The sequence below is a fragment of the Streptomyces sp. NPDC006602 genome, from assembly GCF_042870385.1.
Lineage (GTDB): Bacteria > Actinomycetota > Actinomycetes > Streptomycetales > Streptomycetaceae > Streptomyces.
The window spans coordinates 1-57,671 of the sequence record NZ_JBIAHG010000026.1 but is presented as its reverse complement, the minus strand read 5'-3'; the positions used below and the strand labels follow the sequence as shown (position 1 = coordinate 57,671).

The 57,671-nt window shown below is 69.3% G+C and carries 43 protein-coding genes and 1 pseudogene (1 of these 44 running past the window's edge); 15 read left to right on the top strand and 29 right to left on the bottom strand.

Annotated features, from left to right (window positions below):
* Window positions 1-638: the 3' portion of a Gfo/Idh/MocA family oxidoreductase gene (locus tag ACFYO2_RS38405; protein WP_388358986.1), read on the top strand. Its footprint begins 367 nt before the window's first position; the window shows 638 of its 1,005 coding nt (coding positions 368-1,005); the start codon falls outside the window, past its left edge; its stop codon occupies window positions 636-638.
* Entirely contained in the window at window positions 635-1,657 is a 1,023-nt protein-coding gene (locus tag ACFYO2_RS38400; RefSeq protein ID WP_388358983.1) for a Gfo/Idh/MocA family protein, read from the top strand. The genes ACFYO2_RS38405 and ACFYO2_RS38400 overlap by 4 nt, the downstream gene beginning before the upstream one ends.
* Window positions 1,658-1,745: 88 nt before the next feature.
* On the opposite strand, the gene ACFYO2_RS38395 is transcribed toward ACFYO2_RS38400, so the two are convergent.
* Genes ACFYO2_RS38395 through ACFYO2_RS38375 form a run of 5 tightly spaced genes read right to left on the bottom strand, consistent with a single transcriptional unit; the run spans window position 1,746 to window position 6,726 of the window.
* Entirely contained in the window at window positions 1,746-2,774 is a 1,029-nt protein-coding gene (locus ACFYO2_RS38395; protein WP_388358981.1) for a Gfo/Idh/MocA family protein, read from the bottom strand.
* Window positions 2,775-2,785: 11 nt separating this feature from the next.
* Window positions 2,786-3,688, bottom strand: a complete 903-nt coding sequence (locus ACFYO2_RS38390) for a sugar phosphate isomerase/epimerase family protein (protein WP_388358978.1) — start codon at window positions 3,686-3,688, stop codon at window positions 2,786-2,788.
* A 1-nt stretch (window position 3,689) separates the two neighbouring features.
* Window positions 3,690-4,625 (bottom strand): ATP-binding cassette domain-containing protein, encoded by a 936-nt coding sequence (locus tag ACFYO2_RS38385; RefSeq protein WP_388358975.1) that lies wholly within the window; start codon window positions 4,623-4,625, stop codon window positions 3,690-3,692.
* 5 nt (window positions 4,626-4,630) lie between these two features.
* The gene (locus tag ACFYO2_RS38380; RefSeq protein WP_388358972.1) at window positions 4,631-5,707 is read right to left on the bottom strand and encodes an ABC transporter permease; all 1,077 of its coding nucleotides are present in this window, start codon (window positions 5,705-5,707) and stop codon (window positions 4,631-4,633) included.
* Entirely contained in the window at window positions 5,707-6,726 is a 1,020-nt protein-coding gene (locus tag ACFYO2_RS38375) for a sugar ABC transporter substrate-binding protein (protein WP_388358969.1), read from the bottom strand. Before ACFYO2_RS38375 ends, ACFYO2_RS38380 begins: the two co-directional genes overlap by 1 nt.
* Window positions 6,727-7,014: 288 nt before the next feature.
* On the opposite strand from ACFYO2_RS38375, the gene iolC reads away from it, so the two are divergent.
* Together iolC and ACFYO2_RS38365 are read left to right on the top strand one after the other, a co-directional pair.
* Window positions 7,015-8,007: a 5-dehydro-2-deoxygluconokinase gene (gene iolC, locus ACFYO2_RS38370; RefSeq protein WP_388358967.1), complete on the top strand. Its 993-nt coding sequence runs from the start codon at window positions 7,015-7,017 to the stop codon at window positions 8,005-8,007.
* Window positions 8,008-8,124: 117 nt separating this feature from the next.
* The gene (locus tag ACFYO2_RS38365) at window positions 8,125-8,910 is read left to right on the top strand and encodes a GntR family transcriptional regulator (protein ID WP_388358964.1); all 786 of its coding nucleotides are present in this window, start codon (window positions 8,125-8,127) and stop codon (window positions 8,908-8,910) included.
* Between the two features lie 57 nt (window positions 8,911-8,967).
* Here ACFYO2_RS38365 and ACFYO2_RS38360 read toward each other — a convergent pair whose 3' ends face one another.
* Both ACFYO2_RS38360 and ACFYO2_RS38355 read right to left on the bottom strand, forming a co-directional pair.
* Window positions 8,968-9,954, bottom strand: a complete 987-nt coding sequence (locus ACFYO2_RS38360) for an aldo/keto reductase (protein ID WP_388358961.1) — start codon at window positions 9,952-9,954, stop codon at window positions 8,968-8,970.
* 101 nt (window positions 9,955-10,055) lie between these two features.
* Complete coding sequence (locus ACFYO2_RS38355) at window positions 10,056-10,718, bottom strand: NUDIX domain-containing protein (protein WP_388358959.1); 663 nt, start codon at window positions 10,716-10,718, stop codon at window positions 10,056-10,058.
* A 243-nt stretch (window positions 10,719-10,961) separates the two neighbouring features.
* Here ACFYO2_RS38355 and galE point away from each other — a divergent pair, with 243 nt between their 5' ends.
* Window positions 10,962-12,017: a UDP-glucose 4-epimerase GalE gene (galE, locus tag ACFYO2_RS38350; protein WP_388358956.1), complete on the top strand. Its 1,056-nt coding sequence runs from the start codon at window positions 10,962-10,964 to the stop codon at window positions 12,015-12,017.
* Window positions 12,018-12,165: 148 nt separating this feature from the next.
* Window positions 12,166-16,656 carry an aminotransferase class I/II-fold pyridoxal phosphate-dependent enzyme gene (locus ACFYO2_RS38345; RefSeq protein WP_388359054.1) on the top strand — a complete coding sequence of 1,497 codons (4,491 nt, stop codon included), beginning with the start codon at window positions 12,166-12,168 and terminating at the stop codon, window positions 16,654-16,656.
* 61 nt (window positions 16,657-16,717) lie between these two features.
* Here ACFYO2_RS38345 and ACFYO2_RS38340 read toward each other — a convergent pair whose 3' ends face one another.
* The 4 genes from ACFYO2_RS38340 to ACFYO2_RS38325 are packed head-to-tail and all read right to left on the bottom strand — an operon-like array spanning window position 16,718 to window position 21,959.
* Window positions 16,718-18,526, bottom strand: coding sequence for a glycoside hydrolase family 15 protein (locus ACFYO2_RS38340; RefSeq protein WP_388358953.1), 1,809 nt, complete (start codon window positions 18,524-18,526; stop codon window positions 16,718-16,720).
* Window positions 18,523-19,260, bottom strand: coding sequence for an NAD-dependent epimerase/dehydratase family protein (locus tag ACFYO2_RS38335; RefSeq protein ID WP_388358951.1), 738 nt, complete (start codon window positions 19,258-19,260; stop codon window positions 18,523-18,525). The genes ACFYO2_RS38340 and ACFYO2_RS38335 overlap by 4 nt, the downstream gene beginning before the upstream one ends.
* A gap of 16 nt (window positions 19,261-19,276) precedes the next feature.
* Complete coding sequence (locus ACFYO2_RS38330; protein ID WP_388358949.1) at window positions 19,277-20,602, bottom strand: UDP-glucose dehydrogenase family protein; 1,326 nt, start codon at window positions 20,600-20,602, stop codon at window positions 19,277-19,279.
* A 34-nt stretch (window positions 20,603-20,636) separates the two neighbouring features.
* Window positions 20,637-21,959, bottom strand: coding sequence for a glycosyltransferase family 4 protein (locus ACFYO2_RS38325; protein ID WP_388358946.1), 1,323 nt, complete (start codon window positions 21,957-21,959; stop codon window positions 20,637-20,639).
* A 180-nt stretch (window positions 21,960-22,139) separates the two neighbouring features.
* On the opposite strand from ACFYO2_RS38325, the gene ACFYO2_RS38320 reads away from it, so the two are divergent.
* Window positions 22,140-23,111, top strand: a complete 972-nt coding sequence (locus ACFYO2_RS38320) for a methyltransferase domain-containing protein (RefSeq protein WP_388358943.1) — start codon at window positions 22,140-22,142, stop codon at window positions 23,109-23,111.
* Window positions 23,112-23,126: 15 nt separating this feature from the next.
* Here the strand turns inward: ACFYO2_RS38320 and ACFYO2_RS38315 are convergent, their stop codons facing one another.
* The 6 genes from ACFYO2_RS38315 to ACFYO2_RS38290 form a co-directional block, all read right to left on the bottom strand.
* Window positions 23,127-24,098, bottom strand: coding sequence for an NAD-dependent epimerase/dehydratase family protein (locus tag ACFYO2_RS38315; protein WP_388358942.1), 972 nt, complete (start codon window positions 24,096-24,098; stop codon window positions 23,127-23,129).
* Entirely contained in the window at window positions 24,098-24,826 is a 729-nt protein-coding gene (locus ACFYO2_RS38310) for a sugar transferase (RefSeq protein ID WP_388358940.1), read from the bottom strand. Before ACFYO2_RS38310 ends, ACFYO2_RS38315 begins: the two co-directional genes overlap by 1 nt.
* Before the next feature lie 118 nt (window positions 24,827-24,944).
* On the bottom strand, window positions 24,945-25,943 hold the full coding sequence (locus tag ACFYO2_RS38305; protein WP_388358937.1) for a glycosyltransferase family 2 protein: 999 nt from the start codon (window positions 25,941-25,943) through the stop codon (window positions 24,945-24,947).
* On the bottom strand, window positions 25,940-27,004 hold the full coding sequence (locus tag ACFYO2_RS38300; protein ID WP_388358935.1) for a glycosyltransferase family 4 protein: 1,065 nt from the start codon (window positions 27,002-27,004) through the stop codon (window positions 25,940-25,942). Before ACFYO2_RS38300 ends, ACFYO2_RS38305 begins: the two co-directional genes overlap by 4 nt.
* A 387-nt stretch (window positions 27,005-27,391) precedes the next feature.
* The gene (locus ACFYO2_RS38295) at window positions 27,392-28,471 is read right to left on the bottom strand and encodes a right-handed parallel beta-helix repeat-containing protein (protein WP_388358933.1); all 1,080 of its coding nucleotides are present in this window, start codon (window positions 28,469-28,471) and stop codon (window positions 27,392-27,394) included.
* Window positions 28,472-28,794: 323 nt separating this feature from the next.
* Window positions 28,795-29,640 (bottom strand): hypothetical protein, encoded by an 846-nt coding sequence (locus tag ACFYO2_RS38290; protein WP_388358930.1) that lies wholly within the window; start codon window positions 29,638-29,640, stop codon window positions 28,795-28,797.
* A gap of 54 nt (window positions 29,641-29,694) precedes the next feature.
* Between ACFYO2_RS38290 and ACFYO2_RS38285 the strand changes: the two genes are divergently transcribed.
* Entirely contained in the window at window positions 29,695-30,699 is a 1,005-nt protein-coding gene (locus ACFYO2_RS38285; protein ID WP_388358927.1) for a hypothetical protein, read from the top strand.
* Between the two features lie 7 nt (window positions 30,700-30,706).
* Window positions 30,707-32,203: an oligosaccharide flippase family protein gene (locus ACFYO2_RS38280; protein WP_388358925.1), complete on the top strand. Its 1,497-nt coding sequence runs from the start codon at window positions 30,707-30,709 to the stop codon at window positions 32,201-32,203.
* A 26-nt stretch (window positions 32,204-32,229) separates the two neighbouring features.
* On the opposite strand, the pseudogene ACFYO2_RS38275 reads toward ACFYO2_RS38280, so the two are convergent.
* From ACFYO2_RS38275 to ACFYO2_RS38245, 7 genes and pseudogenes are all read right to left on the bottom strand, one after another.
* A pseudogene (locus ACFYO2_RS38275) lies at window positions 32,230-32,607 on the bottom strand (TylF/MycF/NovP-related O-methyltransferase); the annotation flags it as partial.
* A gap of 4 nt (window positions 32,608-32,611) precedes the next feature.
* Window positions 32,612-34,027, bottom strand: coding sequence for an O-antigen ligase family protein (locus tag ACFYO2_RS38270; RefSeq protein WP_388358922.1), 1,416 nt, complete (start codon window positions 34,025-34,027; stop codon window positions 32,612-32,614).
* On the bottom strand, window positions 34,027-34,203 hold the full coding sequence (locus ACFYO2_RS38265) for a hypothetical protein (protein ID WP_388358920.1): 177 nt from the start codon (window positions 34,201-34,203) through the stop codon (window positions 34,027-34,029). Before ACFYO2_RS38265 ends, ACFYO2_RS38270 begins: the two co-directional genes overlap by 1 nt.
* The gene (locus ACFYO2_RS38260; RefSeq protein WP_388358918.1) at window positions 34,200-35,675 is read right to left on the bottom strand and encodes a Wzz/FepE/Etk N-terminal domain-containing protein; all 1,476 of its coding nucleotides are present in this window, start codon (window positions 35,673-35,675) and stop codon (window positions 34,200-34,202) included. Before ACFYO2_RS38260 ends, ACFYO2_RS38265 begins: the two co-directional genes overlap by 4 nt.
* A gap of 2 nt (window positions 35,676-35,677) precedes the next feature.
* Window positions 35,678-36,835, bottom strand: a complete 1,158-nt coding sequence (locus tag ACFYO2_RS38255) for a hypothetical protein (RefSeq protein WP_388358915.1) — start codon at window positions 36,833-36,835, stop codon at window positions 35,678-35,680.
* Window positions 36,832-37,782 (bottom strand): LCP family protein, encoded by a 951-nt coding sequence (locus ACFYO2_RS38250; protein ID WP_388358913.1) that lies wholly within the window; start codon window positions 37,780-37,782, stop codon window positions 36,832-36,834. The genes ACFYO2_RS38255 and ACFYO2_RS38250 overlap by 4 nt, the downstream gene beginning before the upstream one ends.
* 104 nt (window positions 37,783-37,886) lie before the next feature.
* On the bottom strand, window positions 37,887-40,640 hold the full coding sequence (locus ACFYO2_RS38245; protein ID WP_388358911.1) for a DegT/DnrJ/EryC1/StrS family aminotransferase: 2,754 nt from the start codon (window positions 40,638-40,640) through the stop codon (window positions 37,887-37,889).
* Window positions 40,641-40,794: 154 nt separating this feature from the next.
* Here ACFYO2_RS38245 and ACFYO2_RS38240 point away from each other — a divergent pair, with 154 nt between their 5' ends.
* Window positions 40,795-41,544, top strand: coding sequence for a TetR/AcrR family transcriptional regulator (locus tag ACFYO2_RS38240; RefSeq protein WP_388358908.1), 750 nt, complete (start codon window positions 40,795-40,797; stop codon window positions 41,542-41,544).
* Between the two features lie 271 nt (window positions 41,545-41,815).
* On the opposite strand, the gene ACFYO2_RS38235 is transcribed toward ACFYO2_RS38240, so the two are convergent.
* Window positions 41,816-43,006 carry an MFS transporter gene (locus ACFYO2_RS38235; protein ID WP_388358906.1) on the bottom strand — a complete coding sequence of 397 codons (1,191 nt, stop codon included), beginning with the start codon at window positions 43,004-43,006 and terminating at the stop codon, window positions 41,816-41,818.
* Between the two features lie 355 nt (window positions 43,007-43,361).
* On the opposite strand from ACFYO2_RS38235, the gene ACFYO2_RS38230 reads away from it, so the two are divergent.
* The 3 genes from ACFYO2_RS38230 (at window position 43,362) to ACFYO2_RS38220 (ending at window position 50,680) form a co-directional block, all read left to right on the top strand.
* Window positions 43,362-46,535: a putative bifunctional diguanylate cyclase/phosphodiesterase gene (locus ACFYO2_RS38230; RefSeq protein WP_388358903.1), complete on the top strand. Its 3,174-nt coding sequence runs from the start codon at window positions 43,362-43,364 to the stop codon at window positions 46,533-46,535.
* A 72-nt stretch (window positions 46,536-46,607) separates the two neighbouring features.
* Entirely contained in the window at window positions 46,608-49,895 is a 3,288-nt protein-coding gene (locus tag ACFYO2_RS38225) for an amino acid adenylation domain-containing protein (RefSeq protein WP_388358901.1), read from the top strand.
* Between the two features lie 29 nt (window positions 49,896-49,924).
* A complete protein-coding gene (locus ACFYO2_RS38220; RefSeq protein ID WP_388358898.1) occupies window positions 49,925-50,680 on the top strand; it encodes a leucyl/phenylalanyl-tRNA--protein transferase in 756 nt (251 codons plus the stop codon).
* A gap of 107 nt (window positions 50,681-50,787) precedes the next feature.
* On the opposite strand, the gene ACFYO2_RS38215 is transcribed toward ACFYO2_RS38220, so the two are convergent.
* The 4 genes from ACFYO2_RS38215 to ACFYO2_RS38200 all read right to left on the bottom strand — a co-directional run bounded on the left by ACFYO2_RS38215 (window position 50,788) and on the right by ACFYO2_RS38200 (window position 55,070).
* Window positions 50,788-51,975, bottom strand: a complete 1,188-nt coding sequence (locus ACFYO2_RS38215) for an ABC transporter ATP-binding protein (RefSeq protein WP_388358896.1) — start codon at window positions 51,973-51,975, stop codon at window positions 50,788-50,790.
* 91 nt (window positions 51,976-52,066) lie between these two features.
* The gene (locus ACFYO2_RS38210) at window positions 52,067-52,900 is read right to left on the bottom strand and encodes a carbohydrate ABC transporter permease (protein ID WP_356922793.1); all 834 of its coding nucleotides are present in this window, start codon (window positions 52,898-52,900) and stop codon (window positions 52,067-52,069) included.
* A complete protein-coding gene (locus ACFYO2_RS38205; RefSeq protein ID WP_388358893.1) occupies window positions 52,900-53,853 on the bottom strand; it encodes a carbohydrate ABC transporter permease in 954 nt (317 codons plus the stop codon). The genes ACFYO2_RS38210 and ACFYO2_RS38205 overlap by 1 nt, the downstream gene beginning before the upstream one ends.
* Window positions 53,850-55,070 carry an ABC transporter substrate-binding protein gene (locus ACFYO2_RS38200; protein ID WP_388358890.1) on the bottom strand — a complete coding sequence of 407 codons (1,221 nt, stop codon included), beginning with the start codon at window positions 55,068-55,070 and terminating at the stop codon, window positions 53,850-53,852. Before ACFYO2_RS38200 ends, ACFYO2_RS38205 begins: the two co-directional genes overlap by 4 nt.
* A 542-nt stretch (window positions 55,071-55,612) precedes the next feature.
* Here ACFYO2_RS38200 and ACFYO2_RS38195 point away from each other — a divergent pair.
* Window positions 55,613-56,392 carry an SDR family NAD(P)-dependent oxidoreductase gene (locus tag ACFYO2_RS38195; protein ID WP_388358888.1) on the top strand — a complete coding sequence of 260 codons (780 nt, stop codon included), beginning with the start codon at window positions 55,613-55,615 and terminating at the stop codon, window positions 56,390-56,392.
* Between the two features lie 96 nt (window positions 56,393-56,488).
* Window positions 56,489-57,541 carry an NAD(P)H-dependent flavin oxidoreductase gene (locus ACFYO2_RS38190; protein ID WP_388358885.1) on the top strand — a complete coding sequence of 351 codons (1,053 nt, stop codon included), beginning with the start codon at window positions 56,489-56,491 and terminating at the stop codon, window positions 57,539-57,541.
* Window positions 57,542-57,671 lie beyond the last annotated feature (130 nt).

The window sequence follows — 57,671 nt, the reverse complement described above, 5'->3', positions numbered from 1 at the left end:
ACGCCGGGTTCGTCGCCGCGCGGGCCGCCGTCCAGAGCGGTGAGCTGGGCAAGCTGCACACCGTACGGTCCACGACGCTGGACCCGGCGCCGCCGCCGGCCGCGTACATCGCCGCCTCGGGGGGCATCTTCCGGGACTGCTCGGTGCACGACTTCGACATCATCCGCTGGGTGACCGGCCGGGAGGTGACCGAGGTGTACGCCGTCGGCGGCAACCGGGGCGCCGACTACATCAAGGAGGCGGGCGACGCCGACACCACGGGCGCGATCCTCACCCTGGACGACGGCACCATCGCGGTGGTCTCCAACTCCCGCCACAACGCCCGCGGTTACGACGTCCGCATGGAGATCCACGGCTTCACGGACTCCATCGCCGTCGGCCTGGAGGACAAGCTGCCGCTGCGCTCGGTCGAGCCCGGCGTGACCTTCCCCGCCGGCACCCCGCACGACTTCTTCATGGACCGCTTCACCGAGGCCTACCGCGCCGAACTCACCGCGTTCACCGAGGTCGTGGCGGGCACCCGCACCTCCCCGTGCACGATCGAGGACGCCCTGGAGGCCGGCTGGATCGCCGAGGCGTGCACACTGTCGCTGGGCGAGCACCGTCCCGTGACCATCGAGGAGGTACGGCAGGCATGAGCGGACCGGGCCGGAAACCACTGCGCATCGGAGTACTGGGCGCGGCACGCATCACCGAACGCTCACTCGTGGACCCGGCCCATGCGACCGGCCACCGCCTCGTCGCGGTGGCCGCCCGCGACCGTTCCCGCGCGGAGGCCTTCGCGGCGGCGCACGGCGTGGAGCGGGTGGCCGACTCGTACGCCGACCTGATCGCCGACCCCGAGGTGGAGGCCGTCTACAACCCGCTCGCCAACGGCCTGCACGGGCCGTGGAACCTCGCCGCCCTCGCGGCGGGCAAGCACGTCCTGACGGAGAAGCCGTCGGCGAGCAACGCCGAGGAGGCCGCCGAGGTACGGAAGGCTGCCGAGAAGGCCGGGACCGTCTTCCTGGAGGGCTTCCACTACCTCTTCCACCCGGTCACCCGGCGCCTGCACGAGCTCCTGGAGAGCGGTGAACTCGGTGAGCTGCGGCGGGTGGAGACGATGGTCGCCATCCCCGCCCCGGACGACTCCGACCCGCGCTGGTCGCTGCCGCTGGCCGGCGGCGCGGTCATGGACCTGGGCTGCTACAGCCTGCACGCGGTACGGATGCTCGCGCCCTGGGCGGGCGGCGCGCCCCGGCTCGTCTCCGCGCGGGGCGGGGAGCGCCCGGGGGCGCCCGGGGTCGACGAGTGGCTGGACGCCGAGCTGGAGTACCCGGGCGGCGCCACCGCGTCGGCCCGCTGCCACATGGCGTACGCGGAGCTGGAGATGAGCTGCCGGATCGTCGGCACCCGCGGTGAGGCGAGCGCCCCGAACTTCGTGCTGCCGCAGCTCGACGACCGGATCGTGGTGCGTACTGCCGAGGGCGAGCGGACGGAACGGCTCGGCACCCGGTCCTCGTACACCTACCAGTTGGAGGCGTTCGCGGACCGGGTACGGGAGGGGACGCCGCTGCCGCTGGACGCGGACGACGCGGTGGCGACGATGACGCTCATCGACGAGTGCTATCGCGCCGCCGGGTTCGAGCCTCGGCCGCGGACCAGCGCCGGTCGGTAGCCGAACGTCGGGCAGGGCTCCCCCGTCGCCCACTGCCGCTCCCGGCGACTCTCCCGGTGGCCATGGTTGTACGGGGATACGCCCCATGTCACCGGTAGAGCGCGGGCTTCTCCACGAGGTCGACCTCCACCCGGCCGCCTTCCGCCAGCGCCCGTACCCCCGCCTCGCACACCGCCGCCGCGGCATAGCCGTCCCAGACGCTGGGCCCGACCACCTCGCCGCGGCGGGTGGCGTCGGCCCAGGCCTGGACCTCGCGGTCGTAGGCGTCGGCGAAGCGCACGGTGTAGTCCTGGTCGATGGTGCCGCCCCAGCGGCCGGCCATGTTGGTGACCATGGCGTGGCCGTCACCGACGCGAGCGGTGCCGCGCTCGCAGACCACCTCGGCCTGGACCTGGTAGCCGAAGCCGCAGTTGACGAAGATCTCGACGTCGGACACCGCGCCGCCGTCCGTCTCGAACACGACGAACTGCGGGTCCTGAAGAGCGTCCGGCGCGCTCGCGGACGGGGTGGGGCGCAGCACCGTGACGGCCGTGATCTCGTGGCCGAGCAGCCAGCGGGTCACGTCCGTCTCGTGTGCCACGGAGTCGCTGATGAGCATGGCACTGGTGAAGCCGGGCGGGCTGGCCACGTTGCGGTGCCGGTTGTGCAGCATGAGCGGGCGGCCCAACTGGCCTGTGCCCAGGAGGGCCTTGAGCCTGACGTACTCGGCGTCGTAACGCCGCATGAAGCCGACCTGGACCAACCGCCGGCCCAGCTTCCGCTCGGCCTCCAGCACGCGCAGGGCGGAGGCCGCGTCGGGGGTGAGCGGCTTCTCGCACAGCACGGGCAGGCCGTGCTCGAAGGCGGCCAGCAGGGCGGCCTCGTGGGCGGGGCCCGGTGCGGCGACCAGGACGGCGTCGACGTCGGCCGCCGCCATCGCGGAGGCCGGGTCGGTGTAGGCGGTGCAGCCGTCGACGCGGGCCGCGACCGTCTTGGCGCGCTCCGCGTCGACGTCCACGACGGCGGCCACCCGGGCGCCGCTGGTGACCTGTTGGATACGGCGGACGTGGTCGGCGCCCATCCGACCGGCGCCGATGACGGCGACGCCGAGTTCCTCGCTCGTGCCACGGGTGGTCATGGTCTGTCCCTTCAGGCGCCGCAGGACCTCAGGAACTTGCGGGTGCGCACCGCGATCGGCAGCGGCTTGTCCGGCTCGCAGGGGTACATGTCCTGCTCGACGATCGCGAACAGCTCCACGCCGAGCTTCTGCGCCGCCACCAGGACCGGTTCCAACTCCGGTACCCCGGACGGTGGTTCGCACATCACGCCGCGCCGCACGGCGGGCCCGAACGGCACCTCGTTCTTGACGACGTCGGCGAGGATCTCCGGGTCGACCTGCTTGAGGTGGAGGTAGCCGACGCGCTCGCCGTACGTCTCGATGAGCTTGACGCTGTCCCCGCCGCAGTAGGCGTAATGCCCCGTGTCCAGGCAGAGGTTGACCAGTTCGGAGTCGGTCGAGTCGAGGAACCGCTCCACGTGGTCCTCGGTGTCGATGTGGGTGTCGGCGTGCGGGTGGACGACGATGTCGAGGCCGTACGTCTCCTTGACCTCGTGGCCCAGCCGCTCCATGCCCTTGGTCAGGTGCGCCCACTGCTCGCCGGACAGCTCCGGCGGCTCCAGGATCTCGGCGGTCTTGTCGTCGCGCCAGAACGACGGGATGACGACGAGGTGCTTCGCGCCCATCGCCTGGGTGAGCGCGGCGACCTGGCTGACGTGCTCCCAGGTGGCCTCCCAGACGGAGGGGCCGCGGTGCAGGCCGGTGAAGACCGTGCCCGCCGAGACCTTCAGGTCGCGCCTGGCGACCTCCTCCGTCAACCGGGCCGGGTCGGTGGGCAGATAGCCGTACGGTCCCAGCTCGATCCAGGAGTAGCCGGCCTCGGCGACCTCGTCCAGGAAGCGTTCCCAGGGCACCTGCACCGGGTCGTCCGGGAACCAGACGCCCCAGGAGTCGGGGGCCGAACCGACCCGGATGCGGTCGAGCGGAGAAGTCATGTCAGGACTTCCCTTCGCCGGTGGTCGCGGTGTTGGCGGTGGGTGCGGTGAGGTCCTTCTCCTCGGGGAGTTCTTCGACGTCGACGCCACGGACCTGGGCCAGTTCGTGTTTGAGCGCGGCGAGTTCGGTGCCGCCGGCCATGTGGTTGGTGAGTTCTTCCAGGCTGACCTCGCTGCGGGAGGCGGAGAGTTCCATCGTGCCCAGGCGCAGCACGCTGAAATGGTCGCCGACCATGTAGGCGTGGTGGGGGTTGTGGGTGATGAAGATGACGCCGAGGCCGCGGTCGCGGGCGGCGGCGATGTACTTGAGCACCACGCCGGACTGCTTGACGCCCAGGGCTGCGGTGGGCTCGTCGAGGATGAGGACGCGGGCGCCGAAGTAGACGGCGCGGGCGATGGCCACGCACTGGCGCTGGCCGCCGGACAGGGTGCCGATGGGCTGTTCGAGGTCGTTCAGAATGATGCCCATGTTGCGCAGTTCGGTGTCCGCGGTCTTCTTCATGGTCTCGATGTCGAGGCGGCGGACGGGCCAGGGGCCGCGGGTCATCTCGGAGCCGAGGAAGAAGTTGCGCCACACCGGCATCAGCGGGACGGTCGCCAGGTCCTGGTAGACGGTGGCGATGCCCTTGTCGAGGGCCTCGCGGGGGGTGGAGAAGCGCACCGGGGTGCCGTCGACGAGGAAGTCGCCCTCGGTGTGCTGGTGCAGCCCGGAGATGATTTTGATGAGGGTGGACTTGCCGGCGCCGTTGTCGCCGAGCACGCAGGTGACCTGGCCGGGGTGCACCCGGAGGTCGACGCCGTGCAGGGCGCGGATGTTGCCGTAGGCCTTGCCCGCGCCGCGCAGCTCGACCAGCGGCGCGCCCGTGCCGTCGGGGCCGGGGGTGGTGTCGGTGTCGGGGAGGACGGCGCCGTGGGTGCCGGTGTGGTTGGTTGTCATGAAGGTCACCTCCGGGTCGCCGACTGGCGGACCCACAGATTGATCAGGACGGCGCCCAGGAGCATCACGCCGAGGAAGGCCTTGAACCAGTCGGGGTTCCAGCCGGCGAAGACGATGCCCTGGTTGACCATGCCGAACATGAAGGCGCCGAAGACCGGGCCGATCGCCGAGCCGTAGCCGCCGGTCAGCAGGCAGCCGCCGATGACGGCCGCGGCGATGTAGATGAGCTCCTGGCCCACGCCCTCGCCGGACTGGACGGTGTTGAAGGTGAACAGCTGGTGCATGCCGACGAACCAGGCGCCGAAGCCGACCAGCATGAACAGGGAGATCTTGGTGAAGGTAACCGGGACACCGACGGCCCGCGCGGAGTCCTTGTTGCCGCCCACCGCGAAGATCCAGTTGCCGTACTTGGTGCGCAGCAGCACCCAGGTCGCGATGGCCGCGAAGACCAGCCAGTAGAAGACCGTGATCTTCACCTGGACGCCGCCGATGTCGAAGGACGACGCGAAGATCTTCTTCGCCTGGTCGAAGCCGGCCATGTCGCTGATGTCGTCGGTGGCCACGTTGGTGGTCACGAGTTTGGTGACCGCGAGGTTGGCGCCCTGGAGGATCAGGAAGGTGCCCAGGGTGACCAGGAAGCTGGGCAGCCCGGTCTTGACCACCATCCAGCCGTTGAAGAAGCCGACCGCCAGCGACACGATCAGCGCGGCGAACACACCGACCCACACGTTCATGGTCAGTTGGTAGCTGAGCATGCTCGCGGTGAGCGCCGAGGTGAGCACCGCGACACCGGACGACAGGTCGAACTCGCCGCCGATCATCAGCAGGGCCACCGGCAGCGCCATGATCCCGATGGTCGACGACTGGTACAGGATCGTGGACATCGAGCTGCCGTCACGCACCGGCGGCGCCGCGATCAGGAAGAACACGTACACCGCGGCCGCGCCGAGAAACACACCCACCTCGGGGCGGGCCAGCAGCCGCAGCGCCAGAGGTCGTTGAGAGGTCCGGCCGTCGGTCTGCTTCGGGCCGGAGGCCGGCGGTGTGCTCACCGCCGGCTCGGCATGCTGGGTCATACCCATCACCTGGTGCCCTTCGCGGCGAACGAGGCCACGGCGTCGACGTTGGACTTGTCCACGAAGGCCGGCCCGGTCAGCACCGGCTGTTCACCGCCGCCCATGTAGTTGCCGTTGTTCTTGTAGAGCCACAGGGAGTCGATCGCCAGGTAGCCCTGGAGGTAGGGCTGCTGGTCCACGGCGAACTCGATCGTGCCCTGGTCGATGGCGCTGGTCAGCTGCTTGTTGAGGTCGAAGGTGGCGATCTTCGCCTTGCTGCCGGCCTCGGACACCGACTGTGCCGAGGTCAGCGCGAAGGGGGCGCCGAGGGTGATGATCTGGTCGATGGAGGAGTCCTGCTTCAGCTTGGCGCTGATCGTCGACTTCACGGACGGCATGTCGGTGCCGTTGACGAACAGCGTCTGCAGCTTGCCGGAGAAGGTCTTCTTCACGCCGTCGCATCGCTGGGTGAGGCCGATGTTGCCCTGCTCCTGGATGACACAGACGGCGTTCTTGACGCCGGTCGTGTTCAGCTTGTTGCCGAGGGCCTCGCCCGCGACGGTCTCGTCCTGGCCGAAGAACTCCATCAGGCCGAGCTTCTTCCACTCGCTCACACCGGAGTTGAGGCCGACCACCGGAATGTTCGCGGCCTTGGCCTTGCCCACGACGTCCTTGAGGGCGTCCGGCTTGGCGAGCGTGATGGCGATGCCGTCGACCTTCTGGTCGATCGCGTTCTGGACCAGGTTGGCCTGGTTGCCCGCGTTCGGGTCGGCGGAGTAGACGAGCTTGATGTTGTCCTTGGCGGCCGCGGCCTCGGCACCCTTGCGGACGATGTCCCAGAAGGTGTCGCCGGGCGACTGGTGGGTCACCAGTGCGACCGTCATCCGAGGAGTGGTGGCCTTGCCCGCGGAGGCACCGGCCTCGCTCTCCTCGGCCTTCTTGCCGCCAGAGCTGCTGGAGCAGCCTGCGAGGGTAAGGGCCGCGGCCGCGGCGACTGCCACGACGGGGGCGAATCTGCGGGAGCGGAAGCCAGAAATGCGGTCCATCTTTCCTGCACCTCACTGTGCTGCGGGGAAACGGCGATCACGAGGTTATAAGGGGCCCGGGACCTCGGAGGATCCGGGTCATGCGCCATGGGAACACGGTAGTTGCGCTGGGACGGGATCCAACTCCTCCGGCGCGCCCGCTGTCAATACTTTGTTAAGACATCATTTCACAAGCAGGTCAGAATGTAAGTACAAAGTATTGACAGCGTCACTCTCCGAGCCCTACACCTGGGAGGCGGCAGGTCCCCTGAGGACCCGCACCCCCGCCCGGCTCGAGGAGTGACGCGCATGGCCGAGTCAACCCAGCCCTTCGATCTGATCACGATGGGCCGCATCGGAGTCGATCTCTACCCCTTGCAGTCAGGCGTACCGCTGGCACGCGTACAGACCTTCGGGAAGTTCCTCGGGGGGTCGGCCGCGAACGTGGCGGTCGCCGCCGCCCGGCTCGGCCGCTCCACCGCCGTGATCACCCGCACCGGCGCCGACCCGTTCGGAGTCTATCTCCACGAGCAGCTCAGGGAGTTCGGCGTCGACGACCGGTGGGTGACACCGGTGGACGGCCTGCCCACCCCGGTCACGTTCTGCGAGCTCTTCCCGCCGGACGACTTCCCGCTGTACTTCTACCGCCGGCCCAGCGCCCCAGATCTGGCCGTCCACACCGACGAGCTGGACTACTTCGCCCTCCGCGCGGCCCGGATCCTGTGGATCACCGGCACGGGGCTCAGCGAGGAGCCGAGCCGCTCGGCGACGCTCGCCGCACTCAAGTGCCGGGACAAGGCCGGCACGACGGTGTTCGACCTCGACTGGCGGCCCGCGCTGTGGAACGACGGGGCCTGGAAGGACCCGGAAGAAGCCCGGCCCTACTACGCCGAAGCCCTCCGGCACGCGACCGTCGCCGTCGGCACCCTCGACGAGTGCGAGATCGCCACGGGGGTGCGCGAGCCGCGGGCGTGCGCTCAGGCGCTGCTGGCCGCGGGCGTGGAGCTGGCCATGGTGAAGCAGGGGCCCGAGGGCGTGCTCGCCGTGCACCGCGACGGTACGACGGCCGAGGTCCCGCCCCTCCCGGTCGAGGTGGTCAATGGCCTCGGCGCGGGCGACGCGTTCGGCGGCGCACTGTGCCACGGGCTGCTCTCCGGCTGGGAGCTGGAGCGGACCATGCGGTACGCGAACGCGGCCGGCGCCCACGTCGCCTCCCACCTCGCCTGCTCCTCGGCGATGCCCACCGGGGCCGAGGTCGAGACCTTGCTCGCGGCGGCACCGGAGCCGAGTACGACCGCCTGAGACGGAATGTCGCCCCACGAGACGGCCGTACCGGCGCGGCACGAGTACGACCGTCCGGCCGCCGCCCGCCGCCAACCCCTCCGACCCCCGCTCCCGACCCTCCGAGGGAGGTACCCCATGGCGAAGACCGGCGGCTACTCACGTGCCGAGACCGCCCCCGCGTTCAGCTCCATGGACTTCGCCCTGGACCGGGCAAGTCCGGTGCCGCTCTACTACCAGCTCGCCCAGCAGCTGGAGGCGGCGATCGAGCACGGCGTGCTCGCCCCGGGCAACCTGCTGGGCAACGAGATCGACCTGTCCGTACGCCTCGGACTGTCCCGGCCGACGGTCCGCCAGGCCATTCAGTCCCTCGTGGACAAGGGCCTGCTCGTACGGCGGCGCGGGGTCGGCACGCAGGTGGTGCACAGCCAGGTCAAGCGCCCGCTCGAACTCAGCAGCCTGTACGACGACCTGGTGGCGGCCGGACAGGCACCCGCCACCCGGGTCCTGCGCAACGAAGCCGTCCCGGCGTCCGCCGACGTCGCGGCCGCCCTCGGCGTCGCGGAGGGCAGCCAGGTCACGGTCCTGGAGCGACTGCGCTCCACGCACGGCCAGCCCGTGGCCTTCCTGTGCAACCACCTGACGGCCGGCCTGCTCGACCTGGACACCGCGAGGCTGGAGTCCACCGGCCTGTACCGGCTGATGCGCTCCGCCGGCATCACCCTGCACAGCGCCCGCCAGACCATCGGTGCCCGCTCCGCCACCCCCGAGGAAGCCGCCCTCCTCGAGGAGCCGGAGGGCGCCGCCCTGCTGACCATGCAGCGCACGGCGTACGACGACACGGGCTGGCCGGTCGAGTACGGGACGCACATCTACCGGGCGTCGCGGTACGCGTTCGACTTCCAGCTGCTGGTCAGGACCTGATCGGGACCGGGGCCCGTCCGGCGGATCCGGATCCGGTCGGGGAGGCGATGCGACAGGTCATCGGTGCACCGAGTCCAGCCGGTTCCGCTGGTCCTCCGTCAGGTCCAGGTCCACTGCCGCCAGGTTCTCCTCCAGCTGAGCCACGGACGAGACCCCCACCAGCGGGATGATCGGCAGCTCGCCCCCCATCTGCCAGGCCAGAACGACCTGGTTGAGGGTCGCGCCGGTCTCCTGCGCGACCTCGCGCAGGCCCTTGAGCCGGGCCGGGGTGCCCGGGTGGTCGTAGTCCGGGAGCAGCCGGTCCGGGCGTACGTAGGCGCCCTTGAGCAGCGGCGAGTAGGCGACCAGGGTCAGACCTGGCTCGGCACGCAGATAGCCGAGCAGGTCGGCGCCGGCGTGTCCGAGGCTGCCGTCGGGAAACAGGTCCCCGGGCACGTCGGTGCGGGGCCTCAAGTAGCTGTGCTCGTACTGGAGCATCTCGTAGCCGGGCAGCCCTGCGGCGGCCGCGATCGCCCGGGCCCGCTCCACCCGCCAGGCGGCGTGGTTGCTGACACCGAGGAGCCCGGCCGTGCCCTCGGCGACCAGCTCGGCGAATCCCTCGACGGTCTCCCGCAGCGGGACGCTGTGATCCTCGATGTGCGCGTACAGCAGATCGAGCTTCTGCACGCCGAGCCGTTCCCGGCTGCGTTCGGCCGACTCGCGGATCACCTTCGCCGACAGACCCTCCGGGTTGTCGACATAGCTGGTGCCGGGGGCGAGCGGGCGGGCGCCGAGCTTGGTCGCGATGACGATCTCTTCGCCGATGCCGCGGCTGTGCCGCCAGCGGCCGAGCAGCTCCTCGCTCTGCCCGCCCTGGCCCCCGTCGGTCCAGAAGGCGTAGTTGTCGGACGTGTCGATGAAGTTCCCGCCCGCCTCGACGTAGCGGTCGAGTACGGCGAACGACGTCTCCTCTTCCGTGCGCGAGCCGAACAGCATCGCGCCGAGCGCGAGCACGCTCACCTCGCGGCGGGTCGTCGGATCGGTGCCGATGGTGCGGTACTTCATGCGGAATCCCTCCCTGACAGCCCGCGTCCGGGGCACGTCGAAGGGGAGTCTTCATCTTGAAGCGCACTTCAAGTCAAGGGAGCGCGTGGTGAGTTCGTGCCTCAGCGGGCGAACGGTCCCTCCAGCGCCGCCCACTGGAGCAGCATGATGGTCTTGGCATCGGCGATCTCCCCGGTCCGGATCATCTCCAGGGCCCTGGTGAAGGGCAGTTCGAGGATTTCGATGTCCTCGCCCTCCTCGTCCAGACCGCCGCCCTCGTGGGTGCGGGTGGACGGGCCGTACGAGGCGGCGTAGAAGCTGACGCGTTCGGTGACCGAGCCCGGGCTCATGTAGACGTCGAAGACGTGCTGGACGTCGCCGATGGTGTGCCCGGTCTCCTCCACCACCTCGCGGCGTACGGCGATCTCAGGGTGCTCGTCCTCGTCGTCGAGCAGTCCGCCCGGCGTCTCGACCAGCATGCCGTCGGGGTGTCCGTTGACGTACACCGGGAAGCGGAACTGGCGGGTGAGCAGCACTGTCTCGCGTTCGGTGTCGTACAGCAGCATCGTGGCGCCGTTGCCCCGGTCGTGCGTCTCGCGTTCCTGGGTGCTCCAGGTTCCGTCGGCGCGCTGGAAGTCGAACGTCGTGGCGCGCTCGACGTACCAGTGGCTGGACAGAAGCTTCACTTCCCGGACCCTGACGCGGGGGTTGCCGGTCAGGTCACGGCCCGTCCGGTCGAGCCCGGTGCGGCCGCGGCGGTCGGGCGTGTGGATACCGGCGCTCACCGGGCACCGGCCGGGCGGGCGAGGGAGGAAAAAATGGTCATGCCTTCCATCATCCAGGGGCGGGCGGGGTGCCCGCGACCTGCCCCACAGCTCTTGACGCTCGGCAACAAAGGGCGCAGTGTCGTATATATACGTCGTAAGCATACGACGTTCTCGAAGGCGGAGACGTCGCGCCATGACACACATGGCCGGCGAGGTCCGGTGGAACGCTGACCGACGCCGCGTGAGCAGAGGAGCCACGCCATGACTGCACCGTCAACGGTCCTCGTCACCGGCGGAGCCGGCTTCATCGGCAGTCATGTCTGCGTCGAACTGCTCGACCACGGTTACGAGTTGATCGTGGTCGACAACTACTCCAACAGCACACCGCAGGTCCTCACCCGCGCGGAACGGATCGCCGGCCGTTTCGTCGGTGCCGTCTATGAGCTGGACATCCGTGATCGACAGGCCCTTTCGGCCGTTTTCGACCGTCACTCCGTGGACGCCGTCGTGCACTTTGCCGCGCACAAGGCGGTGGGCGAGTCGACTCGGATGCCCATCGAGTACTACGACACCAATGTCGGTGGCACCACGTCCCTGTTGCGGACCATGCACGAGCACGGGGTGCACAGGCTCGTGTTCTCCTCCTCCTCCTCGATCTACGGCAATGCCGGACGCGGACCGCTCGACGAAGCCACCCCCGCCCGGCCCACCAATCCGTACGCGGCCTCCAAGTGGATCTGCGAACAGATCCTCGCCGACGCCTGCCGCCGGTGCTCCGAGTACACCGTGCTGTGTCTGCGCTACTTCAACCCGGCCGGCGCCCACCCCAGCGGACTGCTCGGCGAGGACCCCCACGGCACGCCCGACAACCTGATGCCCTACCTGGCGCAGGTGGCCATCGGCCGACGGGAACGGCTTCGCGTGTTCGGCGACGACTACCCCACGAGCGACGGGACCGCGATCCGCGACTACCTCCACGTCATGGACACGGTCGAGGCCCATCGCATCGCGCTCGATCACCTCGCCGACAGCACGGGCATGCACGTGTACAACCTGGGCGTCGGCAAGGGCAGTACGGTCCTCGACGTCGTCGCCGCGTTCTCCGAGGTGTGCGGCAGACCGATTCCGTACGAGATCGGGCCCCGCCGCCCCGGCGACGTGGCCGAACTCGTAGCCGACGCCACCGCAGTGGCGCGCGCCTGGGGCTGGCGCCCCGACCGGAACCTCGCCGACATCTGCCGTGACGCCTGGCGGTTCCAGCAGCTCAACCCCGACGGCTACGTCGGCTCTGCCCGACGGGCGAACACGAAGGACTAGGTGTGCTGTCCGGCGGACAGGTACGCGGGTTCCAAGATGCAGCCTGGCAGCTGCCGTGCTTACGATTTGTACAGAAAAGATCAGTTGACGCCTCGCGGCCCGGTGCAACTCAGGGAGGCGCTTGCCCTTGTTGCCGGCCCACTGGCTGATGGCTGCGTACCTCGCGTCGGTCGGAACCGCCACCACCCTGTACATGACCATCCCGGAAACGAGCACGCCGCTCTGGGCCGTGATCGGACTGGGTGGTGCCGCCGCCGTACTGATCGGGGTGCACGTGCACCGGCCCGCGCACCGCTGGCCCTGGTGGCTGCTCGCCGCCGGATTGTCGGCCTTCGCCGCGGGCGACACGTACAACGCGCAAGAGGGGTATCTCCACGCAACCAACCCGTTCCCATCGCCGTCGGACGCGTTGCATCTGGCCGGGTACCCGCTCTTCGCCGCCGGCCTGTTCGGCCTTGTCCGGTACCGCTGGGCGGGCCGTGACCTGCCCAGCATCCTGGACGCGCTGATCATCACCGCGGGACTCGCCCTGCCTGTCTGGGTCTATCTGGTCGAGCCGCTGGCCCGGCTGGAGGGCCTGACCTGGCAACAGCGCGCGATCAGCATCGCCCACCCGTTGGGCGACGTACTGGTGCTGGCGATGCTGGCCCGGCTGCTCGCCCGCAGCTCCGGATCCGGCGGCAACCGCGCCGTTCAGCTGCTCGTCCTGGGCACTCTCACGCTGCTCGCTTCCGACATCGCCTACGGGATCCTTCAGCTCAACGGAACGTGGCAGGCCGGCACGCTGCTGGACTCCGGCTGGATCGTCTTCTGCACGGCCTGGGGAATGGCGGCGCTGCATCCCTCCATGGCGGATCTGACCGCGTCGCAGTCCCAGCCGCAGTCTCTGCTCCCGCCCTGGCGTCGGCTCCTGCTGCTGACCGCGGCCGCACTGATCGCGCCCGGCATCCTGCTCTACCAAGGACTTGGGGGCGGCGCATCCGACGCGGCGGCGTCCGCCACCTTCTCCACTGCCCTGTCCCTGTTGGTGATCTTCCGCCTCGCGGGCATGGTTGTGGCACACCGCACGGTCATGGCTCGCGAACTGGCGCTGCGCGCGGCGACCGCCTCACTGGTCTCGGCGGTGAGGCAGCAGGAGATCGCACGAAGCTGCGACACGGCGGTCACCGCTCTGTTCGGCCCGAAAGTCCGGCACGGGACCATGCTGCTGCCGGCCGAGCACGCCCAGGATCTGCATGCGCTCCTGGCGCGGTCCCCCGACGGGCTCGGCACCCGGGGCGTCGCGGACTCCGGTGAGACACCGCCGGACGGGTCCGCCGGCCTCACTCTCCACCGCACGCTCCTGGTCCCCGTCTCCGAGCTCGGCCCGCGCATCGCCACCGAACTCGGAGATCTGCCGAGCGCCTTGGTGTGCCCGATGATCCAGCCCGGCCGTCCGGCCGGCGGCGGACTTCCGGGCGTGCTGCTGGCGGCGGGACCCGAGCGTCGGCTCACCGAGATGCGCGGCTCACTGGAGATCCTGGCCTCGCACGCGGGACTGGCGACCGAGCGCATCGCGCTCCGCCAGGAGATCGTCCGTAAGGAGGGCGAGGCGTACTTCCGCACCCTGGTGCGCAACACCTCCGACGTCATCCTGATCATCGACGACGACACGACCGTTCGCTATGCCAGTCCGTCCGCGGAAGCCGTGTTCGGCAGCGCCCGGCTGGTGGGCACGGCCCTCCTGGAACTGGTGGACCCCGAGGATCGCGAGCGGGCGGGCCGGACACTGACCACCCTGCAGAACGACGGCCGGCAGGAGGGCCACGACCACTGGTGGGTACTGCGGGACAGAGGTCGTGTCGAGGTGGAGGTGCGCTGCCGTGACCTGCGGCAGGACGAGACCGTGGGCGGACTGGTCGTCACCCTTCGGGACGTGACCGAACAGCGCCGGCTGGAGCACGAACTCACCCAGCGGGCCTTTCACGATGCGGTGACCGGTCTGCCCAACCGGACGCTGCTGCTGGAGCGGACCGCGCGGGCGCTGCTGCGCGGCCGACGCGAGTCGACGGTCACCTGTCTGCTCTTCATCGACCTGGACGACTTCAAGATCGTAAACGACACGCTGGGCCACTCGGCCGGCGACCAACTCCTCGCCGCCGTGGGAGAGCGGCTGACACAGACGCTGCGCCGTACCGACACCGCGGCGCGACTGGGCGGTGACGAGTTCGCGGTGCTGATGGAGGACGCGAAGCATCCCCTCGATGCCGACCTGCTGGCCGCGCAGGTGGTCCAGGCCCTCAACCGGCCCTTCCAGCTGCGTGACGATTCAGTGAGCGTCACCGCCAGCGTGGGCGTGGCCACGGCGAGGGACAGCACGGACGCCGAGGAGCTGCTGGCCCACGCCGATCTGGCCCTGTACGCGGCCAAGGCCGCCGGCAAGCGCCAGTGGCGCCGCTTCCAGCCCCAGCAGCGCGTCCGCATGGTGGAGCGGCACGATCTCCTGGCGCACCTGGACAGCGCGCTCGCCAAGGAGGAGTTCACGCTGCGCTACCAGCCGGTCGTGGACATCACCATGGGCGAGGTCGTCGGCTTCGAGGCACTGGCCCGCTGGCCGCACACCGGCGATCCTGTCCCACCGCAGCGGTTCATCCCGCTCGCCGAGGAGACCGGACACATCACGATGCTCGGCTCCTGGGTCCTGCGCAACGCCGCGGCGGACATCGCCCGTCTCCAGCGGCACCGGGACCTGCGGTCAGCACCGCCGTACATGAGTGTCAACGTGTCCGCCCGTCAGTGCCGGGACACGGGCTTTCTGCAGGAGGTGGGCAGAGCCCTCGACACTCCCGGCCTCGTCCCGGGGTCGCTGCAGCTGGAGCTCACCGAGTCGGTGCTCAGACAGGGGGACAAGCGGACCGACGTGCTCATTCGGGCGCTCAAGGATCTCGGCGTACGCATCGCGATCGACGACTTCGGCACCGGGCTCTCCTCGCTGCGCTATCTCCGGGACTTTCCCATCGACGTGGTCAAGATCGACAAGACGTTCATCGACGACATCACGCGGGATCCCCAACAGGTCGCACTCGTCGAGGGGATCGTCCACATCGCCGACACGCTCGGCCTTCAGGTGATCGCCGAGGGAATCGAGGAGCCGGCACAGCGAGAGCTGCTGACCGCTATCGGCTGCCGGTTCGGGCAGGGGTACCTGTTCGCACGACCGATGACGGTCGAGCAGGGCGAGTCGGTCCTGCGACAGCACAACGCGGACCGGCCGCCGCGGGACGGCGACGCGGCGGCACGGGGGCCCGTCGACGTGCCGCCGACGGCGCCGCCGGGCCGTACCCGGGCCGTCGCGGGGAGAACTCGAGCCGTCAGGAGGGGGACAGACGCGGAAACGGTGCACACCGTCATACGCGAAACCACTGCCGCTCCTTCGGGAGTGCGGCGTGATCCTCGCTGGGGCGACCTCGAACATCTGCGGCAGACGAGTCCTCTGAGTGATGCGGTCCTGGACGAAGTGCACGGCCGGCACATCCGCAGCGGAGACCACCGGCTGATCGACTTCGCCTCCTCCAACTACCTGGGCTTCGACTGCGACCCCGAGATCATCGACGCGATCGAGCCCACCGTCCGGCAGTGGGGTACACACCCCAGCTGGTCGCGGCTGCTCGGCAGCCCGCGGCTCTACCCTGAGATCGAGGAGCGGCTCGCCGCGCTGCTCGGAGCGCCGGACACGCTGCTCCTGCCGACCGCCGCCCTGATCCATGCCTCGGTGATCCCCCTCCTGACCGGTGAGGGACACGTCTTCGTCGAGGCCAGGGCGCACCGGACCGTGTACGACGGATGTGTGTCGGCAAGGGGTCAGGGCGCGACAATGCAGCGGTTCCGCGCCGACCGGCCCGAAGAGCTCGGCGCGTTGCTGCGTGCCGTGCCGCCCGGCAAGTCCCGGCTCGTCTGCCTGGACGGTGTCGACAGCATGAGCGGCAACATCCCCGACCTGCCCGAACTGGTCGGCATCTGCCGGGACCAGGACGCGACGCTGTACGTCGACGACACACACGGTTTCGGCGTCATCGGGGAGCGGACGGCGGGCGAGCTGTGCCCGTACGGCTCCCGCGGCAACGGCGTGGTCCGGCACACGGGCGAGACCTATGACGGCATCGTGCTCGTGGGCAGCTTGTCCAAGGCGTACTCGTCACTTCTCGCCTTCATCGCCCTGCCCACCTGGCTCAAGAACCACCTGAAGATCGCCGCGCCGTCCTACCTGTACTCCGGCCCTTCTCCCACGGCGTCCCTCGCCACGGCGCTCGCCGGTCTGGACGTCAACGACCGCCGGGGGGACGAGATACGCGCCGATCTGCACCGCAAGACCGTCCGGGTGCTCGATCACGTCCAGGCCCTCGGCCTGGACACACCGGGTGTGCGTGAACTGCCGATCGTGGAGATCCCGCTCGTCGACGCGTCGGACCTGGAAGCGGTCGCCGGTTTCCTGTGGGACAACGGCATCTATGTGACCCTGGCGGCCTACCCACTGGTACCCCACGACCGTGTCGGCTTCCGCATTCAGATCACGGCGCTCAACTCCGACGAGGACATCGACCGACTCAACGACACACTGAGCCGGCTCTCCGAGCGCTTCGCCCTGCGGCAGAAAAGCTGAGCCCGGTAGGTCTCCCCTGACCGAACACCCCCCGTGACCCGGCTCGACGCCGATCCCACGCTTACGGAGTACGCGGACTCGGCGATGGTCCTGCCGACAGGGCGAACGCCGTCTCCACCAGGGCGACATGGCTGAACGCCTGTGGCGCGTTGCCGAGTTGACGGCCCGCGTCCGGATCCCACTGCTCCGCGAGCAGGCCGACATCGTTTCGGACGGCGAGGACTCTTTCGAAGGCCTCCCGGGCCTGTTCCGCGTGGCCGGTCGCGGCCAGGGCGTCGGCGTACCACAAAGAGCACGCCACATACGCGCCCTCGGGCCCGTGCATGCCGTCCACGCTGTGCACGCCGCGGCCGTTGGGCGCGTACCGCCGCACGAAACCGCCGTGGTCCAGCTCCCGCATCGCGCGGAGGGTACCCAGCACCCTCTTGTCCCGGGCGGGCAGGAAGCCGAGCCTGGGAATCAGCAGAGCCGATGCGTCAAGTGCCTTCGAGCCGTAGGACTGTACGAAGGATCGCCGCTGAATGTCCCACCCCTCTCGGCAGACCTGCTGATGCACCTCGTCGCGCATGGCCCGCCACTGGCCGGACGGTCCGTTCCTGCCGAGCAGCTTCCCCATACGCAGGGCGCGGTCGGCGGCCACCCACGCCATGACCTTGGAATGGACGAATTGCCGCCCCTGTCCGCGGACTTGCCACAGCCCTTGATCCGGCTCACGCCAGTGCTCCTGGAGGTGGCCCATCAACGCCTCCACCAGACTCCACACGTGTGCCGGCATGGGGATCCCCGCCCGCAGCGACAGATGGAGCGTGTCCAGGACTTCGCCGTACACATCCAGCTGGAGCTGACGCACTGCGGCGTTCCCGAACCGGACCGGTCGCGATCCCTCGTAGCCGGGCAGCCACGGTGCCTCGGTCTCGTGCAGCAGCCGCTGCCCACCGACGCCGTACACGTTCTGCAGGTCGGCGGGCTCACCCGCGATGGCCCGCACCAGCCAGTCCAGCCATGCCGTCGCCTCGTCCCGGTAGCCGCTGCGCAGTAGGCAGGAGAGGGTCAGGGTCGAATCGCGCAACCAGCAGAACCGGTAGTCCCAGTTGCGTTCGCCTCCGATGCATCCGGGGAGCGAAGTGGTCGGCGCCGCGACTATGCCGCCGGTGGGCGCGAAGGTGAGGGCCTTGAGAGTGATCAGGGAACGCACCACGGCATCCCGCCACGGCCCGTGATAGCGGCACTTGCTGGTCCAGCGTCGCCAGAAGTCGCAGGTCTCCTTCAGAACCGTCTCCGCCGGGACGCACAACGGCGCGGGCAGCTCCGGCAGATGAGAGGGCGACCACACCAGCGTCAGAGCCAGCCGTCGGCCGGCCGAGACGGTGAAGTCGAGGACCGTGGAGTCGCCACCGGCGGGCTCAGGCACCGGGCAGTCGACGTTCAGCCAGACGGCGTCGGGCCCGGCGACCGCGACCGTGCAGTTGTCGATGCCCCGAATCCACGGCACGACGCGGCCGTGGTGGAAACGCAGCCGCAGTTCGCTGCGCATGGACACCGAACCGGACAGGCCTTCGACCACACGGACGATGCACGGCACCTGAGTACGAGGCGGCATGAAATCGGTGACCCGCACCGTCCCGGTCGCGGTCTCCCACTCCGATTCCAGGACCAGCGTGTCCGGGCGGTACGCGCGGCGCGTACAGGGACCGCGGCCGACGGGAGAGACCCGCCAGAATCCGTTGTCCTGTGTGCCCAACAGAGCGGCCAGACAGGCCGGCGAATCGAAGCGGGGCAGACACAACCAGTCGATGGACCCGTTCCTGCCAACCATGGCGGCGGTTTCCAGGTCGCTGATGAGGGCGTAATCCTCGATGTGTACATTCATGATCGGAACCACGCCGTCGTGCACATTGCCGCTCTTCCAGGATACGACGGTCCTGGGTGGACATGCCCCTCGTGCGGCGCGCTACCTGGCGCCAACTTCCCCAGCAGGACCAGCCGGTGGGCGACATCGCCGGTCCAGGGCTTCCCGTACTGGTCGTCGACGACGTGGAGGACGTCCTGGACCGCCTCCCGCCCGATCATTCGCAGGACGGCCCGTTCCCCGGCGAACTTGGTCCGCCCGAAGGCGGTGCGCGGGGCCGGGATGTCCGTCGTGTCGAGCCCGGTGACCGCCACGCGGGGCGGGCCGTCCCGGCCCAGCAGCGCGCGGACGTGGCGGGAGCCGATGAACCCGGCTCCCCCGGTGACCAGGATGCCGGTCGCGGTCATGAAGTCGGGTGATCGGGCGGAGCGAAGTGCCCGCTCCGCGGCCCAGTACGAGTGCTTCCACGGTGGCCGCCCCACAGCGGATTGCTCCCGCGGTCGTACCAGCGTGTCCGGCTGCGACAGGAACCAGTCGACGGTGTGGGGCAGTCCGTCTTCCGGGGGCACCCGCGGGTGCCGGCCGAGGCCTTGGTGCGCACGGAAGATGACGGGGCGCCGGCGGACCGGTTCGTCGACGGGCAGCGCGAGGCAGCGCAGCCCGCTGTCCGATCCGGTGGTCGGCAGCCCCGGTTCGGCGAGCTTCCGCACAGTCCGCTCGATGAAGCCGCTTCCGCCCGACACCACGACACGCATTGACTCCTCCTGCCGGTCAGCCGAGCCGCGGACGGCCCAGCGCGCGCAGCGTCCATCCCGCCGAGCGCCAGGCCGCAGGGTCGAGGGTGTTGCGCGCGTCGACGATGACCGGGGTGCGCACCACCGCGGCGAGCGCGGCGGCGTCGAGTTCCCGGTACTGCGGCCACTCGGTGAGGTGCAGGACGACATCGGCCTGCTCGCACGCCTTGGCCACGTCCAGAACGAACTGGAGCGCGGGATATGCGGCCCGGGCGTTGTCGACCGCCTCGGGGTCGTGGACGCGGACCTGGGCTCCCCGGCGCCTGACCGCGTCCGCGACCGCGAGCGCCGGCGAGTCCCGTATGTCGTCGCAGCCCGGTTTGAAGGCGGCCCCGAGGACCGCGACGCTGCGGTCGGCGAAGCTCCCGCCGACGAGCTGCTGGGCGAGGTCGACGGTGCGGCTGCGCTGCCGGGCGTTGATCTCGTCGACGTGGCGGAGGAAGGCCACCGAATCGCCCCGGCCGAGTTCCTCGGCGCGGGCGGTGAAGGCCCGGATGTCCTTGGGCAGGCAGCTGCCGCCGAAGCCGAGGCCGGGAGCCAGGAAGCGAGGGCCGATCCGGGAGTCCCGGCCCATCGCCTCGGCCAGCGTGAGTACGTCGGCGCCCGTGGCGTCGCAGATCTCGGCCATGGCGTTGATGAAGGAGATCTTGGTGGCGAGGAAGGAGTTCGACGCCAGCTTGACCAGTTCGGCGGTGGCCGGGTCGGTGCCGATGAACGGCGTGCCGGCGTCCAACAGCGGCGCGTAGATCTTCCTCAGCCGCGCCTCGGCCTGCTCCGAGTGCATCCCCGCCACGATCCGTTCCGGCCGCAGGGTGTCCTGGACGGCGCAGCCCTCTCGCAGGAACTCCGGGTTCCAGGCCACCTCGGCGCCCGGAGCGGCCGCGTGCAGCCTTGCGGCCAGCCGGTCCGCCGTACCCACCGGCACCGTGGACTTGCCGACCACCAGGACCCGCGCGTACCCGCTGTCGTGCAGATACGGCGCCAGGCCGTCTACGGCGGCGTCGACGTGGCTCACATCGGCCGCGCCCGAGTCGGGGTGCTGCGGAGTGCCGACGCAGATGAAGTGCGTGTCGCCGAACCGGGCGGCCTCGGTCAGTGAGGTGGTGAAGCGCAGCCTCCCGGTGTCCACCCCCTTCATGAGCATCTCGGAGAGGCCCGGCTCGCAGAAGGGGGGCCTCCCGCTGGTGAGCGCGGCGATCCGCTCCGCGTCGGTGTCGACGCCGAGGACCTCGTGCCCGATGTCCGCCATGCAGGCGGCGTGGACCGCTCCGACGTATCCGGTGCCGATGACTGTCAAGCGCATGTTGATCTCCGATGCCGTGGGGATGGCGTGTACCTCAGGCCGTGTACGCCCGCGCCGGATCAGCAGACGTCGTGCGGTGCTCGTCGGGGGTGACGGGCTGGGCCGACCACGTTCCCGGCAGACCCAGCAGACTTCGGTAACAGGCGTCGAGGGAGGCGCACATGACCTCGGGGGCGAAGGCAGAGAGCACCCGCTCTCGTCCCTGCCGGCCCATCGCGGCGGCTTCCCCGGGATGGTCGAGCAGCCAGCCGACGGCCAGGGCGAGACCCTCCGGGTCGTCCGGTTCCGCGAGCAGACCCGTGGCGCCGTGCTCCACCAGATCGGGAACTCCGTTGACGGCGGTGGCGACCACCGGGCGAGCGGCAGCCAGCGCCTCGGTGAGCGCGCGGCCCAGTCCCTCGTACAGGGATGTGATCACGAAGATGTCCAGGGCGGCCACCAGCTCGGCGGCGTCCGGGCGATGACCTGTGAGCGTCACCTCGACGCCCAGTTCCGCGGCGAGTCGCCGGACATCCTCTTCCAGGGGGCCGTCGCCGATCATGACGAAGACCGTGTCCGGATACCTCGCGTGGACGGTGGCGGCCATGCGGACGAAGTCCAGGGGGGCCTTCTGGGCGTCGATCCGTCCGACGGTTCCTATGAGGGCCACTCCGGGCGGCGCGCCGAGGGTGTGCGGTGCGGCCGGATCGGACTCTCCTGGGACGCGTTCCAGCTCCACCGCCGACGGCACGACCAGGACGCTGCCGGGCAGAGCGAGATGCTCCTCGACGACCTGTCGCGCCACGAGCGGCGCGACAGCGAGGAAGCGGTGAGCACAACGCCTCGTCGCCCGTTCCAGGAGGCGGTACATCAGGTGTCGGGCCCGAGGCATGCGGTCGTGGAAGCTGAGGCCGTGGAAGGTGTGCACCACGACGGGGGTACGGCACAGCCACGCGGCGAGGCGCCCGAGGAAGCCGCCCTTTGCCGAGTGGGTGTGCACGATCGTGAAGCGCTCACGACGGATCAGGCGTACCAGCCGCCACAGCACGAGGACGTCCTTGGGGGTCAGGACGTGGCGGAACTCGGGGAGTTCCACGGTTCGCACGCCCGCTGCGCGCGCCCTGTCCCAGAGCTCGCCGCCCGGCCCGCCCACGATCCACACCTCGTACTGACCGGGATCCATGCCCGCGGCCGACAGCAGGGTGTTGCCACCGGCGCCCCCCTGCAAGCGGGTGATCACATGGAGCACCTTGATTTGTGGCAGGGCCGGCTGCGACGGCAGCCGGTCGGCCAGGCACACCCGCGGCGGCGGGGCGGGCCAGCCGGGCGCGGTGCTGTCCGGCCGGCCGGCCGCAGGTGCGAGAGCGCGGTTCGACATCGCTCCACCATCTTCCGAATCCGTATATTTACGATGTATACGTACATGTTCTCTCCGGCACGCAGCCAGGTCAAGCCGGGTAGACGCCTGCACCGGAACGCACTTACCACTCCGGATGCCGTCGCAGGACGGAGCGTCGATACTGGCCCGAAGAGGGCTCCGGGGTACGGAGGAGCGCGTATGGCCCTGGTCGAACTCCACCGGATCAGGCATCTGCTGGCGTGTCCGCGTTGCCGATCTCCGCTGGCGGAGGCGGACGGCGGATTCCACTGCACGTCGGCCGGCTGCCCGTACCACGCGTCAGCCGGCTTCCCGGTGAGCGGAAAGTGGCCGGTCCTCGTCGACTTCGAGCGCAGCATCCTCAACCGCGAGGCCCTCATGGTGGAAGCCGACCGTGCGGCCCTCACCCGGCCGAACCCCGGTGGGCGCGCCAACCGGCTTCCCAGGGCACTGGGCCGCATCTGGAAGCCGCCCAACCGCGTCGCCGCCCGGAACATCGATCTGCTGCTGCGGAGTCTGCCCGGCCTCGCGCCGAGGCTTCTCGTCGTCGGAGGGGCCACGGTCGGCAACGGCGTGGGCGCCGTCTATCGCGATCCGCGCGTGGAGGTGATCGGATTCGACATTGTGGGCAGCCCGGTGACTCAGTTCATCGCGGATGCCCACCAGATTCCGCTGCCCGCGGCGAGCGTCGACGCGGTGCTGGTGCAGGCCGTGCTGGAGCACGTACTCGATCCGGCCCTGGTCGTCGCCGAGATCCACCGGGTCCTGAAGGACGGCGGACTCGTCTACGCGGAGACCCCGTTCCTGCAGCAGGTGCACGCCGGCGCGTACGACTTCACGCGCTACACGGCGAGCGGTCACCGATACCTCTTCCGGCGGTTCGAGGAACTCGCCGCCGGCCCTGTCGCGGGTCCCGGCACCCAGCTGCTGTGGAGCACCGACCACTTGGTGCGGGGCCTGACCCGCTCCGCTCTCGCGGGCCGCGCCGTGCGGGGCCTGATGTGCTGGCTGCGCGCCTTCGATCGCCTCATCCCGGCGACGTACGCGGCGGACAACGCGTCGGCCCTCTACTTCATGGGCCGCAAGAGCGACCGGGAGATGACGGCCCAGGAGATCGTCCGGTACTACCGCGGGGCGCAGAGGTCCGTCTGACGACGGACCGGCGCCTCACCGCCGTCCAGCGAGCGGTTGCTCACCGGACCGGGCCCGGTGGGGCACCCGCTCCGCCCGGACCATCGCGGCGAGTCCGGTACGGATGTCCGTGACCGGCCGGTAGCCGAAGGCGTCGCGCGCCACGGCGATGTCGGCAGCGGTGCGCCGGGCGTCACCCGGCCGCGCGGGTCCTGTCACCACCTGCACCGGAGCGGCCAACTGCTCCAGCAGCGCGATCGCCTGGTTCATCGTCACCTCGGATCCTCCGCCGATGTTGGCGACACCCGTCCACGAGGAGAGCGCGGACGAGCGCATGGCCCTCACCACGTCCCCGACGTAGGTGAAGTCACGGCTCTGTCCGCCGTCGCCATACAGCGGGAAGGGCCGGCGTGTGCAGGCGGCCGCGACCAGCCGCGAGAACGCCATGTCGGGTCGCTGTCGGGGACCGTAGACACTGAACAGTCGCAGCGAAACCGCGGGGACGCCGAAGGCAGTGCGATAGGTCTCGCACAGATGCTCCGCCGCGAGTTTGGTGACGCCGTACGGGGAGACAGGCCGAGGGCAGATCGTCTCCTGGGTGGGATAGGCCTCGGCATCCCCGTAGACCGACGAGCTGGACGCGTAGACCAACCGGTCGAGGCGGGTGTCCCGCGCCGCCTCGAGCACGCGCTGGGTGACCAGGACGTTCCGTTCGAGGTAGACGGCGAACTCCGCACCCCAGGAACCGCGTACGCCGGGCTGACCGGCAAGGTGGTAGACGGTGTCCGCGCTCGCGAACAGCGGTTCCAGGCGGAGATCCAGCAGATCGCCCCGGTGGAAGGTGAAGCGGTCCCTGCCCCGCAGCCGCGCGAGGTTGCGCCGCTTGCGCGCGGGCTCGTAGAAGTCCGTCAGGGCGTCGACACCCACGACCTCGTCGCCGCAGGACAGCAGATGCTCACACAGGTGTGAGCCGATGAAGCCGGCCGCGCCGGTCACGACTGCACGCATCAGGTCCACTCCCCTCGGTCGCCGTGCGACGCACCTTTTCGCCGGCGGGCGGCTTCGCCGTGCCCGCACCCCTCCCACCCGGCGGACAGCACATACAGGACGGTCCGGCCGGCGAGACGCAGGACGTTCGGCGTCGTGGCGTGGCGGAGGAACTCCGCGTCCAGCGCGACCCGTTGAGGGACAAGCACGGTCAGGTAGTACTCCTCCGGGTCGCACCGGCCCTCGATCTGCGCGGCGTCCGCACGCGACCGGAGCTGACACGGGCCCGTGAGCCCCGGACGGTGCCGGAACACCCACTGGAGTTGCGGCGGGTAACGGCAGGCGAGGTCTGGGATCTCGGGCCTGGGTCCGACGAGGGTCATGTCGCCGCGCAGCACGTTCCACAACTGCGGCAGTTCGTCCAGATGAAGCTGACGCAACATCCGTCCTGTGCCCGTCACCCTCAGGTCCGAGTACCCCGTGACCCCGGGGCCCGTGCTGCCGTTCCGCATGGTGCGGAACTTGTAGAGGGCGAACGTACGCCCGCCTTCTCCCATCCGCTGCTGTCGGAACAGCACCGGGCCGCCGCTCGTGATCCTGACCAGCACCGCCAGCAGGATCAGCAAGGGTGCGAGAACGACGAGCAGGGTGGAAGCGACGACGACGTCCAGGATCCGGCGCGTCGGCGAGAGCCGCACACACCTCACGGAGGGCACAGCCTCTCGGGGAATGCCGTCAATGGTACGCATGGGATGCCGCGCCTCGATTCCTTGTTCGACCGGCGGCTGCGAGAGCCGTATGTTTACAACGTATATGTACGACATAAATCGACTATGCGCTCTTCGTCGCACAGGGTCAAGCGGGAGTTCAGTCCGCACTTGTTCGGACAACCGCCGGGAAATCGCCCGTGGGGGCGGCCTCCCGGTTGTTGCGGAACCAACGCAGAAATTGCCGGTAGACGGCCCACGTGGACCTCAGCTCCGCCCACTGCCCCCGGAAGGCCGCAGCCGCCATCCGTGCGGCCGGCTCCAACGAAAAGGTCAGTGCCATGAGCAGCCACGCCTGGGGCCTCGTCCAGTGCCGGAACACGTAACGGGTGCGGCTGCACAGCAACAGATAATGGCGCCATGCCCCGAGCTGGGAGGAGCTCACGTTTTCGGCATGGTGAACCCGGGCCCGCCTCACGTGATACGAGGGCCAGCCGGCGCGGTGTGCCCGCAACGCGAAGTCGACCTCCTCGTGATAGAGGAAGTAGCCCTCGTCGAAACCGTTCAGGCCGGTGAACAGCGCTCGCCGAACCAGGAAGAACGCTCCGATGACCTGGTCCACGGCGCCCGACCTCGTCAGCTCGTGCGGCCCGAGATGGTGCGGCGGGAAGAGCGCGGGCATCAGTCGGTCGAGCCCCGTCATCTTTCCGACGTAAACGCGCACGCTGGGGAATCTCGAGCAAGAGATCTGCGGGTGGCCGTGTTCGTCCACCATGAGCGCCCCGAAGATCCCGAAGCCGTCCGAGTCCGGCGTCCGCAGCAGCCGGCCGACGACCTTCAAGGCGTCGGGACACAGCCGTGTGTCCGGGTTGAGGAAAAGCAGGAAGTCGCTGCTCCCCAGGGCCGCACCCTGGTTGCAGGCGGCGGCGAAGCCGCGGTTGCGCGCGTTGCTGATCACGTCGAGGGGGATGTCGCCCGCGGCCAGCCCCCGCAGGGAGTCGTCGGTGGAGGCGTTGTCGACGACGACGATCCGCGCCACCCGCAACTGCGACCGATCGGCCCCGACGATCGAACGCAGGCACTCCCCCAGATACCGGCCGGTGTTCCAGTTGACGATCACGATGTCGGCCGTCGGCACGGGCCGTACTGCCGCCGTCATCGGTGCACCTGGCCGAGTTCCAGGGCCGCCGCCCACCGGGGCAGCCACGCGTCGTACGAGTAGCTCCGGCCGGCGATCTCCCGGGCGGAGCGACCGAGGCGTTCCCGGATGGCCGCGGAAGAGCCGATCAGAGCCAGAATCGCGGAGGTCCAGTCGTCCTGGGTCCGCGCCGCGGGCATGCCGAACCCGGACAGCAGCTCGGCGTTGACGCCGAGGGGGGTGGCCACGGCCGGCAGACCGGCGGCCGCGTACTGGAGCAGCTTGTACCCGCACTTGCCCAGGCTGTAGGCGTCCAGCTGCAGCGGCATCAGTCCCAGGTCCATGCCGCACAGCGCCGCACGCTGGCTTTCGGGGCTCCAGGCGATCCGGTCGATGAGGGACTCCAGGCCGCCGAGGGAGGGTGTCGTGCTGCCGACGAGCGTCACCCGCGCACCGGTCCTCCGGTGCACCTCAGTGAGCGCTCCGGAGATCAGCAGCAGACATGCCTCGTTGTGCCGGGAGCCGATCCAGCCGAGCCTGGGCGGGTCGTGCAGGGCATACGAGGTCTTGGGCGTGTAGTCCTCCAGCGCCACACAACTGGGGATCACCACGACGTCACGCTGATGCTGGGAGGCCCAGTCCGCCAGGACTGCGTTGCCCGCGATGACTCGGTCCGCGTGACGCACGGCCACCCGCGCCTTGCCCGCCTTGGGGGCGAGCCTGCGTGCGAGTCCACCCTCGCCCAGGTCCCACTGGAGTGCGTCGTCGAAGTCGTACACGCCGAACTCAGCGCCCGTCAGCAACCGCCGTTCCCACCAGCCGCGACTGAGGGGAGAGGCCTCCCGATGCAGCAGGAGCCGCCGGGGCCCGGCGCGTGCGATGGCCGCCAGTTGCAGTTCCGCCCGGGCCAAGGACACCGGATGGCGCGCGAGACGGGAGGGAGCAGCGTCGGGCAGCGAGAGATAACTGCCGACGGCGACGTCGTGGCCGATGCGGTCGAGCCACTCGAAGACGCGGACCCGCGAGCTTCCGGCGCCCCGGCCGTAGGGGGTGACCGCGCAGAAGTCCGAGTGATGATCCACGGGTCCTCACCCCCAGGGTGCGTCGGGACCGTACGTTTACGATGTATACATACATCCTAGGCACATCACTGGGCGGCAGACAACTGCCCGGGCCGGCCAGGTGAGCCCGATGGCTCGCGTGACGCGCTCACGCCATGGCGCCGGGAGCGGTTCGGCTCCCATCCGGGAGGCGGGCGGCCTGATGCCCCGATAGCAGAAAGGTGCCGTTGACCGGCCAGGATGCGAGTGTCCGGGTCGGGTGGGACCGTCAGCTCTCCGTGGTGCCTGACGGGGCGGGATCGCCCATCGCCCGGCAGCTCGGCACGACCCTGGAACACGGTGGACCTCGCACGACCGGCGAGGCATGCCTGCTCATCGGCGGCAATCACAGCCGCTGACGAGTCGAGGCTAAGAAATCTGCGTAGCGACGTTGGTGTATGTGTTGCCCGAGGTGTCTCCGAGGAAGGAGAAGTAGTTCAGGATCGCTGGAGTCAGGTTCGTGAACTGATTGTTGGTGATATTGGTTTTGATCCCGTAATTCAGCTCGACTCCCGCGCCACCGGCATCGTGAATGTCGTTCGTCGTAATGGTGACCGCACTGGCGTTGAGCGTCCCGCTGTTGTCGCCGACAACCAGGCACGCAGCACTGAGTCCGGCACCGCTGATATTGTTGTTTCTGAACACGATGTTCGCGCCGACACAGCTGTTCATGGCCGCCAGAATTCCATATCGGCCACCGGTGCCGGAAAGGGCTGCACGCGTGATCGTATTGTACTCGATCAGGATGTCGGCGACGATGTCCGAAATGGAGTTCGGCTCAACATCGATCGCGCCCGGCATATCAGGTCGGGCCATGTTCTTGAACGTGTTGTGGTGCACGTGCACGTTCGTGCCCGAGGTGACGCTGACACCGTTGCGATTATCGTTGGCCGCGGTGAACGTGCAGTCATGGACTTCAATGGTGTGTCCGTTGTTCCCACCGGATCCGACGTTGATGTACACACCGTCACCGATGATGTCGTAGAAGTCGCAGTTCTTGACAAGGATGTTGCTGTAATTTCCCTGCACTCTGACCTGGTGACGGTGCTGATTCCAGACATCGCCCTGGTTCTGGATGTTGCCGTCGAACTTCAGGCCGTCAATAGTGACGCCATTGCCGCCCACGCGAAGGGTGCCGTCATCGCTGCCACCCGTAGTGGAAGAATTCGCGGTCTTGAGGATCGAGCCGTTGCCCTCGACATAGCAGCCGGCCGGGATCAGAAGATCATTGACGATGTACGTCCGAGCGGATGGAAACACCAGTCGCTTGTTGAGAGCAGCGTTCGCCGCCAGCTGTGGAGTCGAATAGTCTTCGACAAGCACAACTCCCGTATCCACGGTGCACCCCTTGGAGTGACAAGGAGGCTTCTTCGCGGCCAGAAGCGGGAGGGACATCAATCCCAGCAGCGATCTGCGGGACAGCGAGCTGGACCCGGGAAATACGGCCACCGGAAACCTCCTGAGCAAAAGACGAGTGGAGTCTACGTGTCGAGTCTGCGGTGTCAATGCCCGACGCCGGAGCAATCCACCGGGCCTCGGAGCATATGTTGATAACCCCAATGCCGGAACTCTCGGACCAGGGCAACAAAGCTGACAACCGGTTGAATTACCGTACTGAGACTGCCCGTTGGCACGCCGTGTGGCGTCGGCCACAGCAGCAACCGGAGTGATTCCCGTTTCCCCTTGTTGATCAGCAGCGCGGCGAGTTGATATGTCCGCGCCGCCCGCACGACCGTTTCTCGTGAACGGTCAGGGAACGGGCCCCGCACCCGTCAACTACGGCCCTTCCCCGGCCACTGCGCGGTATCCGACGGGCCCGGTACCGGGGGCCGCAGTCCGCGCATGAGCGCGCGGGCCGGGTGGAAGGCGCGGCGGCCGTCCGGCCTCGCCAGTTCGGCGGCGACGGTGTCCGGGGCGATACCCGCCCCCCCGGCGTTGAAGTACTGGTCGTCGTCCGGGGAGTGCCAGGCATGCCGGAATCCGGTGTCGGCCACCGGATGGCCCAGAAGCTGCGCGAACAGCGGGTAGCGGAGTTCGTCGTTGCCGAGGTCCGGCGGGTTGGCGGCGGCGTAGTCGTGAAGGAACGCCCGCGGAAAACAGGGTCCGATGCCCAGGCAGCCGTACGGGGTCCCGTCGTAGCCGAAGCCGGTGCGGGCGTAGGCCAGGAGTTCATGCCATTCCCGCGCCTCGTCCCGCCCGGCGAGCCAGCGCCAGTCCTCGCCGATGACGCTCAGGGGTGTCAGGGCGGTCAGGCCGACGGCGTGGGGCGGCACGGCGGCGTAGAGCCGGTCGAGAGGCTCCGTCAGCAGCAGGTCCCACTCGACGAGATGGAGGACGTCGAAGCTCAGCCGGTGTCCGGCCTCGCGGTACCAGTCCAGCAGGACCAGGTCACCGTTCTTCCAGTTCCAGTGACCGCTGCGACGGGAGGTGTACAGGGTGTCGAGCCCGAGCACGCGCCTGCCGGCCACGTGGAAAGCGGCGCCGCGCGTGCCGCCCGCGCCGCCGAAGATGCCGTGCACGGGGACACCGGGGTTGAGCCGGCGGAGGAGCTCGACGCGGGCGCGGCTGACCAGGGGGTCGCGATGAAAGCGGAACACGGCGACCCGTTCGATGGACACGGTGCAATCCTAGGCATACAGGACAGTACGCGCATATGACCTTAGGATCGGATCATGGACGATTCCCCCCCGCCGCTGCCGGGCACCGCGTTCTACACGGTCGCCGACCAGCGGTTCTTCCCGGGTCTGGTGGCGCTGCTCAACTCCCTGCGGCTGACGGGCCACGACGAGCCTCTGATCGTCGTGGACATCGGCCTGTCACCCGAACAGCGGGACCTGCTCACCGGCCACGTCACCCTCGTGGAGCCGCCGTCACCCGACGCGCCTGCCGTGTTCCTCGCCCCGTACGGCCCCCAGCGGCTCCCGGCGGAGGTGGCGGTCCTCATCGACGCGGACATCATTGTCACCCGCCCGCTGACGGAGGTCACCGAGGCGGCGCGGCGGGGCCGGATCGTGGCGTTCGTCGACTGCCTGCCCAACAGCGGCCGCTTCCACCCCGAGTGGGAGACCACCCTCGGCCTCGGCCTCCTGCGCCGCCAGCCCTACCTGAACGCGGGCCTCCTCGCCTATCCGCACACCCTGACCGACCGGCTGCTGCCGCCGTGGACGAAGGGCCAGCAGACCATCGGCGTCGCGCACAGCAGATACGGCAAGGCCACGCTGGACGACCCGTTCTACTTCGCCGACCAGGACGTGCTCAACGCCGTGCTCGCCGCCCGGTTCGAGCCCGGCGAACTGCTCATCCTGGACCACCGGCTGGCCCCCCATCCGCCGTTCCCAGGGCTGACACTGACCGACCGGCAGCGCCTGACCTGCCGTTACGGCGACGGAACCGAGCCGTTCCTGCTTCATCACGTGCTGGCCAAACCGTGGCTCAAAGCGACCCGGGACACGCTCTACTCCACGCTCATGACCCGGCTGCTGCTGGCCCCCGACGTCGCCCTCCGGCTGGACCCGCTGACCCTGCCGCTCCGGCTGCGAGAGGGGCCGGCCGCCGCTCTCGACCGACGCCGGGCCGACGCGGTGACCTTCGTCCACGACCACGGCCGCCGCCAGCTCGGCCGGTTCGGCATCAGGACGCGGCTGGCCCGTTGGCGTTCACGGCAAGCCGCCCACTGAAGCCGGCATGGGTGCCGGGCAGCCACACCGTGAGGACGAGGCCCTCTCGAGCAGCGAGCTGAAACGGCGGGCCAAAGCGGGCGTCTTCGTCGTCAGCACCCGCGGTCTGGTGATCCTCCTGCTGGGGTTCGCCGGGAACGTGGTCGTGGCCCGGCTGCTGAACCCTCACGACTTCGGCGTCGTCGCCATCGGCATGTCCTTCGTGCTGTTCGCCGGACTCGTCTCCGACGGCGGCCTCGGCGCCGGGCTCATCCGGCGCAAGGAACCCCCGAGCACCGAGGAACTCGGCGCCCTGAGCGCGCTGCAACTGGGCGTGACGCTGGCCATGGCGGCGGCCGCCGCCGCGGTGGCGGTCCCGCTCGGCCGGGTCGGCTGGGTGACCGCCGTCATGGTCGCCTCCATGCCCTTCGTCGCCCTGCAGTTCCCGGGCCGCATCCTCCTGGAGCGCGCCCTGCTCTACCGGCGGCTCGTGGCCGTGGAGATGTCCCAGGTGCTGTGCTTCCAGGGATGGGCCATCGGCACCGTGGCAGCCGGATTCGGGGTGTGGGGACTCGCCACCGCGACCGTGGTCCGGGCCCTGACCGGGGCCTTGGTGATGGCGTTCGTCTGTCCCTCCGGGCTGGTGCGGCCGCTGCCGGCGTTCCGGCTCATCAAGCCGCTCGTCGGATTCGGTCTGCGGTTCCAGGCGGTCAACGCGACCTGGCTGCTGCGCGACCAGACGCTCAACGTGTGCGTGGCCGCCCTCGGCGGGGTCACACAGCTCGGTCTGTGGGCCCTCGCCAAACGGCTGATGGAGGTGCCGTACCTGGTTCTGCAGTCCCTGTGGCGGGTCTCGTTCCCCACGATGTCCCGGCTCGCCGACGACAAGGCACATATGGCGCGCCTGGTCCAACAGGCCCTCGAGATCACCTCGGTGGGCATGGGCTTCGTCCTGACCACGCTCGCCGGTTCCGCGCCGGGGCTGGTGCCCGGGCTCTTCGGGACCCAGTGGCGGGACGCCGCCGCGGTCGTTCCCGGGGCGTGTCTGGGGCTGGCCGTGGGCGGGGCGGTCTCGGTGGCCACCCAGGGCTACCTCTACGCGGTCGGCGACGCGCAGGCCGTACTGCGGGCGAGCCTCCTGCAGGCCGCGACCTGGTTCGCCGTCACCCTGCCGATGCTCGCCCCGCTCGGTGTGGGGGCCGTGGGCCTGGGCTGGTGCGCGGCCGCGGTCGTCGAGGCCCTGGTGCTCGGCCGGGCGGCCACCCGCAGGCTCCCGGTCAGGCTGTTCCGCCCGCTGTTCGCCCCCGTCCTCGTCGGGGCCGGCTCGTCCGCACTGGGCTGGGCGGTGGCCGCACGGGGCGGTGGCACCCTGTGGTCGGGCATCGCGGGCGGCGGATGTTCGGCGGTGCTCTTCGCGGCCGGCATGACGGTGGCGGACCGGCGGCTGGTGCGGCAGACGTACGGATTCGTCGCGGGCTCGGTACGTGCCGCGCTCTCGCGCAGCCCGGGGCAGCGCGGAGAGTGAGCGACCGGGGCCCCGGAAAGGGCGTCCGGCTCCCCGTCGTGACTGCGGTCGTGGTCGGTGGGCGGCGGCATGCCCTCGAAGGTGTCGAACAGATACAGATCGCGGTCGGCGGCGCCGAGCGAGAGGAGAGTGCGTGCCACGGCGTGCATGCTGCCGCCCCGCCAGACCCCGCACTCCACCACCGCGCCCGGGATGCGGTGACGCACGACGTACCGGGTCGCCAGAATGAGCGCGTTGACCCGCTCGGGAGGCGTCATGGAGTACAGCCGGACGGCCGTGATCACGGCTTTCGCCTCTTCGTCGTAGTCGGCGGGGTAGTCGGGCGCGCCGGACCGGGATACCCGCCGGACCTCGAAGCCCGTGAGGCGCCGCAGCCCCGCGTTGGCACTTCTTTTCCATGACATGACGTCAGACGTTATGCGCGCCGGGATGACGGGCGCGCCGGTGAGCCCTCGTGTCGCGGGTCCTTCCACCGGAGGGCGGCGCGGCCGGGTGTGCGCCGGTGAAACCACCTGCGAGGCAGGGTGCCGCGCCACGGATCGGGTGTCCGACCGGCTCGGGCTGGGGCGTCTGCCCCTGGCACCTCTCGGATGCGCGGACCACCGCGGTGGCAAGACCGATGGAGAGGTAGAACAGCACGCGAAGGACCGTGCCCTCGAAACTCGACTCGACCGCGAAGACGAAGAGTTGGGCGATGAGCGTGAAGCCGACGACCCGGGCCACCCGACTGGTGCGCCACCGGGAGAAGAAGAAGACGGCCGTCCCGATCAGTGCGAACGAGACGCAAACTCCCAGCAGGACACCGAAGTACACCATCTGCTGGAGATACGTGTTGTGGACACGCGCCAGCTCCCAGACCTCATCAGGCGCCGTTCCCCCGCCGTAACCGAGGAACGGCCGCGCAGCGATCTTTTCGATCGCCTCGACCGCGAATTGTGAGCGTATGAAGACGTTGGTCAGGCTGAACCGGCTTCCGGAGAATTCCTGGGTGTCCGGATTCAGCTGATACAGCAGCACCACGGCCGTGACGACTGACGCGACGGCAGCGACGATCTTTCCGGATATCCGACTTCCGAAGCGCCGCCTTCTGACGAGGCTCCCCAGGCCCGCGAGCACCGCTGCCGTCAGAAGTCCGAGACCAACCCCGCGTGAAAAGGTACAGACGACCGCGACGAGCGCGACACATCCGGCCAGGGTGAACCGTCGATCGTGCCGCACATGGCCCCAGTACAGCAGGAGGGGGACGAAGAAAGCCAGCACAGTCGCGAGGTTGTTGGACGGCCCCAGGGCGGGGTGAGAGAGCCTGGTGTAGTACGAAAGATACCGATCGGAATCGAGGGAGAGCCCGGCCTCCTCGGGACCGAAGCCGGGAACGTGCAGCAGAAGCAGCACGGCGGGAACGATGAGCAGATAGCTGTAGCGCTTGATGTAGGTCATGACCCGACCGGGCGGAACTCCACTCAGCTCTCGCACGACGAAGAGGTAGGCGACGATGCCTTCCACATAGACGATCGTGGCACGGAGCGTCGCGTCCGGGTCCTGCGTCCACAGCATCGACATTCCGCAGATGAACGCCGGGATGCACAACAGGACGAAAAGCTTCCGATAGCCGATGTCCAGCGGCTTGAGGGCACTGTCGACGAAAAGGGTCACCGCGACGACACCCAGCAGAACGTCCAGGACCGAGACCGACTTGACCCCCGGCACGGAACTGGCGATGCGCACCGGCATCGCGGCCGCGATCAGGACCAGCATCAGCAGGATGCGTGGGCGTGGCCTGGGCCCTGCCCCGGTTTTCTGCCGAACAGGCGCGTAGGTGGTCATCACGATGTGCCCTCCAGCAGGGATTCCGGGAGGCGGAGTGGAGAGGCCAAATGGTCCGCCCCTTCGAGGATTTCCGTCTCGTGCCCGCCGTCCGTCAGGAAGCGCTGGATCTGTCGCGGCCTCACGCTGTTCGCGAAACCGTCCAACTGGCCGATGACGAGGATGCGCTTCTTCACCGGGGTTCCCCTTCCGGCTCGAGCCGAGGCACGGCGCCCTTTCCCGGGGACCACGCCGCCGTGTGGGACCGGCCCTGGTTTTCCCGGCGGCCGTAGTGCCCGTCCACGCGGGCGGGAGGCGAGACAACCGGCACGTACGGCCTGCTGCGCCGGCCGCGCTCTCCGCTGAGTACGGCGCCCAGGACCGTGACGCCGAGCGAGCGAAGGCGCAGGATCGATTGGGCGAAGTCCGGCAGGCGGGTGGCCCTGGCCTCGGCCACGGGGATGGCCCGACCCACAGCGCGGGCCACGATCGTCGCATCGCTCTCGGCCAGCACAGGAGGTGCGACGAAGATCACGACATCGGCCCGCCGCACGAGCTGCTTGCACAGCTCGGCGACATCCGCCTGCCGCAGCGGTGCCGCGCCGGAATCCGGATCCGTACCGCTCCCGGCGAGTACGTGGAGGGGCACGTCATCGCGCCAGGTCCGAAGCGCCTCGTCGACGGAGACCCGGCCGTTCAAGACGTCTGTGAGGCCCCACGGCGACGACAGGCCCATGAGGTCCGACAGGGGTGCCCGGGAACGGTGGGCGTCGACCACGATCGTCCGCGTGCCGCTCTCGGCCAGAGCGATCGCAAGCCCCGCCGCGACAGTGGTCGTCCCGTCCTCGCGGACGGCCGATGTCACCACATAGGCCCGGGGCCCGGGACCACGGCCGGCGGTCTCGGTTGTCAGGGCCAGCCACCGGTAGGCCTGGACTTCTGCCGACGATCCGGGCAGTCCGGACCGGAATTGCTTGTCACGGCGCTGCCCGCCACGGGGCAGAGTGCCGAGGACGTCGACGTCCGTGCCCTGCGCCAGATCCTGCAGGTCACGGATCCGCGTGTCCGTGACCTCGCGGACGACCGCCCAGACGAGTCCGAGGACAAGGCCCGCCGCGAGGCCAAGGGCGATGTCGAAGCTCTTGTGCGGGGACACCGGGCCGTCCATGAGCTGCGCGGGTCCCAGCGTGCTGACGTCAACCACGGGCTGCCCGTCCCCCGTCTGCACGGGGTCCTCGGCGGAAGAGACGATCTTCGAGAACGCCGGTCCCAGGCCATTGGCGATCTGCCGCGCCTGCTGAGCCGACCGGTCCTTCACCGTGATGTCGATGACCGCGGTGTCTTTCGGATTGGTCGCGTCGATGTGACTTCTCATGTGCTCGACCGAATACGACAGCCGCATTTGATCGGTGAGCTGCCTGAGCACGGACTGGCTCGTCAGCAGCGTCGTGTAGGACTTGGCACGCTGCTGTGCGAGAAGCGCGGCCTGGTACGCCTCGCTCGAGGGCTGCTCCGGAGCCGAGACGGTCACCAACATCTCGGCCTTGGCCGCGTAGACCGGAGACTGCGTCTGGGCCACGGCAGCACCGGCGGCGCCGCCCAGGAGCGTGAGGACAAGGATCGCCACCCAGTGGAAGCGGAGCAGGCGGACATAGGCTTTCAGATCCATTTCTAGTCCTTCGACAGATGGGGCTCACGACTGAGCAGCTGCTCCAGCGGACGCAGAGTCTCGTCCCAACGCAGGCGCTCCGCTTGCGCGTACGCCTCATCGCTGGCCGACCGCCACCGGCTCTCGTCTCCCATGGAGTCCACGACGGATCGGAAGGTCTCCTCGGTGTAGGGCACCGACCCGCGCAGCAGGTCAAGATGGCGCCGCCACGAGGGGACGAGCACGGGGAGGCCGTACGACAGGTAGCTGAGGTGTTTCGCCGAAAAGCCGTTCCGCCTCAGCTGATCTCGGCTGCAGGTCACCAGCCCCAGTTGGTAGTTGCTCAGCACGTCGAGTGAGGGCGTGTAACCGAGGTAGTTGAGCCCAAGCCGTGGGTCGGGCGGTGGGCCGCCGTACACGTCGATGTGGGGGTACAGGGCGGACAGGCGGGCGAGCAGAGCGGGGGCGTTGTAGCCGACACTCACATTTCCAAAGTAGACGACGCGCGGTGGGAGGGCGAACTCGGCGCGCTGCTTCGATGGAGTGCAGCCGAATTTGAGTGACGTCAGGTTGTGTCCGCTGATCCCGTAGCACTCGACGGCGTACCGCGCGTACGAATCCCAATGGAAAGCCAGGTGGTCGACGTTCTCGCAGATCGCCGTCTCCAGCTGACGCAGCTTCCTGTGCTGCCGCTCGCTGACCCTGCCGTCGAAATACACCTCGTCCGCCCACGGCGTGGGAGCGTCGTACAGCGTTCGGGCGGCACCGGCGTCGGCCAGCACCCCGGCGTCGTAGGGGGTCTCGCAGATCACCAGGTCGAAGTCGTCCAGCGGCAACGACCGCTTCAGGATGCCGCGCCGCAGCCGATGATCGGCGACCAGCAGGTAGTACGACAGGTGCCGTCGCCCGAAGCCCCATCGCCGGGTGAACGCCGCGGACGCCGCCTCGGTCGCGTAGAGGGCCAACTTCCGCGGGCTGAGGGCCGGAAGCCTGCCGTCGAACGGTCGCGGCGCCCGGGCCCACCGGCTGAGATGATAGGTGTCGACGACGTGTGCGTCATGGCCCCGTTGCCGCAGGAAGCGCTCTATCTCGGCGGGCTTGACGCCGTTGGCGAAGGCGTCGAGCTGGCAGATGACGAGGACTCGCTTTCCTGCCGGTGCCTTCGTGGGTGCGGTGGTCATGAGCTTCCTCCTCGGGTCTGCGGAGCCCCCGATTCGATGGCGCGGCACTCTGCCCGCAGCTTCGTCCGGTCGAGGATCAGCGCGTACTGCCCACGGATCAGCTCCGACCGGACGATCGGCGCGGTGGCGAAGCGGGCTTCAGAAGCATGCAGATGCCGCAGCCCGAGCACGAGGTCGCGCAGATCGCCGTTGGACATCCGGTCGTCCACGCTCACGGTGCGGGTGATCGCGTCGAGCATCCTGCCGGTGCCGAACGGATCGGTGATGTCGACGCCGCCGCGCACTTCGCCGACGAGGCTGCTGAGGAACTGCTGCTGGTGCTTGATGCGGTCGAGTTCGCCGCCGGGCAGTCCGTGGCGCTGACGGACGTACGCCAGTGCCTCCTCACCGTTCATGGTGTGGGTGCCGGCCGTGAAGGCCCGGTTCTGTTCCGGGTCGTAGGTGTTCGCCGGGACGGTGACGGGAACGCCGCCGACGGCGTCGGTGAGGGAACGGAAGCCGTGCCAGTCGATGATGCCGAAGTGGTCGACTCGAGTGTCGGTGAGCTGCTCGACCGTCTGGACCAGGAGGGACGGACCGCCCCAGGAGAACGCGGCGTTGATCTTCGCGGAGCCATGCCCCGGTATGGGCACCCAGCTGTCCCTGGGAATGGACATCGTGTACGCCGTGTCCTCGTCGGCACTCAGATGCACCAGCATCAGCGTGTCGCTGCGCTGCGCCCCGTACTTCCACAGCTGTGCCGCGGCGTCATTGCCCGTGGTCGGTCGCTTGGAGCGGCTGTCGACCCCGGCCAGCAGGAAGGTCGTACCGCCGTCGGACGACTCGGGCTCGGATGGGCGTGGGCCGTCCGGGAAGGCATTGGGGATGCGGGTGACCTGGTCGCCGTAGTGGTTCGTGGCCCACCAGGCCCCGCCGATGCCGAGGCCCAGCAGGGCCAGCACGGTCACCAGGGTGATCGCCAGCGCTCGACGCAGGAGCCGGTGGCGCGGTCGGGCGCCCGGCTCGAGGCCTTGCCTCGCTGCCCACTGGGGCCACTGACGGCGCGCGGACATCAGAAGTCGTCCGGATACGGGTCGGCCATGCCGACGTGCGATGGATTCGACGCTGTCGCGGGGAAGCCCGGGAGGAGTTCGGCGAGCACACTCCGCACCTCGTCGGCGTCGTTGCGCTCCGCTGCGGCGTACAGGTCGGGAAGCCGTTTCGGTAGCGCGGCCCAGGGCTCGTCGCCGATCATGGGCGTCGCAGCGAGGATCTGCGGGTGGGCGGTGCGCGAATGCCGCTCGTGGGCGGAGAACAGTGTCTCGTTGAGCTTCTCGCCCGGCCGCAGCCCGGTGAAGCGGATGTTTACATCCGGTGCGTGCACGGCGCGTGCGAACTTGTGCACGAGGTCCACGATGCGCACGGGGTCGTTCATGTCCAGCACGAACACCTCACCGCCATGGGCCATGCGTGCCGCCTCGAGGACCAGGCCGACCGCCTCCTCGACGGTCATGAAGAACCGAGTCACGTCGGGATGGGTGACGGTCACCGGGGATCCCGCGCCCAGCTGCTGTGCCAGGACCGACAAGAGCGAACCGCGGCTGCCGAGGACATTGCCGAAACGGACGGCCGAGAACACTGTTCCGGGCGGGGCGTTCTCCTGGCCACGCTGCACGATGAGCTCGGACATGCGCTTCGTCGCCCCGAGCACCGACACCGGGTCGGCCGCCTTGTCCGTGGAGATCAGCACGAAGCGTGCGGTTCCGGCCGCCGCCGCGGCACGGACCAGGTTCTCGGTTCCGCGCACGTTCGACTTCACGCCTTCGCAGGGATGTAGTTCGAGAAGTGGCAGATGCTTGTGGGCGGCCGCGTGGAAGACCACCTCCGGACGCAGGGCGCGGAAGATCTGGTCGATACGGGCCCGGTCCCGGATGTCCGAGATCACGATGTCGTCGGCGCACAGGGCGTCGCCGTACAGCTCCAGTTGCAGTCGGTGCAGATTCGACTCGTCGTGGTCGAGCAGGAACAGCCGACTCGGGCCGAAGGCCCGCACCTGATGGCACAGCTCACTGCCGATCGAACCGCCGGCACCGGTCACCAGGACCCTCCGTCCCGCGACCGTCGAGCGGGCCTCGGGGCTCACCACGTGCATCTCGGCGCGGCCGATCAGCTCGTGCACGTCCAGCGAACGCATGTCGCTGCCCACTACGTCGCGCTGGAGCGCGGCAATGAACGACGGCAGGTACCGTACGCTCACCCCCGCGGCCTCGGCGGCTCGCGCCACCCGGCGGAAGCGTTCCGGGGCGAGGCCGGGTATGGCCACGACCACCGTCTCGATCCGGTGCGCCAGCACGGCCGCCCCGGTCTCGTCCAGTCCGCCCAGCATGGGCAGGTTCCCGATGACGTCGGCCCGGCGTTTGACGGGGTCGTCGTCCAGGAAGCCGACTGGTTCGAGCCCGAACTGCGGAGTTCGATCCAGATCGCGGGCGAGCGCCTGGCCGGCCTCGCCGGCGCCGATCACCAGGGTGCGCAGTCCGGTGGGCAGTCGCGTTTCCGTCTCTGGGACCGTGGCCGAAGGGGTGGCGAGCCGGTCCAGCTCCTCGCACACTCTGTCGACGGCCCGCTCGGTGAGGCCCGGATGCAAAGGCAGCGACAGGAGTTGCGGGAAGAGCGCGTCGGCGCCCGTCAGGCCGCTCGGCGGAGTGATCGCCCTATCACGGAAGTACGGCATGTGGTGCAGGGGGATGAAGTGGACGGAGGTGCCGATGCCGCGCTCGGAGAGCCGCTCGACCAGTTCGTCACGGGCCGTCCCGAACTCCTCCAGAACCCGCACCACGTAGAGGTGGCGGGCGTGCCGACCCGGGGTGGCGGCCTCCAGCGGCTCGAGTCCGGGGACGGTCGCCAGCGCCGCCGTGTACCGCGCGGCCAGGGCGTCGCGCCGCCGCTGCCAGTCGTCGAGGTGCCGGAGCTGGGCCCGCCCGATGGCGGCCTGTACGTCCGTCATGTTGGCTTTTATGCCCGCTTCTTCCACGGTGTACCGCCAGGTGCCCCCCGGCAGGTTGCGTCGCCAGGCGTCGGCGGACATTCCGTGCAGCCTCGTACGACGGATCCGCTCGGCGAGTTCGGCGTCGTTCGTGGTGACCATGCCACCCTCGCCGATGGGGAGGTTCTTGGTCGCGTAGAAGCTGAAGCAGGTCGCTCGCGACAGGCTGCCCACGGGCCGGTCACCCACCGACGCGCCCAGGGCGTGTGCGGCGTCCTCGACGATGTGCGTCAGGGGCAGCCGGGCGGCCTGTGCCAGCTCGGCGACCGGCGCCGGGGCGCCCGCGTAGTGCAGGACGATCATTGCCTGCGGGCATCCGCACACCCTGGCCGCCCGGGCGACGGTGGCCGGGGTGGGCATTCCGGTGCGGGGATCCACGTCCACCAAGGCCAGCCGCAGCCCGGCGTGCAGGACGGCCTGGGCCGCGCCGCAGAAGGTTATGGACGGCACCAGGACGGTCGCGCCGGCCGGCAGTCGCAGGGCGCGCAGCGCCAGTTCCAGCGCCGCAGTACACGAGCTCACCGCGACCGCATGGGCGGCTGAAACGTATTCCGCGAACTCCTTCTCGAACAGCTCGGTCTCGCGGCCGGTGGTGACCCAGCCGGAGGCGAGCACCCGTTGTGCCGCCCGCCGGGCGCTCGGACTGATCAAGGTCTCGGCGAAGGGCACGTCCGGCTCGGCCGGGTGCTCGGTGGCGCCGGCACCATCGAAGGGCATGCCGTGGGAGCCGGACCGGGCGTGATCGGCCGGCACATGCCGAGGCCGCAGATGGTGAACTGTCATTTCGTGCCTCCCAGTCCCCGCTCCCGGGGGAACGGCGGTGCCACCGGAGCACCAATCACGTATATTTACGTCGTATACGTACACACTGCACAGGAGGCCGCATAGAGTCAACCCGAGCGAGACAACAGCACGGCGGAGCGTCTGGAGGCGAGACATGGCCAAGGAGCGGGGCGAGTCACGGAGGAAGGCCGCCGATCCGGCGCCGGGGCCGGCGCGTCGCGCCAGCGACCGCGGCCGCTACGGACGGCTGAGCCGGGAACGCGTGCTGGCCAGCGCCCTCGAACTGGTGGACCGGGAGGGCCTCTCGGCGCTGAGCATGCGCAGGCTGGGCGCCGAGCTCGGGGTGGAGGCGATGGCGCTCTACCGGTACGCGGAGGGCAAGGACGCCCTCCTGGACGGCCTGGTGGAGGCTCTGTACCTCAAGCTGGAGGAACGACTGGCCGCCGAGCCGGGCCCGAGCGTCGAGGAGCCCGCCTGGCGCAGCGGGCTCCACCGCATCGCGAGGGCGACGTACGACGTCTGCCTGGCCCACCCCCGGGCCGTCCCGCTGCTCACCACGCGCATGCTTGCGGTCCCGCTCGCCCAGCGCCCCCTCGCCGTCCTGAAGGACCACGAGAGAGTGCTCGCCCTGCTCCGGGAAGCCGGCCTGGACGAGGCGCGCGCCGCCGCCGTGTTCCGCGCCTTCACCGCGTGGCTGCTCGGCTACGTGTCCGCGGAGCTGCGGCCCATGGTGGACAACGCCGACGAGCCGGACCCCGCCTTCCGTCTCGGACTGCACCGCATGCCGCCCCAGGAGCTGCCCATACTCCGGCAAACCGCCCCCGCACTCGCCGACCAGGGCGGACCGGAAGGCCTGGCGGCCGGACTGGACGCACTGCTCGACCGCTTCGCCGAAGGAAAGTGAGAGGTCACAAACCGAGACCCCTTGCCGGCCACCGCGGCCACCGCAGCCACCGCAGCCACCGACCGAGCATGAGTTCGAGCCACCCGGAACACCCTCCCACGGCCGACTGGCGGTGAGGGTTCTCGCCACCGGCGCACCCGGCGTCCCGGGTCGACGAGTTCTGCGCACCGGCACTGCCAGGGCCGTCGTCGGCGTCGGCCCCCGCTCCGGATCGGCGCGTGCCTTCGGCTGCCCCCGGCGCTTCACCACCCGCGGCGGGGCACGGCCGCGCTCACCGCGCGCCTGCGCGGGCCAGCCGTGGCAGGGCGAGGCAGACCGTCCCGGCGGCGAGCAGGGCCGCCGCACACGGCACCCGGTAGCCCGCCGAGGCGCCCGCCGAGTCGACCACCCACCCGGACGTGGCGTACCCCAGCGCCACCCCGATGGAGAGGCCTGAGACGATCCATGTGATGCTCTCGGTGAGCTGGGCGGCCGGCGCCAGGTCGCCCACCAGCCCCATCGTGGTGATCAGAGTCGGCGCGATGGACAGGCCCGCCACGAAGAGCATCCCCGCCAGCACCGCGAGACTCCGCGCGAACAACAGCGGTGCCGTGAACACCGCCATCGCGCAGGCGCCGGCCAGCAACCGACGCGTGATGGCCCTGCGAGGTCTGATCGCGCCGAAGACCGCGCCGGCCAGGCCCGAGCCGAGCGCGTACACGGCCAGCAGCAGGCCGGAGAGCGCCTTGTGGTGGTGTGCGCCGGCGAATGCCACCGTCGTGACCTCCACCGAGCCGTAGACGACTCCCACCGACGTCGTTGTCAGCACCAGCGGGCCGAGTCCCGGGATGCGCAGCGCGCAGCGCCCGCCGCGTTGCGGCTCGGGTCGCACCGGCGGTTCCGTACGCCGCTGGGCGGCGAACAGCACAACGCCGACGGCGAGCAGGACCGCGACCGCCAGCGGTCCGGCCTCGGCGCCGGCCGCGGTCGACAACGTGATCGCCAGGGCCGGGCCGATGACGAAGATCACCTCGTCGAGTACCGACTCCAGCGCGTACGCGGCGTGCAGCAACTGCGGTGACTCCGAGTGGATCTCCGCCCAACGCGACCTGACGAGCGCGCCCATGCTGGGCATGCAGCCGGCTGCCACCGCGGTGACGTACAGCGTCCAGTCCGGGGCGGCGTACCGGGCGCACAGCACCATGGCGCAGAGGGCGGCGACCGCCACGGCGGTCACCGGGAGGACGACCCGGCGCTGGCCCCGACGATCGACCAGCCGGGAGATCTGCGGTCCGATCGCCGCGGCGGCGAGTGCCTGCGTGGCGGAGACCGAACCGGCGAGCGAGTACTCACCGCCGAGCTGCGACAGCATGGTGACGATGCCGACGCCGATCATCGACAGCGGAAGACGTGAAATGAAGCCTGCCGTGGAGAAGAGCAGACTGCCGGCAGGAGAGAAGATCCGGCGGTAATCGGAGAGCACGGGGACTCCACGCTCCTCAGGAGCCTATCTCGCTGGGCGACCCGGGTTTCCGCGTCCCCCATTTTCACGCATCGCGTGGTATCCCGCGAAGCGACGCCGCATCTCGCCGTGCGCGTGCGGGATATGGCGAGCCGAGTAAGCTGGACGAGAGACAGTCGATGCCTCGGCGAGAAGGAGCCCGTATACCGGCGACCGTGTATACCGGCAACCGCGTTCACATACGACCAGGCCGAGTCCCGGCCTCAGGAGAATTCTCCTTCGTCAGCCCGATCCCACGGGTTTCTGCGCCGTCGCTCGGTGCCGTTCGCCCGACTCGGTCAGTCCGACAAGTAGCCTTCCCAGGAGGTTAGTTGGGATGAACGCCCGACTGCGCAGCCAGGCCGTAATGGCCGCCGTCAGCACATGCATCATCATGCTGACCGTGTCCTACTACACCTTTCCGGAACAGCGGCTGATCTTCGTCGGCATTGGAGTGACCGGCGTCATCGGTATTCTCCTTGGTGTATTTCTCAACCATCCGGCTCATCGACTGCCCTGGCTGATGCTCGCCGCGGGAAACTTCGCTTTCGCCGCGGGCCAGCTCGCCCAGATCATCCTCATTCAGTTTCACGAGCCGACGTTTCCGTCCATCGCTGACGGCTTCTATCTCGCGGCATATCCGCTCTATGCGGCCGGGCTGCTGGGCTTCGGCCACTGGCGCACGGGCCGGCGCGACCGCGCGAGCCTCGTCGACGCGCTGACGCTGACAGTCGGCCTGGCACTCCTGTCGTGGCTCTTCCTCATCGACCCGTACGCCCGCGCCGTGGGTCTCACGTGGGTGCAGAAAGCGTTCTCCATCGCCTATCCGCTCGGCGACATCCTCGTCCTGGCGATGCTCCTGCGTCTGCTCGCCGGCCGTGGCGGGAAGAGCCGCTCACTCATGCTGCTCACCACAGGCACTGTCGGCCTGCTCACCGCCGATGTGGCTTACGGCCTGATCCAACTGCACGGGACGTGGCGCACGGGCACCGTGGTCGACCTCGGCTGGGCCGTCCTGTACGGCGCCTGGGCGGCCGCCGCGCTCGATCCGTCCATGCGGTCGCTGACCCAGCCGGTGCCAACACTCACCGACACCGGCAGGGGCAGACTGAGCCTGCTCACCCTGGCGTCGCTGATCGCGCCGGCCATCCTCCTGATGGAGGCGGTGCGCGGCGTGAGGTCCAACGTCGGCGTGATCGGAGCGTTCTCCGCTGTGCTCTTCCTCCTCGTGCTGTACCGCCTGGCGGGCGTGGCGGCGACCCACCGGCAGGCGGTCGGCCGGGAGAAGGTGCTGCGCATCGCCGTGTCGTCGCTGGGCGAAGCGAGCGATCTGCGGGATGTGGCCGCCGCCGTCCACCCCGCGGTGATGGGGCTGGTGTCGCACGGCGCGCCGCGTTCCCTGCTGCTCACCGTGCCGGACAAAACGCTCTGGGTGAACGGGGCGCACGGCGCGGGACGCGGGCCCGCGTTTGCGCGGGTGATCACAGCCGTACAGGTACTGACCGCGTCCGGCGAGAACCGCCTGATGGCCCTCGACGGCGTGGGGTCCGATCTCGCCGCCCACCTCACGGGCCCGGGCAAGGAGCCGACCCGCGCCGACCACGCGCTGATCTGCCCGCTCACCTCGCAGGATCACCCCTCGGGCGATCCGCTGATCGGGGCGCTGATCGTGGCCGGGAACGAGCGAGACCTGCTCGTGCTCCGCGACACGCTGGCGACTCTCGCCGCACAGACGGCACTTGCCGTCGCGCGGGTCGCCCTCGCCCAGGAGGTCAACCAGCGCAACAGCGAGGCGTATTTCCGCACGCTGGTGCAGAACGCCTCCGACGTCATCCTGATCCTCGACGACGACGACCGGGTCCGTTACGCCAGCCCCTCCGCCGACCAGGTGCTCGGCGTTCCGGACCTGGAGGGCACCCACCTCATCGATCTGGTGCCGCCGCAGGACAGCCGCGCGGTGGTCGAGACACTCGGCCGGATACGCAGTCACGAGTTCCAAAGCAGGCGCGAGCACTGGCGCATGGTCCGCGCCGACCGGTCGACCATCGAGGTCGAGGTGAGGTGGAGCGACCTGCGCCAGGAGGCGACCGTCGGTGGGGTGGTGCTCACCCTGCAGGACGTCACCGAACAGCGCAAGCTCGAACGCGAACTCACCCACCAGGCGTTCCACGACTCGCTCACCGGCCTGGCCAATCGCGTGCTCTTCCAGGACCGGGTCAGCCACGCACTGGTGCAGGCTCAGCGCGACGGCACGGTGGTCGGCGTGCTCTTCCTCGACGTGGACGACTTCAAGGTCATCAACGACATACACGGCCACGGCGTGGGCGACGAACTCCTGGTCGCGCTGTCACTCCGGCTGCAGACCACCGTCCGAGCCTCCGACACCGCCGCTCGCATCGGCGGCGACGAGTTCGCGATGTTGGTGGAGGGCTCCGTTTCGCCGGAGGGCGTGGAGCGGTTCACAGAACACGTGATGACGGTGTTCGCCGAGTCGTTCCGGCTGAGTGTGGGGCCGGTGAGCACCTACGCCAGCATCGGCGTCGCGACGACGGAGGACAGCATCGACTCGGTCGAACTGCTGACACACGCCGATCTCGCGCTGTACTCGGCGAAGACGGCGGGCAAGCGCCAGTGGCGCCGCTACCACCCGGATCTGCAGAGCGGCATGGCCGAGCGTGCCAAATTGCAGGAAGGCTTGGACAGTTCGCCGATCGAGACGTCTTTCCTGGTGCTGTACCAGCCCATCGTGGAGCTGGCCGGCGGGCAGATCGCAGGCTTCGAGGCGCTGGTTCGCTGGCCCCACTCCACGCGCGGCATGGTGATGCCGGAGCAGTTCATCACGCTGGCCGAGGAGAGCGGGCAGATCGTCCCGCTCGGCGCCTGGGTTCTCGACCAGGCCGCGGCCGAAGCTGTCCGATGGCGGGGCTCCGTACGGCGCGACGGGACAGCCGACCGCAACACCCCTTACGTGAGCGTGAATGTGTCGCCGCGTCAGTTCCGGGACGAGGAGTTCTACAACGTGGTCCGGCGCGCCCTGGATCTCTCCGGCATCGAACCGTCGTCTCTCGTCCTGGAACTGACCGAGAGTGTGCTGATGTACAACGACGAACGTATCCTGAACGAAATGAGTTCGCTCACCGACCTCGGGATCCGCTTCGCGATTGACGACTTCGGAACCGGCTACTCGTCGCTCAGCTATCTGCGTGAGTTCCCGATCTCGATACTCAAGATCGACAAGTCGTTCGTCGACGAACTCGGGCGCTCGCCCGAGCAGTACGCCTTGGTCGAAGGCATCACTCATCTCGCGGACACACTCGGTCTCACGGTGATCGCGGAAGGGGTGGAGAACGTGCGGCAGCAGGAGTTGCTGATCTCCATGGGCTGCCGGTTGGGCCAGGGATACCTCTTCGCGGAGCCGGTCAGCGCCGAGGAGGCCGAGCATCTCGTCCTCGCGCCGCCGCTCGGCCACCTGGCCGGATTGCCCGAGGCGCCCGCGGAAGAACAGCGGTGACAGCGGCGGCTCTCTCCTGCGGGGGCACAGGTCGTGCCCCCGCAGGACGCTGCGCGAGGCAGGAGACCCAAGGTGACGGAACATGATCACCCGCCGGCGGAGCCGGCTGCGCTGTGCGTCGTCCTGCGCAACGACGAGGAGCAGTACGCGATCTGGCCCGCCGATCGCCGGATTCCGGCCGGGTGGCTGGGGATCGGCGGGCCGGCGTCCGCCGCGTCGTGCCGGAGCCTGGTCGACCGCCTGTGGACCGACATGCGGCCCGCCAGCGCCCGTGCCGAGCGGCGGCATCCGGGGTCCGGACCGCGGACCGTGCCGGAGCTGGTCCGGGAGCGGGCGCGGCGTCAGCCGTCCGCTCTCGCGGTGCTCTCGGACGAGGGCCGGCTCAGTTACGCCGAGCTGACCAGCCGCGCCGACCGGCTTGCCCACGAGCTGCGGGAGGCGGGCGTCGGCGCCGAGTCCGTCGTCACCGTGTGCCTCGACCGCGTGCCCGAGCTGATCGTCACGCTGCTGGCGGTGCTGAACTCCGGCGGCGCGTTCCTGCCCCTCGACCCGGCGACTCCGCCGCAACGGATGGTCGCACTGGTCACGGAGACCGGTTCACGCCTCATCGTCTCGAGCCGCGAGCACGCCCCGATCTTCGCCGGATGCCAGGCGCGGATCGTCCATCCCCAGATCGCCGGGGAACCGGCCACGCAGGCGCCGCCGGAAGGGCCGCGTCCGGCAGGCGACCCCAGGCCGGACGACCTCGCCTACGTGATCTACACCTCCGGGTCCACCGGACCACCCAAGGGTGTGATGATCACCCACCGTTCGCTGGCCCACTCCCTCACCGCGGTGGCCCGGGCATACGAACTGACGCCCGCCGACCGGGTGCTGCACGCCGCGGCGCTCGGCTTCGACACCTCACTGGAGCAGATCTTCGCCACGCTGATCAGCGGCGCGACGCTGGTCCTCTCGGGAACACCGACGTGGGCACCCTCCGACCTGCTGCGCCGCCTCCCGGAGCACCGGATCACCGTCGCCGATCTGACCCTCGCCTACTGGCAGCGCATCGTCTCCGTCGCGGACCGCGGCGACAGCCTCGCGTCGCTCAGGCTCGCCATCGTCGGCGGGGAGATCGTCACCGCGAAGGACTGCCGCGCCATTTTGCGCCGGATCCCCGGCGCGCGGCTCGTCAACGCCTACGGGCTCACCGAGACCACCATCACTTCCACGCTCTGTGACCTGAACGAGGAAGTGCTCGCCACGCCGGACAGCGCCGTCGCCCCGGTCGGCAGGCCCTTGGAGGGAACCCACGTCCACGTACTCGACGCCGAACTGCGCCCGGCGCGGCAGGGCGAGCGCGGCGAGATCTACATCGGCGGCCCGGGGGTGGCGCGCGGTGTCTGGCGGCACCCCGCCCTGACCGCCCAGCAGCTCCTGCCCGACCCGCACGGCTCCACACCGGGGAACAGGATGTATCGCACCGGGGATCTGGGCCGCCGGCGCTCGGACGGCAACCTGGAAGTCCTGGGCCGGGTCGACGACCAGATCAAGATCCGCGGGTTCCGGGTCGACCCGGCCGAGGTCGAGGCCGCGCTCGTCTCCCGCCCGGAGGTTGCCCAGGCGATGGTGGTGGCGCGGACGCGCGACAACGGCGACCGGGACCTCATCGCCTACTACACGCCTGCCTCGCCGCCGTCCGGCGGCGAGGCGGCGCTGCGCACCCGGCTGCGGTCGGAACTCACCGATGTCCTGCCGGGTTACATGATCCCGGCAGCCTTCCACGCGGTGGAACGACTGCCCGTCGCGCCCAGCGGAAAGCTCGACCGCAGGGCCGTGCCGCAACCCGGGACCACGGCGCCGACGACCGACGCCGACGACCGTCCGGTGGCGCAGGGGATGGCGCAGTTGTGGAGCCAGATCCTGGGCGTGGAGTACGTCCGTCCGTACGACGACTTCTTCGAACTGGGCGGCAACTCGCTGCTGGCCATGGAGATGCTCGCCCGGACCCGCGTCATATTCGGCATCGGCGTCAGCCAGATCCGCGACCTGACCCGTTCACTGCTGCGGCATCCGACACTCGCCGCGTTCGCCGAGTCCGTACGCCAGGCACGGGCCGGCACACTGGCCCAACCGGACGGAGGGAGCGTCGACTTCGCCGCCGAGACCGATCGGAGCATTCCGGCGGTGGGCGGTGGTTCGCCGGCTCCGGACCCCCGGCACCCCGGCGACGTCCTCCTCACCGGGGCGACGGGGTTCTGCGGCTCGCACATGATCGACGAGCTGCTGCGCAGGACGACGGGGCGGATCCTCTGCCTGGTCCGCGCCCGTGACGAGCAGCAGGGCATGGAGCGGATCCGCGCCGGCCACCAGCGGTACCTCCACAGCGATCTGACCGACGCACGCGTCCAGCCGGTCGTCGGTGACCTCGGCAAGCCCGGACTGGGGCTGTCCCCCGGCCGGTTCGAGGAGCTGGCATCGACCATCGACGCCGTCTACCATTTCGGCGGCCAGGTCAACTTCATCTACCCGTACCACGAGTTGCGCGCGGCCAACGTCGACGGCACATACGAGATCATCCGCCTCGCCGCCGGCAGGGCCGTTCCCGTCCACTTCACATCCAGCATGGCGGTGCTCGCCGGATTCGGGCCGGCCGGGGTGCGCGAGGTGACCGAGAGCACACCGCTGAGCTTCCCGGAGTATCTGTCGGTGGGATACGTGGAGACCAAGTGGGTCGCCGAGGCGCTGCTGAAGAAGGCGTCCGACGCGGGCCTGCCGGTCGCCGTCTACCGCATGATGGACATCACGGGCAACAGCGGAACCGGGGTGATGAACCCCAGCAGCGAGACGTCCGCCCTCATCGGCTTCATCGCGCGGACCGGGCTGTGCCCTGACGTCCGGCTGCCGCTGGACTTCCTGCCGGCCGACTGCCTCGTGCGCGCGATCGGCCACATCTCCACCCGCCGGCCCGCTCGCGGCGAGGTCTACCATCTCACCAACCCCCGCACCACTCTGCTGCGTTCGCTCGCCGAGCGCCTGCGCGAGCGGGGTTACCCGGTCAAGGAGATCCGCTACACCGAGTGGATCGCCGCTTTGGTGAAGTACGCGGCCGGGCACCCCACCGACCCGATGACCGCGTTCGTCCCGCTCTTCGTCGACCGGTGCGACGGCGCCGCCGACATGACCGTGAGCGAGATGTACTTCCAGGGTGTTTTCCCGGAGTTCACCCGCACCAACGCGGAACGGGCGCTGACGGACGCCGGGATCGAGATTCCGCCGGTGGACGCGGAGATGATGGACCGCTACATCGACGTCCTCCAACAGGCCGACGAGGACCGGCCGGTGACGAGCGGAGAGCGCGGAGCGGCACGGTGGTGAGCCGATGCCCTTGCTGGGGAGCACTGGACGTGCTGGAGGCGGCCCCTGACGGACCGGTGGCCTTCTGCGCCGACCTCAGTCCCGACAGCCTCCTTGCGGCCTACCGCGCCGGGGCCTATCCGTTCCCCGCGTCGGACGAGTACACCCGCGCTCTCAACGAGGTGGTCTTCGCCGATCAGGTCCAGGAGGGCCGCATCCGGCTCTTGGGGGAGGAATCGGCCGACCCCTACGCCGTCTCATGGTGGTCGCCCGATCCCAGGCCGGTGCTGCCCGTGTCGGCCACGCACCTCAGCCGAAGCCTGGCCCGGCGGCTGCGCAACCGGCTGCAGTGGTCGACCAGCCTGGACCGGCTCTTCGAGCGGGTCGTGCTCGAATGCAGTGCCGGCCGCGCCCCCCTGTGGCTCACCGAAGAGCTGATCGCAAGCTTGGTCCGCCTGCACCAGCTGGGGCATGCCCACAGCGTCGAGGTGTGGGAGGACGGCGATCTGGTCGGTGGCGCCTTCGGCCTCCGGATCGGATCGGTCTTCAGCATGGACTCGATGTTCTTCCGCCGTCCCGGCGCCTCGAAGGTCGCGGTGACCGACCTCGCGGCGCGCTTCGCGCAGGCCGGCGGCGTGCTGCTCGACGCGCAGCGGGACAGCCCGCACGTCCGTAGCCTGGGCGCCATTCTCATCCCGCGAGAGCAGTACGTGCGGCAGCTCCGCCGCACCGTGCGCGACAGCCTGCCGATGCCCACTGCCACGCTGCCCGCCGGCCGCCTCGCCCAGCCGACGGGGTCGCGCTGACCGCGTGCTTCACGCTGTTTGCCTCCGTACCGTGTCGAGGTGCGCGAACCCGAGGTGCGCGAACCTGCACCAAGACTGGAAGCGACCTGAGATTCCGTGGTGCATCGTCAGTCCGCCCTCACTGGATGCGTAAGGTTCGCTCCGGTCCCCGGGTTGAACACGTGGGCCTTGGCCATGTCGACCTGCAGCTCCACGGGTTCCCCCTCGCGGGCACGCGTGGCGGCGTCCAGGCGGGCCACGAGGTGACTGGCGTCGGCGCCGGTGTCGCGCATGCCCGAGTCCGTGGCCAGCTCCTCCAGTTCGGCGCTCGTCGCGGGACCGCCCTCCGCGATGAAGTAGACATACACATCGGAGCCCAGCGACTCCAGTACCTCCACGGTGGTGGTGAAGACCGCGCCCCTTCGGTCACGGTCGTGCGCCAGGGCCACGTCCTCGAATGCCTCCGGCCGAAGCCCGAGGATGACCTCGCGGGGGGCGTTCTGCCGTTCCAGTGCCTGCCTCGTACGGTCGTCGAGGGGAAGGTCTCCCACGGGCGAGCGCAGGACACCGTCCTCCAGGGTGGCGTTCAGGAAGTTCATCGCCGGGGACCCGATGAAACCCGCGACGAAGATGTTGCGCGGGCGGTCATACAGCTCGGCGGGTGTGCCGATCTGCTGGACCAGGCCCTGCCTCATGACCACGACCCGGTCGCCGAGCGTCATCGCCTCGGTCTGGTCGTGGGTGACGTACACGGTGGTCGTGGCGAGGCGCCGCTGCAGCCGGGAGATCTGGGTGCGCATCTGTACCCGGAGTTTGGCGTCCAGGTTGGACAGCGGCTCGTCCATCAAGAACGCCTTGGGATCACGGACGATCGCCCGCCCCATGGCCACCCGCTGGCGCTGGCCGCCCGAGAGGTTGGCGGGCTTGCGGTCCAGGTGCTCGGTCAGGTCGAGGATCCGGGCGGCTTCCGCCACCTTGGCGTCGATGGTGGCCTTGTCCACCTTGGCCAGGCGCAGCGGAAAGCCCATGTTCTCCCCGACGCTCATGTGCGGGTACAGGGCATAGCTCTGGAACACCATGGCGACGTCGCGTTCCTTGGGCGCGAGGTCGTTGACGACGCGGTCTCCGATGCGCAGCGTGCCCTCGGTGATGTCCTCAAGTCCGGCGATCATGTTCAGGGTGGTGGACTTGCCGCATCCCGACGGACCGACAAGGATCACGAACTCGCCGTCGGCGATCTCGAGGTCCACGTCCTTCACGGCGAGGGCCCCGTCGGGAAAGCGCTTGGTGACTCCCTCAAGGATGATCTCGGCCATGGATGGTGCCTCCTTGCCTTCATGCCTTCCGGGTCCGAACACCGCGGTCGGTGTTCTCGGACCGGTGGCCTGTCTGCCGCGGTCGGCCCGTTCACCCCTTGACTGCCCCGGAGGTCAGTCCGGCGACGATCCGCCGCTGGAAGAACAGGACGAAAACGATGATCGGGATGGTGATGACCACAGCGGCGGCGGCGATCGACCCTGTGGGCTGCTGGAACTGGGAGCTCCCGGTGAAGAACGCGATCGCGGCCGGCACCGTGCGCGCGGACTCGGTGGAAGTCAGCGAGATCGCGAACAGGAAGTCGTTCCAGCAGAAGATGAACACGAGAATGGCCGTGGTGAACACGCCCGGCGCGGCCAGCGGCACGATGACCATCCGGAATGCCTGCGCGGGCGTCGCCCCGTCGACTTTGGCGGCCTTCTCCAGATCCCAGGGGATCTCCCGGAAGAAAGCCGACAGGGTGTAGATCGCGAGCGGCAGGGAGAAGGTCATGTACGGGATGATCAGTCCGACCCAGGTGTCGAAGATCCCGATGATCCGCTCGATGTTGAACAGTGGTGACACCAGGGAGATCGGGGGGAACATGGCGATCAGCAGCGACATGCCGATGAGCACCCGCTTGCCGGGGAAGCGCAGCCTGGCCACCGCATAGGCGGCCATGGTGCCCAGCGCCACCGCGATCACCGTGGCGATGAGGGCGATGCCGATGGAGTTGATCAGCGCCCGGGTGAACTCGGAGGTCGCGAAGATGCCCCGGTAGTTCTCCCAGGTCCAGTCCCTCGGGATGTAGTCGCCGTCGGTGAGGGTGCTGGGATCCTTGAACGACAGCGCGGCGATCCACCACACCGGGAACAGGGCGTACAGAACCACCACGACGTTCACGACGGTCCATCGGGCGGCGTGCGTCTTGCCTACGGCGGCCATCAGCGCTTCACCTCCGCGCCGGGTGCGGCGGCGCCGAACAGCTTGACGAAGGTGAAGGCGATGATCCCGACGCAGATGAAGATCAGGACCGAGATCGCCGACCCGATGCCCAGGTTCAGCGCGGTGAACAGGTTGTCGTACCCGAGGATCGACACGGAGCCGGTTCCCTGGGCCCCCGCGGTCAGGACGTAGATGTTGTCGAAGATCCGGAAGGCGTCCAGTGTGCGGAAGAGCAGCGCCACCAGGATGGCCGGTTTCATCAGCGGCAGCATGACCTTGGTGAAGCGCTGCCACGGGGTGGCGCCGTCCACCATGGCCGCCCTCAGGGTCTCCTCGGGGACCAGGGCGAGGCCGGCGAGCAGCAGCAGTGCCATGAACGGGGTCGTCTTCCACACCTCCGCGAGGACGATCAGCCACAGGGCCGGCCACTGCTCTGTCAGCGGGGCGTCACCTGCGGGCAGCAGTTCGGCGAGGTAGCCGAGGTCCGGGGTCCAGGCGTACTGCCACGAGAAGGCGGCGACCACGGTGACGATGCCGTACGGGATGAGGACCGACGTGCGGACGACGCCGCGCGCGAAGATCGTGCGGTGCATGACCAGGGCGAGGCACATGCCGAGGACCAGTTCGACGGCCACGGACACGGCGGTGACGAACAGCGTCACCCAGAACGCGTCCCACCAGAACTGGGAGGTCAGCACGGCTCCGTAGTTACTCAGGCCCACGAACTTCGCCTGCCCCGGAAAGCGCAGGTCGTACCGCTGGAGGGACAGGTAGACGGCGTACCCGATGGGGTACGCGGTCACGGCGAGCATGACGACGACGGCTGGTGCGCACAGCAGCCAGCCGAGCCGCCGCTCCTGCAGGGCGCCCACCGAGAGCGCCGCCTTGTTCCGCCGTGTCTGCTCCGCCTCGGGGGGTACCGGCGCTCCGGCCGGTTCCGCTTGCATGCTCACGGGATCACACCCTCGGATCGCAGGGCATCGTCGATCTGATCCCTGATGGTCTCGATCGAGCTCACCGGCTTGATCCCTGACGGCGGGGACAGCGTGTGGGAGATCGCGATCGAGATGTTCTGGTAGGCCGGAGTGAGCGGCCGTACACTCGCCGCCTGCAGGGAGGCCAGCACCTCCCGCGAGAACGGGTACGCCTTCATGAACGCCGGCTCGTCGTACAGGCCGCGCAGCGTGGGCGGCAGTCCGCCCTCGAGCGCGGCGGTGAGCTGGTTCTCCCGGTTACGCAGGCACAGCGCCGCCTCGAAGGCCAGGTCGGGGTGGCGCGAGTAGGCGCTCACAGCCAGATCGATGCCGCCGATGGTGGACCGTGCCGGGCGGTTCGCGTCGACCCGAGGGTACGGCGCCCAGCGGAAGTTCTTGAACAACTTGGCGTTGTTCGCCTTCATCGACGGATAGACGAACGGGTAGTTGAGCTCGAACGCCGCTACCCCCGACTCCATGGCGAGGCGGTTCTGGTCCTCCATCTGGTTGGACAAGGAGGGGTCCGCGGCCGGGGACTTCGCCAGATCACGCATGATCCCGGCGGCCCGCAAGGCAGGAGGACCGAGGGAAGGCTCGGTCGCGCTCGCGTTGAGGATGGAGCCGCCCGCACTGTTGATCAGCGTGTTGAACCAGACGGTCAGGCCCTCGTACTGGGCGCCCTGGATCTCCACGAAGTGCGGCTTGCCCTGCCGGGCGAGGGCGTCGGCCATGTCCTGCATTTCGGCCCAGGTCCTGGGTGGGGTGGGCACCAGGTCCTTGCGGTACCACAGGAGCTGGGTGTTGGTGTTGTACGGGACGGCGTACAGCTTGTCTTTCCAGGTCGCCGTCTGCAGCGGTACTCGCAGGGTGCCCTCGACGGCCTGCCGCTTCGCCGTTCCCGTCCATTCCCGGATCCAGCGCGCCTCGGCGAACTCCGCAGCCCAGGTGACGTCCAGGCCCAGGATGTCGAGCGAGTCGTCCTCGGCGGCGAGTCTGCGGACAAGCTGCTGGCGCTGGCCGTCCGCGGCACGCGGGAGCTTGTTGTAGCTGATCCGGTAACGGCCGCCCGACGCCTGGCTGCACCGGTCGGCCGCCTTCTGGAGGGCACCGGAGTCGTCGGGGAAGTTGTACCAGTTCAGGGTGGTCCTACCGGAGCCCTCGTCACTGCCACAAGCGGCGAGCGCCGACGCCAGCAACGGCAGTACGGCGAACGCCCGCAGCCATCGCGTCCCTCTGGAACGTCCCCTCTGACCCGAAAGGGGCCGGCAGCCGCACTTCGCGTGCACGCGCTCCACACCTCGCTTCCGGAAAGTAACACGGGACTCGAACCTCGCAGCGTTTCCCTCCCGGCGAACACTAAAGACCGCATAACGCAAGATCAAGCACATATCGCATCTAATCACCCATCGGTCCACCATGGGACTCACGGGTCTCGCGTTCGTCGGCTGTCCACGGCAGCCCCGTAGCAGTTCGCCCACCGGCAGTTCGACCCGTGCGGACTGCGAGGGTCGGTGAGACGATCCGGCGGTGGCCGGAAGACTGAGAGCGTCGCCAGCCGGCGGGGCCGTCGTGGCGGGCTTGGCCGCCCTCACGATGCTTGCGGCGCTGGCCGTGCGCTCGGACTGAATCGCCCCGGATCCCTGAGACTCCCCCGCCGGTGGATATCCCAAAACTTCGCGTGCCGTGTCATGAGGATTCCACTTCAGGCCCGCGCCAGAGGATCCCTAGGCTCACAGGCATGGACAAACCGAGCGTCATCATCACTGGGGCAGGCTCCGGCATCGGGCGGGGTATCGCCCGCGCTTTCGTCGACGCGGGATACGAGGTCTTCGCGAGTGACATCTCCCAGGAACGCCTGGAGGAGACGAAGGCCGAGCTGTCCTCCCCCTCGTCGCTCCACCTGCGGGTCGTCGACGTGAGCAGTTACGAGAGTGTCGGCGCGCTCGTCGACGAAGTGGTCGAGTCCACCGGTTCGCTGGACGTCATGGTCAACAGCGCGGGCGTCTTCGACGGGTACGCCGACGTGCTCGAGACCACGCCGGAGCTGTGGCACAAGGTCATGACGGTCAACCTCACCGGCACCTTCAACGGCTGCCGTGCCGCCGCGAAGGCCATGATCGGCCAGAAGTCCGGGCGGATCATCTCCATCGGTTCCGTCGCGGGTCAGCGCGGCGCCGCCGACGGTCTCGCCTACGTCACGTCCAAGGCCGGTATCGAGGGTCTCCACCGCCGCCTGGCGATCGACGTGGGTCCGCACAACGTCACGGCGAACGTCGTCGCACCGGGAGTCATCCGGACCAACCTGCGCGCGACCTCGGAAGAGCTCCTGGGCGACCTCGTGTCCTCCCAGAACCGTGGGATCGGGGTGTCGCCCGAGATCATGGACTTCCTCATCCCCGCGGCCCGCTCCGCCGATCCGAGCGAAGTGGCCTCCGTAGTGCTGTTCCTGGCTTCCGACGGGGCCTCCTACGTCAATGGCCAGGTGATCCGCGTCGACGGCGGGTGGAGCGCCACCTGAGGCCGCTCCGGCGCCCAGGGACGTACACGTCAGAAGCAGTCGGGCAGAAGCAGTCGGGCAGCCACTGCCCACCGATCGAGCTGAAAGGTCCTACCCGTGATACAGACGGCACTCACCGAGGCTCTCGGCATCGCCCACCCCATCTGCTCGGCGGGGATGGCGCGCGTGGCCCAGGCCGAACTGGTGGTGGCGGTGAGCAACGCCGGAGGCATGGGGTGTCTCGGGAGTGCCGGCTTCATGCCGGACACGCTGCGGGACCAGATCGAGACGATCAAGAGGGGAACGGACAAGCCCTTCGCGGCCAATCTGCTGCTGCCGGACGCCCTGACCACCGAGGACGAGCAGCAGTGGGCGCCCGTGCGCGAACTGTGGGACTCGCTCGACGACCAGGAGCGCACCAAGCTGTCGGGGATCGAGGCGCTGCTGACGCCGGGCGCCGTGGCCGATCAGGTGCAGATCGTGCTGGACGCGGCTCCGACGGCCGTGGTGCTGACCTTCGCCACGCCCGACTGGTTCATCCGGGAGTGCAAGGAGCGGGGCATCCAGGTCTTCGCTCTGGTCGGCTCGGTGGGCAAGGCGCGTGAGGCGAGCGCCGCCGGCGTCGACTTCATCGTCGCCCAGGGCACCGAGGCGGGCGGCCACACCGGGTACGTGTCGACCATGACTCTCGTACCGGCCGTGATCGACGAGGTGGACCAGCCCGTCCTGGCAGCGGGCGGCATCGCGGACGGCCGGGGCCTCGCCGCGGCGCTGGCGCTGGGCGCGGCCGGCGCCTGGGTGGGCACCCGGTTCATCGCGAGTCCGGAGGCCTTCGGGCACAGTGCGTTCAAACAGCGGGTCCTCGACGGCACGTTCAAGGACACGACGATCACCCACTCCTACAGCGGCAAGCGGATGCGCGCCTTCGCCAACAAGTGGACGAGCGAGTGGGAGGCCTCCGGGGCGCAGACCTCCGGTTTCCCCGGCCAGTACGCCGTCGCGGGACCGCGCGTGGAGACGGGATACCAGGACGGCGACCTGGACTTCGGCATGATGCCGGCCGGGCAGACCATCCAGCTGGTGCACGAGAGCGCTCCCGCGGGACACATCGTCGAGCAGATGGCCGCACAGGCGGAGGCCATCCTGCGGCGGATCGCCCCGCGGGACTGACGTACTCACCCGGCCGATGAGGGTTGGGAACTGCTGGGGTTTGGCTGAGCACGAGTGCGTTCTGACGTGTGTGAGTGAGTACCGACGTTCCCGGTCGGCGGCTGAGTGGTGTTTCCCCCTGGATGGGAAT

What these genes read in the sequence shown, in the direction of transcription:
- ACFYO2_RS38400 (WP_388358983.1), top strand. Translation starts at nt 635, where the DNA reads ATGAGCGGACCGGGCCGGAAACCACTGCGCATCGGAGTACTGGGCGCG.
- ACFYO2_RS38395 (WP_388358981.1), bottom strand. Translation starts at nt 2,774, where the DNA reads ATGACCACCCGTGGCACGAGCGAGGAACTCGGCGTCGCCGTCATCGGC.
- ACFYO2_RS38390 (WP_388358978.1), bottom strand. Translation starts at nt 3,688, where the DNA reads ATGACTTCTCCGCTCGACCGCATCCGGGTCGGTTCGGCCCCCGACTCC.
- ACFYO2_RS38385 (WP_388358975.1), bottom strand. Translation starts at nt 4,625, where the DNA reads ATGACAACCAACCACACCGGCACCCACGGCGCCGTCCTCCCCGACACC.
- ACFYO2_RS38380 (WP_388358972.1), bottom strand. Translation starts at nt 5,707, where the DNA reads ATGGGTATGACCCAGCATGCCGAGCCGGCGGTGAGCACACCGCCGGCC.
- ACFYO2_RS38375 (WP_388358969.1), bottom strand. Translation starts at nt 6,726, where the DNA reads ATGGACCGCATTTCTGGCTTCCGCTCCCGCAGATTCGCCCCCGTCGTG.
- iolC (WP_388358967.1), top strand. Translation starts at nt 7,015, where the DNA reads ATGGCCGAGTCAACCCAGCCCTTCGATCTGATCACGATGGGCCGCATC.
- ACFYO2_RS38365 (WP_388358964.1), top strand. Translation starts at nt 8,125, where the DNA reads ATGGCGAAGACCGGCGGCTACTCACGTGCCGAGACCGCCCCCGCGTTC.
- ACFYO2_RS38360 (WP_388358961.1), bottom strand. Translation starts at nt 9,954, where the DNA reads ATGAAGTACCGCACCATCGGCACCGATCCGACGACCCGCCGCGAGGTG.
- galE (WP_388358956.1), top strand. Translation starts at nt 10,962, where the DNA reads ATGACTGCACCGTCAACGGTCCTCGTCACCGGCGGAGCCGGCTTCATC.
- ACFYO2_RS38345 (WP_388359054.1), top strand. Translation starts at nt 12,166, where the DNA reads ATGGCTGCGTACCTCGCGTCGGTCGGAACCGCCACCACCCTGTACATG.
- ACFYO2_RS38340 (WP_388358953.1), bottom strand. Translation starts at nt 18,526, where the DNA reads ATGAATGTACACATCGAGGATTACGCCCTCATCAGCGACCTGGAAACC.
- ACFYO2_RS38335 (WP_388358951.1), bottom strand. Translation starts at nt 19,260, where the DNA reads ATGCGTGTCGTGGTGTCGGGCGGAAGCGGCTTCATCGAGCGGACTGTG.
- ACFYO2_RS38330 (WP_388358949.1), bottom strand. Translation starts at nt 20,602, where the DNA reads ATGCGCTTGACAGTCATCGGCACCGGATACGTCGGAGCGGTCCACGCC.
- ACFYO2_RS38325 (WP_388358946.1), bottom strand. Translation starts at nt 21,959, where the DNA reads ATGTCGAACCGCGCTCTCGCACCTGCGGCCGGCCGGCCGGACAGCACC.
- ACFYO2_RS38320 (WP_388358943.1), top strand. Translation starts at nt 22,140, where the DNA reads ATGGCCCTGGTCGAACTCCACCGGATCAGGCATCTGCTGGCGTGTCCG.
- ACFYO2_RS38315 (WP_388358942.1), bottom strand. Translation starts at nt 24,098, where the DNA reads ATGCGTGCAGTCGTGACCGGCGCGGCCGGCTTCATCGGCTCACACCTG.
- ACFYO2_RS38310 (WP_388358940.1), bottom strand. Translation starts at nt 24,826, where the DNA reads ATGCGTACCATTGACGGCATTCCCCGAGAGGCTGTGCCCTCCGTGAGG.
- ACFYO2_RS38305 (WP_388358937.1), bottom strand. Translation starts at nt 25,943, where the DNA reads ATGACGGCGGCAGTACGGCCCGTGCCGACGGCCGACATCGTGATCGTC.
- ACFYO2_RS38285 (WP_388358927.1), top strand. Translation starts at nt 29,695, where the DNA reads ATGGACGATTCCCCCCCGCCGCTGCCGGGCACCGCGTTCTACACGGTC.
- ACFYO2_RS38280 (WP_388358925.1), top strand. Translation starts at nt 30,707, where the DNA reads ATGGGTGCCGGGCAGCCACACCGTGAGGACGAGGCCCTCTCGAGCAGC.
- ACFYO2_RS38270 (WP_388358922.1), bottom strand. Translation starts at nt 34,027, where the DNA reads ATGACCACCTACGCGCCTGTTCGGCAGAAAACCGGGGCAGGGCCCAGG.
- ACFYO2_RS38260 (WP_388358918.1), bottom strand. Translation starts at nt 35,675, where the DNA reads ATGGATCTGAAAGCCTATGTCCGCCTGCTCCGCTTCCACTGGGTGGCG.
- ACFYO2_RS38255 (WP_388358915.1), bottom strand. Translation starts at nt 36,835, where the DNA reads ATGACCACCGCACCCACGAAGGCACCGGCAGGAAAGCGAGTCCTCGTC.
- ACFYO2_RS38245 (WP_388358911.1), bottom strand. Translation starts at nt 40,640, where the DNA reads ATGACAGTTCACCATCTGCGGCCTCGGCATGTGCCGGCCGATCACGCC.
- ACFYO2_RS38240 (WP_388358908.1), top strand. Translation starts at nt 40,795, where the DNA reads ATGGCCAAGGAGCGGGGCGAGTCACGGAGGAAGGCCGCCGATCCGGCG.
- ACFYO2_RS38230 (WP_388358903.1), top strand. Translation starts at nt 43,362, where the DNA reads ATGAACGCCCGACTGCGCAGCCAGGCCGTAATGGCCGCCGTCAGCACA.
- ACFYO2_RS38215 (WP_388358896.1), bottom strand. Translation starts at nt 51,975, where the DNA reads ATGGCCGAGATCATCCTTGAGGGAGTCACCAAGCGCTTTCCCGACGGG.
- ACFYO2_RS38210 (WP_356922793.1), bottom strand. Translation starts at nt 52,900, where the DNA reads ATGGCCGCCGTAGGCAAGACGCACGCCGCCCGATGGACCGTCGTGAAC.
- ACFYO2_RS38195 (WP_388358888.1), top strand. Translation starts at nt 55,613, where the DNA reads ATGGACAAACCGAGCGTCATCATCACTGGGGCAGGCTCCGGCATCGGG.